Here is a 57,671-nt window from a genome sequence, read left to right on the forward strand (position 1 = left end):
AGCGCACTATGCGATATTCCATAAGAAATCAATTTAGGATGGGTTTTGGCGGCTATGGAGGTTTTAATCTAGGAACTCGCCAAAAATTAAAATATAATAGGGATGGCGATAATGTAAAGGATAAACTAAAGAGGGACTATAATACCAGTAGCCTTATTTATGGCGTAAGCACATATATTGGGTTTGATGGAATATTACTTTACTTAAAATATGATCTCAACCCAATTTTTAAAGATGCGGAGATAAAGCAGAACAATATATCTCTGGGTCTTCGGTTCGATATCTGATCATTTCAATTTTTGCAACAAAAAACGGTCAGGGTAAACCCGACCGTTTTTTATTTGGATAAAGTCTGCTCCATTTCTGGAGTAAATTCCTCTTTGTAATACACTTTTTTACAATGCGAGCATTCAGCGTACTGTACATTGTTTATGTTAAAAATAGGAATCCAGAACAAGTGGGCATAGTTGGGCTGTTCCACCGCCGTCAAGGTGCCTGTTTGATTGCAGTAAGGACAAGTGACATGAGTAAGTGCTTTGGTTTCCTTTTTGCCTGGTTTTGTTCCAAAAAAAAGTATCATTATTTATAGGGTATCTGCTGGATTAAATCTTCATTCTGCGCGGTTGATGCACCATAGGACATAACCAAAGTGCCTTTGGTTCCGTCGTTGGCTTCAACTGTAAATACAATGGATTCATCACTTGGATTGGTCATTCCCTCAAAACGATAGGAATTGTTGATGACCAAATCCTTGGGTTGGTATTCCTTTTTTGAATACAAAGCCTTTATGCAAGATTCATCAGCCTCAAAATCTTCTTTATACCCTTCTTTGGTAAGGGTGTTTACTGCTTCTGATAATGTGGTGAAACTATGTTTGTCCATATAATTATATTTTTAAATAATTAAAATTGTCACGTTTTAAGGTGATGTTTAAACTGGATTGAATACACATAATATTTTTAATATTATCAATGATTTTGGTCAGTTGCCTGAGGTAAAATTATAATTCACCGCTTACCACTGGCAATGTAAGTTCGGTGCCATCCAAATCCACGGTCAAAATGGTTCCGGGTTCTGGCCAAAGCGTAAATTCTTTGTCACTGGAAAAAATCATCAAACCGATTTGCTGTCCTTTGGGAATAATTTGGTCGTCTGGCATCAACTCAAATTCCATTTCATAAAAATTGTTGGGGACCAAAGGTTCACTTTCTCTTAACGAGCTATGGTTTTGTGGGTCTGCCCATCCACGGGTAATAATGTTATCGGTAATCTTGGTGTTCAAAGCGTCGGTCCACGGTAGTGATACCAGCCAAACTGATAAATTGGCAACCGGTTTACTACTGGCCAATTTGATTTTAATTCTGGGTACTCCCGAAATGTGAACGTCTTTTGTTAATGGTGCTGTCACATATAGTAATCGGTGTTCTGTGGTTTCTGCTTTTGCCAAACTGGCACCTGAAAAGGAATAATTGTCCACCAACGTCTCCGTACCTTGTTTCTTAGGTTTAAAATTTGTTAATTTTCCTTTGGAAGGTGCACCGGTACTTGGATAAAGCTTTATGTCCTTTGCCTCGGGGTTTGGGAAATCTGCATATGGAGTAGGATTATCCTTTTTATGGTTTTCCCTTACAATCCAAGCTTTTGGCTCATTTTCCACGCCATTTTCTACCCCATAGAGGAAGCGCGTAAACCAGCGATTCATCATGGATAATGGAGGTGGTCCCCCATGCCCACTTTGGTGATAATAAATTTGCACTGGCAATCCCATTTCTTTGGCTTTTTTATAGATACGGTAGCTGTGCTCGGGCATTACGTTCCAATCATTAAAACCATGGGACATCAAAAGGGCTGCTTTCATTGGAGTCATATGGTTCAAATAATCCCTTCCCGCCCAGAAGTCATTGTAATCACCTGTAATACGATCTTGTCCATTTTTCATCTCCGTATCCCGGACTACTCTGTTGTTTCTTTCTCTTTTTGATTCAGCACCACTATGGATGAAATCGTAAAGTACATCGATATCCTCACCTAAATACCCTCCTGGAGAACGCACAAGCCCATTGGAACGGTAATAATGGTAATAGGACGTATTCGGGGCGATGGGTATTATTGCTTCCAGACCTTCTACGCCGGTTGTTGCGGCAGCAAGTGGTATGGTACCATTGTATGAGGTGCCCGTCATACCCACTTTTCCAGTGGACCAGTAAGCTTTGACTTCTATTTGGCCATTACGTTCGGTGTAGCCTTTTGCTCTCCCACATAGCCAATCGATAACGGCTTTGGGAGCCAAGGATTCGTTGTTGCCACCAACGGTTGGGGCACCATCGGAAAGGCCTGTACCGGGAGAGGAGGAGTGAACCACAATAAATCCTCTTGGCACCCACGTTCTTGTTTGGGAATTGGAAATAATGGGTCGTTCCCCGATACGCGTTACGTTTGGGTGTTTTCTAGGTGTTCCGGGTTCACCGATTTCATGCTGCACATTCCAAAAAATATCTTTGTCCAAAGCAGCGGTTCCGGCATAATACGGACTCGATTCATAGATTACCGGCAATTTTAACCCTTCCGTTTCTGTTTGTTCTGGGCGTGTAATTCCAACATGCATTCGGTCCAGTTGGCCATCACCATCAGAGTCAAAACTCGACTCCACCCAAAGATCATGGCGAATCCATTTACTTGGGTCCGAAAAGGCCTCAATCACTTGGGATTCACCATTTATAAAATAGGGTGAGGCCTTGGTTGCCATTTGTGCATTCGTCGCATGAATCGTGATAAAAAGGAAACATGCTGCAATAAATATGTCTTTTAATCTTTTTTGAACCATAAACATCTGTATTTTCAATTCAAACCCAAATGGCATTGAAATTTTTCGTTTGTAAGAATTTGCTTCTAAGATATTAAATCTTCTAGAGTGATTTGTTATTCGGTTCGCCAAAACATTGTTTTTATTTACCTTTAACAGCTAGTTAGACGTAACAATTTTGATTTCGAAAACCACCATAGATCAAGTATATGAAACCGCCCGTTTGGAGGAGGTTATCGGTGATTTTGTACAATTGAAGAAATCGGGTTCCAATTTTAAGGGACTTAGTCCTTTTAGCGATGAGCGTACACCAAGTTTTATGGTTTCTCCGGTGAAACAGATATGGAAGGATTTCAGTAGTGGCAAAGGGGGCAATGTGGTCGCTTTTTTGATGGAGCATGAGCATTTTACCTACCCTGAAGCTATCAAGTATTTGGCTAAAAAATATAATATTGAGGTAGAGGAAACCGAACAGAGCAATGAACAAAAAGAGCAGGCCAATGAGCGGGAAAGCATGTATCTGGTCTCCGAGTATGCCCAAAAGTATTTTGCTGAAACCCTACACAACAGTGAACCTGGAAAAGCTATAGGACTGACTTATTTTAAGGAACGAGGATTCTCCAATGAGACCATAAAAAGTTTTGGTCTTGGATATTGTCTGGACGAATGGGAGGCTTTTACCAAAACGGCGCTGGGAAAAGGGTATAAATTGGAGTTCTTGGAAAAAACAGGGCTCAGCATTGTGAAGGAAAAGCCCGGGGGAGAAAAAAGAACCTTTGATAGGTTCAAGGGGCGTGTAATGTTCCCTATCCATTCCATGAGTGGTCGGGTACTCGGTTTTGGAGGTCGTATTTTGACCAATGATAAAAAGGCTGCCAAATATCTGAATTCACCAGAAAGCGAGATTTACCATAAAAGCAAGGTGCTTTATGGTATCTACTATGCCAAGCAAGCCATTGCTAAAGAAGATAATTGTTATTTGGTCGAAGGATATACGGATGTGATACAGATGTATCAGCGTGGGGTGGAAAACGTAGTGTCCTCTAGCGGAACCGCATTAACTCCTGAGCAGATTAGACTTATTAATAGGCTAACAAAGAACATTACGGTTCTATTTGATGGTGATGCCGCAGGACTTCGAGCATCTTTGCGCGGTATCGACCTTATTTTGGAACAGGGCATGAATGTGAAGATCTGTACTTTTCCAGAAGGAGAGGACCCTGATAGTTTTGCCAAGAACAACACTTTTGAAGAGGTCCAACTATATCTTAAGGAGCAATCTAAGGACTTTATCCAGTTCAAGACATCTTTATTGGCGGAGGAAGCAGCCAATGACCCTATAAAGCGAGCCGATACAGTAAGGGATATTGTGAACAGTATTAGCAAGATTCCTGATCGTATCCGTCAGGAAATCTATGTGCAGGAATGTGCAAAGATCATGCAAATTTCTGAAGATGTGTTGTACAATACTTTGGCACAGATAGATAAAAAACTTCGGACCGATACAGCTAAGAAAGCCAAACAGGAAAGAAAAACTTTCGAAGTTGTAAAAAATGACGCTGTTGTAGAAAAAGTAGATGTCCAATATGAATTGGAACGAAAGATTATTGAAGTGCTTTTGCTTTATGGCGACCAAAAACAGGAGTTTGAGGATTTGGTACTCAAGGAAAATGAAGGAGGTGAATTGGTGCTTGAGCCAGAAACCGTTGAAACCAAAGTGTATGAAAAAGTATATCTAGATCTTCAGGATGACGAAATTGAGCTTACCAATGAGCAGTTCAAGGTTATATATTATAAATTGATAGAGAAACTGAATGAGGACGCAAATTTTTCAGTAAGTACATTTTTATCAGAGTTAGATCAAGAGACTGTTTCAGAAGTTTCTTCCATTTTAATGGAAGAAGAGCAGTATGTACTTCACGATTGGGAACGTCGGGATATCTATCCAAAGCAAAAAAAAGTGGGGGTGGCCCAGTTGGTTGGAGAAACCATTCTTACCTTACGTTGCAACCTAATCAAGAATAGAATTGAAAAACTACAGGAGCGGACAAAGGAGAACCAAGAGGATAATACCGAAGTTTTGGAAGAGATTGTGAATTACCTTCAGCTGAATAAACTATTGAACGCCAAATTGAATAGAGTGCTTTCTTAAAATATAAAATCCCTTCCAATGGTCGATTGGAAGGGATTTACTCAATGGTTGGTTTGGTTGGGTATTCTTAATATAATTCCAGCGCTTTGGCCTGTTGCAGTAAGTCGACCAAATTGTCCACATTCAGTTTCTTCATCAATCTTGCTTTGTATGTGCTTACTGTTTTTTCGTTAAGGTTCAACCCTTCGGCAACCTCCTTGTTTCTTTTCCCACTGGCCAATAGCTTAAGTACTTCTACCTCTCTGGAAGATAATTTTCTAAAGAATCTTCTAGGTTTTTGTGTACTTTCATCAAAAGCTAAACGTTGGGCAAGCTCGTTTGTTATGAACATGTTGCCTTCGCTAACTTTTTTTACGGCAGAAATAATGTATTCTACATCGGCAGTTTTGGAAAGGTATCCAAAGGCACCTGCACGTATTGTGCTGAGCGCATAGACATCTTCGGATTGTCCACTGTACATTAAAGTTTTAATGTCCGGGAACTCCAATTTCATTTTTCTAAGTGTGGCAATTCCATTTATTTCTGGAATATCCATTTCTAAAATAATTACATCGGGGGTTATGTTTTTCAATGTATTAAAAAGCTCTTCGGTAGTTGAAACATCCGCTATAACTTCAATGTCAGAGCTGGATTCAAGTACCTTTTTGATACCAAGCCTTACCACAGGATGGTTATCAGCTATCAATACTTTTATCATCGTATTAGATTTAATTTAATAAATGGTTAGTGGCTAAATACTTACAATATATAGCGAGCAAGATAATAATTAATTAACGTAAACTTCTAACTTTTTTCTTAAAACCATAGTTTTTCTATGGTTTTTTTTGTCTTAGTCAAGGGTTTTTAGGGTAAGATGTTATTTTAGTCCTGTTGGGATTTCACAAATAGGTATTGGGATCATCTTATGTTTATTGGCCTTATTGTATTTTTTATAGATTGCGAAAACTTCTTTTTCCCTTCCGGTGAAGTCATTTGTTGTTTTTTCGGTATCATCCATTTGCATGGCCCATTCCAATTCGGGGTAGGAGGCACCTATTTGATCCTCATCGGTTCGGCTGTCTCCCCATAACCCGTCGGTAGGGGCTGCCTCCATAATATCTTGGTTTACGCCTAGTACTTGTCCAATTTCATAAACTTCGGTTTTTAACAGGTCGGCGATGGGACTAAGGTCAACACCTCCGTCACCATATTTTGTGTAAAACCCAATACCGAAATCTTCAACCTTGTTTCCTGTTCCGGCAACCAAATATCCTTTTAGGGCTGCAAAGTAGTACAAAGAGGTCATGCGCAATCGTGCTCTAGTATTTGCCAAGGACATAAACCGCTCTTCTTCTTTATCTACTTTAGGAAATGCATCCACTAGGCTATCGAACACTGGAGTAAGGTTGACAGATTGTCTGTAAACGTTGGGAAAGTTCTCAATCAACCAATCAATATGCTTATCGGCACGTGTTACTTGATTTTCACCTTGGTGAATGGGCATTTCCAGACACAAAAGTTCCAGCCCGGTTTTGGCACAAAGTGTTGAGGTTACCGCCGAATCGATTCCACCGGATACGCCAATTACAAAACCTTTGCATTTTGCGTTCTCAGCATAGTCCTTTAACCAATCAACAATGTGGGTGATTACCTTTTCTGTTTGCATTTCTTACTATTTAGATTCAATAAATTACCTTTGTGCCCTGTAAATTTAAACCCTGTATCCTTAAAAATGAAGTGGTTGTTGAAATACTTTAAGAATCCGATATGTAAATGTTTTGGTTTGATGATGATCTTGCTTCTATCATCTTGTGGAAAAACAGATAAAAAGGAGGATGAAATCGCCAAGATTAATGTCGACCTTCGAATATCTAGGTTCGATCAAGAATTTGCAAATGCATCACCAAGTGATATACCAAAGTTAAAGAGCGAGTATCCTTATTTGTTCCCTAAGCAATATTCTGATAGTGTTTGGATTACAAAGTTAACGGACACCCTTCAACAAGAACTTTCCGAAGAGGTTGCCAAAACGTTTGGAGATTTTGAACAAGAAGCAGCTGATTTGGAATCACTTTTTAAACACATCAAATATTATTTTCCAGAAACAGAAACCCCACACGCGGTAACACTAACCTCAGATGTTAGATATGACAATCGCATTATTTTGGTTGACTCTCTTTTGTTGATTGGTCTTGATAACTATTTAGGTGAGGACCATCATTTTTATGAAGGACTCCAAAGGTATATAGCAGCTAACTTGGACAAAACATTTTTAGTGTCGGATGTGGTGAGTGCGTTTTCCAAAAAAGTACTGGCCTATCCAAGAAACCGTACATTACTTTCCCGTATGGTGTACTATGGAAAAGAACTTTATTTAAAAGATAAATTAATTCCTTTAGCGACCGATGCTCAGAAAATCGGGTATTCAGATGAGCAAATAGCGTGGGCCAAGACCAATGAAGAACAAATGTGGAAGTATTTTGTGGAGAGAGAACTGCTATACAATACAGATTCCGACTTGGATGGAAAATTCTTGGACCCGGCACCCTTTTCGAAATTTGGATTGGAACTGGATAACGAATCGCCCCCTCGTTTGGGAAGGTATATGGGTTGGCAAATTGTACGGGCCTTTATGGAAAAAACCGATATAGGTTTAAAACAGTTGCTGGAGATGCCAGCTGATGAAATTTTAAAACAATCAAATTACAAACCAAGAAAATAGATGGCAGTAAAACATACTTCGGAGATAACATTAAAAGTTGGATTGGATGAGAATCGGGTGCCCGAGGAATTAGAGTGGTCTGCACAAGATGGAGGTATTGACAGAGAAGAGGCGAAAGCTATGATGCTTTCGGTTTGGGACAGTAAAAACCAGGAGTCATTAAAAATTGACTTATGGACCAAGGATATGCCGGTAGACGAGATGAAATTGTTTTTTCATCAAACATTGGTGACGATGGCCGATACCTTTTTTAAGGCCACACAGGATGAAAAAATGACGGCGACCATGAAGGATTTTTGCGATTATTTTGCGGAAAAACTTGAGTTGAAGAAGTAGTATAAGCTATTTCTTTATTTCTATATAGCCTTTTTTTATCAAGGACAGGTTTTTAATGTTTCGATGGATATTATCGGTTATCTCTCCAGTACTTTTATGCACTTTAAATAGGGTGCTTTGATGTTCTGATAAAGCGGTAATTTCAAAAAAAGTATCCTGTTCAATTATCGTTAAGGTCTTATTTGCACCATTGAGTATTTTCCATTGTTTCCTATACGAAGATTTTTGCCCATTGTTCGCATGTAAAATAAACTCAATAAGTTGCTCGTCCTCCTTACTTGGAATATAAAATGGAAAATGTTGAGAAGCATCTAAGATATCTTCTGTATTAATAATGGGCTGATAAATTGTGGATTTAGAGATAATATCAACCGAAGCACTGTAATAAAAAGCAGAATTTTTTTAGCCGCAAATTTTATGGGAATATCAAAAAATACAATCATTGAGCTGTCTTTGGAAAATACCTTGGACTCATAAATTTCTGGTATATCTTTCCCACTATCTAATTTGATAAGTCTTTTAGCTATTTGAACAATATTTTCTTTCTTTTTGTCAATCATATTTTCTACTGCTATCCGGTCTTTTGTAATAGCATTTTTTGAAGGGACGCAGCTGGAACTGGCTAAAATTAAATGAAGTAGTAGATTAATATAAAGGAAATTGTGGATTAGATTTTTCATCGATTTGATTAGGCAAATTGATTGAATATTATTTTTTCCTTCCCTCTCAAGCGTAGTTGTTCTGCTATTTTTTCTTTTTTAGGCACTAGTATTATCATGTAGAGTACCAATATGCCTCCAATTAGTAGATAGGCCAGGTTGTGGGTCGTATGATAAATGAAAGTGCTGACCACTGCTGGGCCATAAATAAGCGAAAGCTTGATTACAAATGCTATTCGAAATTTGTTGATCTTTTCAGTCAATGGCGTAGCTGCGGTAATCTCGGAAATCTTTTTTTTGAAAATAAAATCTCCAAACAAAATGCAGCTTGTTACGGCCATTGCAGTAAATGCTAATTCTGTTTCTTCCGATAGGTAAATGCCATGCTCAAGATTTCTGCTTAACAGATAGAATGTGGAACCAAATATAATTGGTATCATAACAAATATTTTGTGAATCGATCTTATTTTGATTGTAAACCCAGAAATGTTGTCATGTTGTTTTTGCATCGATAGGGATTTTCTCAAAGAAAAGGAATCAATAGCTTAAAAGAATAGCTGAATTGACGAATACCCAATACTGATTGACGGTTAAGGCGTATTGTAAATAATGGAGCTGATTATAAACGCTTTTTTAAGAAACTACGATAAAATATATAATCCAATTTGGATATCAGTGCGTTAAAATATTGTGATGGAGCTGCTAATTTTTTTTGAAAAACTGTTGATTGATGCCGTCAATGAAATCCAAAAGTTCTTTGCGCCCCATTCGGTTGGTGGAAGAGGTAGTGAAATGAGAAGGAGCCTCTTCCCAAGCGCCTTCCAATAATATTTGAAGGTAAGCGTTGGCCTGCTTCTCGATAACGGCAGGTTTTAGTTTGTCTGCTTTGGTAAAAATAATGGCAAAAGGTATCTGATTGGTTCCCAACCATTCCATGAATTCCAAATCAACAGGTTGTGGTTCGTGGCGAATATCGACCAATACAAAACCACAGACCAATTGTTTTCTTTTTTGAAAATACTCCGTAATATATTTCTGAAATGTTTTTTTATCCTTTTTGGAAACCCGGGCATAGCCGTAACCGGGCAAATCCACCAAAAACCAATTGTTGTTGATTTTAAAATGGTTGATGAGCTGTGTTTTTCCAGGTCTCCCCGAAGTTTTTGCCAATGCTTTGCGTTCCACAAGCATATTGATCAAGGAAGATTTACCAACGTTGGATCTACCTATAAAAGCGTACTCCGGTATCGGTTCATTAGGGCATTTTGCAACATTGGAGTTGCTCATTACAAATTCTGCAGACGTGATTTTCATTTTAAATAGGCGTTTGACTGTAGCTTTAAGAAGATAGATTTAAAACTAAGACTTTGTTCTGAAAAATTCGTTGTTTTAAATAGATAATAACTGACAAGTAGCTAGGTGAAAATGGATTATAGTTAAAACCCTATCGGCCGATTGCTAAAACCCTCTTTTTTCAAGCCAAGCTCCCAAAATACGGTTAAAGTCATTTGGGTGTTCCATCATCGGTGCATGACCACATTTTTCTATCCAATACAAATCGGAATCAGGTAATAGTTCATGGAATTCCTTGGCCACATTGGGTGGAGTTACCGTATCATTTTCTCCCCAAATAATACAAGTTGGGGTATTCATATGAGGTAAATCCTTGGACATATTGTGGCGGATGGCACTCTTGGCTATTGCCAATGTCTTCACCAGTTTCATTCTATCGTTTACCGTGGCAAAAACCTCGTCCACAATTTCTTTGGTGGCTACCTTTGGATCGTAGAAAACATCTTCGGCCTTCTTTTTTATGAATTCATAATCGCCACGTTTGGGATAACCATCTCCCATGGCGCTTTCATAAAGTCCAGAACTGCCCGTTATTACCAATGCTTTAACCATTTCCGGGAACATTTTGGTGTGTAAAAGACCAATATGTCCACCAAGAGAATTTCCAAGCAGGATAACATCTTTTAGTCCTTTGTACTCAATAAACCCTTCCAAAAATGTGGCAAAGTTCTTCACCGTGGTTTTTACAAGAGGCATGTCATAAATAGGTAGTTCAGGGATAAATACTTTATACCCTTTTTGTGGAAAATATTCGGACACACCTTGAAAGTTGCTCAGACCTCCCATCAAACCGTGCAATATAATCATGGGAGTTCCCTCCCCCTTTTCTATATATCGGTATTTGCCATCCTCGATTAAATGCTCTTCCATCTATAGTCAGTTGGTAGTAAGAGGCGCAAATATAGGGATTTCATATCACAAAGATTTTAGGTATTAATCATATCTGGGTTAAGTTTTTTGATTCTGGCAAATCGAATCTCGCAATACTTGGAAGGATCGTAAACAGATTTTGAGGGGCCAATCCGTGATTTTTTATTCAAAAGTGGAGAATTTATTAACAAAAGTGGTGTTAAGTGGAGAAATGTGGAAATAAAATCTATATATTTGAGTTGTATTAACTAACCAATTGATTTCTAGTGACCCATATCATAGGACAACATGATTGTAAAGCAGACACCAAAGGAAGGGTAATGTTGCCCATTTCTTTGAAGAATCAGCTTTTACCTGTTTTAAATGATGGGTTCATAATCAAGCGGTCAGTTTTTCAGCAATGTCTGGAATTATACCCTAAAGAAGAGTTCGACGTCCTTATGCAGAAGGTCATGAAAAAAAGCAAAATTAACCGAAAGTACGATGCTTTTGTGAGGAATTTTGTTGCGGGAATGAAAGAGGTGAGTATTGATGGGGATTCTGGAAGATTGCAAATTCCAAAAAACCTAGTGGAGTTTGCTGGAATTGAGAAAGAAGTGGTTCTAAATGCAGTTTTTGATAAAATTGAGATTTGGAACAAGGATATGTATGAAAAGGTGTTGGCCGAAAGTGAAAAGGATTATGCCGATTTGGCCGAGGAGATTTTTGATGACGATGAGTAGTGCATACCACAATCCGGTGTTGCTGAAGGAATCAGTAGACGGATTGAACATAAAAGAGAATGGAGTGTATGTGGATGTCACCTTTGGTGGGGGCGGGCACTCCAAGGAAATTTTGAAAAGATTGGGGGATGGCGGCAAGTTGTTCGCATTTGATCAAGATGAAGATGCCCTTCAGAATACATTGAAAGATGAGAGGTTCCAATTGATCAATCAAAACTTTCGTTACCTCAAACAATATTTAAAGTTCTATGGCATTCGGAAAGTTGATGGAATCTTAGCGGATTTTGGGGTTTCTTCCCATCAGTTTGATGAGGCTGATCGCGGTTTCTCCATTCGATTCAATGCAGATTTGGACATGAGAATGGATAAAAACAACCAATTGTCTGCCTTTCAGGTTGTGAACAAGTATTCCCAAGAAGATTTAGCGTCAGTTCTTTTTCAGTATGGCGAGTTGCGCAACGCTAGAGCCATGGCAAAAGAGATTGTTGCGGCACGTACAGAAGAACCGATTAAGACAACTGATGATCTTAAAAAGGTTTTGAGTACGTTTTTGCCAAAAATGAAAGAGAACAAGATTTTGGCCCAAATCTATCAGGCCATCAGGATAGAGGTGAACCAAGAAATTGAGGTGCTGAAGGAATTTTTAACACAAGTTCCGGATTTATTGGACCAAGGTGGCCGTTTGAGCTTGATCAGTTACCATTCCTTGGAAGACCGATTGGCGAAACGTTTTATTCGAGCGGGTAAGTTTGATGGCGAACCGGAAAAAGATTTTTATGGAAACATTGATGTTCCATTGAAAAAGGTTGGAAAGCTGATCGTACCATCAACAGATGAAATAGCAAATAATAATAGAGCAAGAAGTGCAAAGCTCCGTATTGCGGAACGCATATAGGAAGATTTCCGGTTACTCGGAAATTACAAAAGGAACATAAAGAATGAGAAAAGGATTACTGGACATATTAAAAGGAAAGTTTTTGGTGAGTGGTGATGCTCCCAAGAACTGGATGTTTTTGTTGTTCGCTTCTTTCTTGGCCGCTTTAATGATTTCCAGTAGCCACAACGCCGATAAAAAAGTATTGGAGATAGCGGAACTGAACGAGGAAGTACGGAAACTTAAAAGTGAATTTTTTGAAGCCCGGTCCAGTGTTCAGCAGCTTAAGTTGGAATCGACTTTGCGAGAGGTGGTGGCAGTTAAAGGATTGGTGCCGTCAGAAAATCCTCCGAAGAAAATAAAAGTAAAATCAGCGGAATAATGGCTATTACCGAAAAAAATATCATGAACAGATTGTACCTCGTAGCGGGAGGACTTTTTGTTTTGGCCATTGCTGTAGTTGTGAAACTGGTGGATATACAAATGGTTCAAGGCGATAAATATAAAGAGCTGGCTTTGAGCAAAACCGAGAAAATGTTCACCATTGAGCCCAATCGCGGTAACCTTTATTCCGAAGACGGTAGTTTGTTGGCTGCGTCCGTACCTAAATATGAAATCAGGTTTGATGCGCAGACTGTTTCACAAGAAAATTTTCAAAACAATGTAGTGGCCCTATCCGATTCTTTGGGTAAACTGTTTAACAGGCCATCATCCTACTACAGACAATTGTTCCGCAAAGCGAGAGCGAATGGCAATAGATATAAGTTGGTAGCACGCAATATAGGCTACCTGGATTATGTCCGCATAAAACAATTTCCACTTTTTAATCTTGGGCCGTATAAAGGAGGCTTTATCGAGACCCATCGCGTGGTTCGCGAATACCCCTTGGGTAAAATGGCCGCAAGAAGCATAGGATACGAACGAGTGGATGAAAATGGATACTACACGCGTGTTGGGTTGGACGGTGCCTTTGGGGAAACTTATTTGCGCGGCAAGGAAGGAAAACGGTTAAAACAAAAAATTGCGCAAGGGCAATGGAAACCTGTAGGTCTGGACAATATTGTGGAGCCAAGAGATGGATTGGATGTTGTTTCAACCATTGACATAAACATTCAAGATATAGCCCATCACGAATTGTTGAAGCAGTTGGAAAAATACAAGGCCGACCACGGTTGCGTGGTGGTAATGGAAACCGAAACAGGTGAGATTAAGGCAATTTCCAACCTCGGAAGGACTTCTGAAGGAAAATATTACGAAAAATTAAATTACGCAGTTGGTGAATCCCATGAGCCAGGTTCTACTTTTAAGTTAATGTCCATGGTGGCAGCTTTGGAGGATAAAGTGGTGGATACGAACACAGTTATTGATACGGAAAAAGGAAGGTATCGCATTTACGATGGGGTCGTAAAGGATTCGAAATGGGGAGGGTATGGAGAAATAACCCTAGCCAAGGCTTTTGCGGTTTCATCCAATACAGCGTTCGCTAAAATTATAAATGAAAACTATAAAGAACAGCCAGAAAAGTTTGTAAACCGGCTTATGAATATGGGGCTACATAAGAAATTGGACCTGCCAATAATAGGTGAGGGCGACCCAGTAATACGATATCCTGGAGACAAGGGTTGGTCCGGAATTTCCTTGGGATGGATGTCGCATGGCTACGAAGTGTCCTTGACTCCGATTCAAACCTTAGCGTTTTTTAATGCTATTGCTAATGATGGCGAATATGTGAAACCTCGGTTGATTCAAGAAGTTCGTGAAGGCAACAAAGTGGTGAAGCGATTTGATAAAAAGGTATTTAACTCCTCCATTTGTTCTAAAGAAACAGTAAAGAAAGCCCAACAATTATTAAAGGACGTGGTGGAGAAGGATTACGGTACGGGCCATAAATTGTATTCCAAGAATTTTTCCATGGCTGGTAAAACCGGCACTACGCAAAAGAACTATGTGGATAAAAATCCGGATAAGTTGGCGTATATCTCCTCATTTGCAGGATACTTCCCGGCTGATAATCCTAAATATTCCTGTATAGTGGTAATTCATGAGCCGGATAAGGAAGAGGGGTACTACGGAGCTGATGTCTCAGGACCGGTATTTAAATCCATGGCACAAAAAATACATGCCATTTCACCTATGGTGGATGAAGTGGAAAACAAAACTATCCAAAATGCTGACTTGGACAACGAGTATCAGCAATATTATGCTCAAGTGCAGAAAAAATATAGCACAGTGCCAAATGTTGAAGGGATGAGCGGTATGGATGCTGTTTCCCTATTGGAGAATTTGGGAATTGAAGTTGAAGTGCATGGTAATGGAAAAGTAAAAAATCAATCAATTAACCAAGGAGTAAATATTAAACAGGTAAAGAAAATAGTACTGGAACTTTCATGAAGTTGTTAAAGGACATATTATATGGTGTGAGCCTATCCGCGGTAAGCGGGGATACTAACGTGATGGTGAACAATGTGCATTTCGATTCCCGAAAAATGGAAATGGACGATGTGTTCGTTGCTGTTCGGGGTACCATTACCGATGGGCATAACTATATCCAAAAAGCTGTTGATTCTGGAGCAAAGGCCATTGTGTGCGAAGCGCTTCCAGAAATCATGGTCAATGGAGTCACCTATTTGCAGGTGGTCGATTGCAATAGCGCTCTTGCGATAATCGCTTCTAATTTTTACGGCAACCCATCCAAGAACCTAAAACTGGTTGCGGTAACCGGTACCAATGGGAAGACTACCGTATCTACCTTGTTGTTCAACCTCTTTAAAAAAGCAGGTTATAAAGTAGGGCTTATCTCTACGATTAAAATATTGGTAGATGATAAGGAATATAAAACAAGCCATACCACACCAGATGTGCTTACCATAAACAGCTACCTCACTAAAATGAATGCCGCAGGTGTAGAGTTTTGTTTTATGGAAGTGAGTTCCCATGGAATTCACCAAAAAAGGACAGAGGGGCTTCATTTTGCCGGAGGCATTTTTACCAACCTGTCCCACGATCATTTGGACTACCATAAAACCTTTGCAGAATATCGGGATACCAAGAAAAAGCTGTTTGATGGTTTGCCAAAAACAGCATTTGTATTAACGAACATTGATGATAAAAATGGCCCGGTAATGCTGCAGAATACAAAAGCGAAGAAATATACCTACGCTTTAAAATCCTTTGCTGATTATAGGGGGCAGATATTGGAGAAACAGTTCAATGGACAATTATTAAAAATTGATGGCAATGAATTGTGGTCTAAACTAATAGGTGATTTTAATGCATACAACTTGCTAGCTATCTATGCCACGGCAGATATCTTGGGACTTGAAAAAATAGAGATCCTTAGGTTAATGAGTGAACTGGATAACGTTGATGGAAGGTTTCAATATTACATATCAAAAGAAAAAATAACGGCTATTGTTGATTATGCCCATACTCCGGACGCACTAAAAAATGTATTGATAACTATTAATGCATTGAGGACTGGAAATGAAAACGTCATCACCGTAGTGGGGTGTGGTGGTGACCGTGATAAGTCTAAGCGTCCGGTTATGGGTTATATCGCTTCAGAAATGAGCGATCAGGCCATTTTTACATCCGATAATCCTAGAACGGAATCACCTGCTGATATTATTGAAGAAATGGAAGCTGGGGTGGAGCCTCAAAACACCAGAAAAGTGATATCCATAGAAAATAGGAGGCAAGCTATAAATACGGCATGCAAACTGGCAATGGCCAACGATATTATCCTTGTGGCGGGTAAAGGCCATGAGACCTATCAGGAAACCGATGGTGTCCGGGTCGATTTTGATGATTACAAAGAAGTTAAAGAAGCTCTTGAGAGCCTAAAAAAATAATGTAGTCCATGTTATACTACTTGTTCGAATTTTTAGAGAATCAATACCAACTGCCAGGTGCAGGACTTTTTCAGTTCCTGACTTTTAGGGCGGCATTGTCCGTATTGCTATCTCTATTGATTGCCATGGTCTACGGTAAAAAGATCATTTTGTTTCTGCAGAAAAAGCAGATAGGTGAAAGTATCCGAGATTTAGGTTTAGACGGTCAAAAACAAAAAGCGGGAACTCCAACAATGGGAGGGCTTATCATAATAATATCCACCTTATTGCCAGTGATTCTTTTTGCAGATGTTAAAAACATTTATGTTCTTCTTTTGATAATGACCACCATTTGGATGGGCATTATCGGTTTTATAGATGATTACATTAAAACCTTCAAAAAAGACAAGCAAGGGTTAAAGGGGCGGTTCAAAATTATGGGACAAGTCGTTTTGGGATTGATTGTCGGACTAACACTATATTTTCATCCGGCGGTTACCATAAAAGAAAAAGACTCCACTACCATTACACAAGACTTTAATGTGGAAAAAGTGTTTGGTGAGGAAACCAAAGCACTTCGTACAAATGTTCCCTTTTTCAAAAATAATGAATTGGATTATGCCGATTTTATCTCTTGGATAGGAGAAGGGGCAGAGGATTATGCGTGGTTGATATTTATTCCCGTTGTGATCTTAATTGTAACAGCCGTTTCCAATGGGGCCAATCTTACCGATGGTATTGATGGTTTGGCAGCAGGGTCATCTGCCATAATTGTTTTGACTTTAGGGATTTTTGCCTGGGTATCGGGCAATATCGAATTTTCCGACTACTTGGATATATTTTACTTGCCCAGAGTAGGGGAGTTGGTGGTGTTCATTGCCGCTTTTGCAGGTGCTCTGGTCGGATTTTTATGGTACAATGCCTATCCGGCACAGGTTTTTATGGGAGATACAGGCAGTTTGACCATTGGAGGTGTAATTGCCGTAATAGCCATTATAGTAAGAAAAGAACTGTTGATTCCGATTTTGTGTGGAATCTTCTTTGCCGAATCACTGTCCGTAATGCTTCAAGTAGGATATTTTAAACACACCAAGAAAAAATACGGAGAGGGTAAGCGCATATTCTTGATGGCGCCTTTGCACCATCATTATCAGAAAAAAATGTATCACGAAAGTAAAATAGTGACCCGCTTTTTGATTATAGGAATTTTACTGGCAATTATCAGTATTGTCACATTAAAGATTCGATAAATGGGCCGATTGGTAATACTGGGAGGTGGAGAAAGTGGGGTTGGAACCGCAATTTTAGGGCAGCAGAAAGGATATAATGTCTTTGTTTCGGACAAAGGCGAGATAAAAGATAAATACAAAAAAGTTCTTGAACATTTTGAGATTGAATGGGAGTCTGGAACGCATACGGAATCTAAAATTCTAAATGCCGATGTGGTGATGAAAAGTCCTGGAATACCCGACAAGGTGGCCATTGTTAAAGCACTTGTTGATAAAGGTATCCCAGTGATTTCTGAAATAGAATTTGCATCAAAATACACGGATGCTACAATAATTGGTATCACCGGAAGTAACGGTAAAACCACGACCACTATGTTAATCCACCATCTGTTAAAAGATGGGGAACTGCATGTGGGTATGGCAGGAAACATTGGAGATAGCTATGCTAAAATGGTGGCCGAGAATGATTTTGATCATTATGTGTTGGAAATAAGCAGTTTTCAATTGGATGGAATAGTGGGGTTTAAACCCAATATCGCCATAATCACCAACATTACTCCAGATCATTTGGATAGGTACGATTACAAGTTTGAAAATTATATCGCATCCAAATTTAAAATAGCCATGAATCAAGATAAAAATGATTACCTGATTTATGATGCCGATGATGAAGTGATTCAGGATTGGTTAAAAAAACATCCAGTTCAATCAAAATTGGTTCCCTTTTCTTTAAAAAGAAAATTAGAGGAGGGAGCTTGGTTAGAAGATAAAACAATAAAAATAAAATTAGAACATAAAACCTTGGAAATGAGAGATGATATTTTGGCCATGGAAGGCCAGCACAATGTAAAGAACACCATGGCGGCGAGTATGGCAGCCATGTTGGTGAAGGTTAGAAAAGAGACCATTCGCCAGAGTATCCAATCTTTTCAGGGTGTGCCCCATAGATTGGAAAAAGTATTGAAAATCAATCATGTGGAATACATCAACGATTCCAAGGCAACAAACGTAAATGCTACATTTTATGCATTGGACGGTATTAAAAAACCGATTGTATGGATTGCCGGTGGAGTGGATAAGGGTAACAATTATTCGGAGTTGATGCCGTTGGTGCGCGAAAAAGTGAAAGCTATTATTTGTCTGGGAACGGACAATACCAAATTAAAGGATGTTTTTGGAAATGTCATCGATTTAATGGTCGAAACTTATTCCATGGAAGAAGCTGTGAAGGTTGCCTATAAACTTGCGGAGCGCGGAGATGCTGTTTTGTTATCTCCAGCTTGTGCCAGTTTCGACCTTTTCAAGAATTATGAGGATCGAGGAGATCAATTTAAAAACGCAATAAAAAACTTGTAAAACGTGTTGGGAGTATTCAAAAATCTGAAAGGTGATAAGGCTATATGGGGTGTAGTGGCTCTCTTGGCACTTTTCTCATTTTTACCAGTGTACAGTGCCAGTACTAATTTGGTGTACGTCAATGGTGATGGAACCACTTTGGGACATTTGGTAAAACATGCTGTGCTCCTTTTCTTGGGATTTGGTATTATTTATGCCGTACACAGGATACCAACGCATTATTTTAAAGGGCTGTCCATAATAGCCATGCCCATTGTAATCCTACTTTTAATATATACACTTACAGTTGAAACACGAATAGGAGGGGTTACCGCCAACCGATGGATAAAGATACCATTGGTAGGGGTCAACTTCCAGACATCAACTTTGGCTGGCGTAGTGTTAATGATTTGGATTGCTAGGTATTTAACCAAAATCAAGGAAACTAAAATAGCTTTTAAGGAAAGTATTTTACCATTGTGGCTGCCAGTTGTTTTAGTGGTGCTCTTAATATTGCCCGAAAACTTCTCAACAGCTGCGATTCTTTGTTTTATGGTTTTGGTACTTTGTTTTTTAGGAGGATATCCTTTAAAATATTTGTTCGCACTTGTAACAACGGGAATTGTATTTACAGGTATGTTTTTGTTTGTACTGTTCAAAGCGCCCGAAGCACTTCCTCAAAGAGCGGGAACATGGAAGTCCAGAATAGAAACATTTGTTCATCCAGAACAAGCAGATAGGGATGACCTGCACCAATTGACTTTGGCACAAATTGCTGTAGCTGAAGGCGGGGTAGTTGGCAAGGGAGCGGGGAAGAGTGTGATGAAAAATATGCTTTCCCAAAGTACGTCTGATTTTATTTTTGCCATAATTATTGAAGAATATGGATTATTAGGGGGAGGGGCATTATTATTTTTCTACCTCCTATTGTTGTTTCGTATTGTGGTTGTTGCCCATTCATCCAAATCGGTTTTTTCAAAACTATTGGTGATAGGGGTTGGACTGCCCATTGTGTTCCAAGCCTTTATCAATATGGCAGTGGTGGTGCAATTGTTTCCTGTTACGGGGCAACCATTACCATTGATCAGTATGGGTGGAACTTCTATTTGGATGACTTGTATGGCCATTGGAATTGTGTTGAGTGCGAGCAATAGAAAAGAAAATTTAGAGGAGCAATCCTCAGGTATCGATGAAACAAACCCTTTAGAAGTATTAAGTGGACAGATATAGGTTTATACTTTCTGGAGGAGGAACTGGAGGACATATTTATCCAGCAGTGGCTATAGCCAATGAATTAAAAAGAAGATATCCGAATGCTGAATTTCTGTTCGTTGGCGCAAAGGATAAAATGGAGATGGAAAAAGTACCGCAAGCCGGATATAAAATAAAGGGATTGTGGATAAGTGGAATACAACGGAAACTGACTTTGAAAAATATCACGTTTCCATTTAAATTGATAAGTAGTTTGTTGGAAGCACGTAAAATAATAAGGCATTTTAAACCTCATGTGGCGATTGGTACGGGAGGTTTTGCGAGCGGCCCATTGTTGAAAATGGCTGAAAACTCCGGTGTGCCTTGTTTGCTGCAAGAACAGAATTCATTCGCAGGAATTACCAACAAACTGCTCGCAGGTAAAGCAAAGACAATTTGTGTGGCCTATGACGGCATGGAGCGTTTTTTTCCAAAGGAAAAAATTGTAAAAACTGGAAATCCCATTCGTACCGATTTAGTCGATATAAAGAAAGGAAAAAAAGAAGCTACTGAGTTTTTTGGTTTGGAGTTCAATACGAAAACTGTTTTAGTATTGGGTGGAAGCCTTGGAGCTCGAAGAGTAAATCAATTGATTGAAAAAGAGCTTGAATTTTTTAAAGAACAAGGGCTACAGGTGATTTGGCAATGTGGAAAATTGTATCACCAAGAATACAAAAAATACGATTCCAATTCTGTTAAGGTATTGGCATTTGTAAACCGTATGGATTTGGCTTACGCGGCTGCGGATGTAATTATTTCCAGGGCAGGGGCAGGATCGGTATCCGAACTCTGTTTGGTAGGTAAACCGGTGATTTTTATCCCATCGCCCAATGTGGCCGAAGACCATCAAACCCAAAATGCAAAAGCTTTGGAAGCTAAAGATGCGGCTATCATGCTTAGGGAAACGGAGCTGGATTCTGAATTTGAAAAAAGTTTTTCAGCCTTAATGAAGTCACAAGAACTACGTATTAAACTCAGTGAGAATATTAAAAAAATGGCCATGCCAAAGGCTACGGAACATATTGTGGATGAAATTGAAAAATTGATAAAGTGAATTTGAAAGACATACATAGCGTTTATTTTATAGGTATAGGAGGCATAGGTATGTCTGCTTTAGCACGCTATTTCAAATTTATCGGCAAAAAGGTGGCCGGTTATGATAGAACATCTTCTTCAATAACAGACAACTTGATCAAACAGGGAATCTCCGTGCATTTTGAGGATAATGTCAATGTAATTTCAGATGCTTTTAAACATCCGAACACCCTGGTGGTGTATACCCCGGCCGTTCCTTCTACACACTCAGAATTACAATTTTATCGCAATCAGGGGTTCGAAATCAAAAAACGTTCCGAGGTATTGGGGATTATTACCAAAGATTCGTTTTGTTTGGCTGTTGCCGGTACACACGGTAAAACAACTACAACTAGTATTTTGGCACATCTGCTCAAGGTGTGTGATTTGCCCTTAACAGCTTTTTTAGGTGGTATTTCGGAAGATTTCAACAGTAACTTTGTGCTCGAAGGTACGGAGTATTCAGTTATAGAAGCCGACGAGTTTGACCGATCGTTCTTGCATTTGACTCCAACCGTAGCTTGTGTTACATCAATGGATGCAGATCACTTGGATATCTATGGAACTAAGGAAGAATTGGAGCGTTCTTTTAATGAATTTGTGCGAAAAATAAAGCCTGATGGAAAATTGATCGTACGCAAAGGATTGCCGTTGGATGGTATCACTTTTGGTATTGAAGATGGGTCCGATTACTGCATCAAGAATATTAGTATTGAAAATGGTGCCTACATATTCGATATTGTAACACCTACGGATGTTATTAATAATGTGAAGTTCAATAAGCCAGGAAGACATAATCTATTAAATGGATTGGCTGCTTTTACCATGGCGGTACAAACAGGTTGTTCACCGCATCGAATTGCACAAGCTTTAGAAAGCTTTAAAGGCGTTCAGCGTAGATTTTCTTACCAAATAAAAGAAAAAGATTTTGTTTTTATAGATGATTATGCTCATCATCCAACAGAAATCAATGCTGTTCATCAAGCTATTCGAGAAATGCATGAAGGAGAAAAGATTACGGTAGTTTTTCAGCCCCATCTATTTTCAAGGACAAAGGATTTTATAGAAGATTTTGCAACAAGTCTTTCAGATTTTGATGAAATAATACTATTGGATATTTATCCAGCAAGGGAAGAACCAATTGAGGGAGTCACTTCGCAATGGTTGTTGGATAAAATAGAGAACCCCAATAAAAAACTGATTTCAAAATCAGCATTATTGGAAGAAGTAATGAACTGCAAATCGGGCGTATTGGTTGCTCTAGGTGCAGGTGATATTGGACTGGAAGTTCCAAAAATCAAAAAAAAATTGAGTTATGCGCATTAATTGGGATTACATAAAACTTGCATTTTTGTCTGTGGCCGTAGTTGCACTTTATGGTTTTGCCGACCATAAAAACCAAAAGAAAATGCTCAAAAATGTGTCTGTGAAATTTGTTGGGGACAACAATTTGTATTTAACTGAGGATGCGGTTAATAAATTGTTAATACAAAATTACGGACCCCTAAAAAACAGGCCTAAAGAACAGTTAGTTTTGAATACCATAGAGGAGCTTATACTATCCAATGATATGGTTAAAAATGCCCAGGTCTATCTTACTGTAAATGGGGAACTTGTATCCAAGATTGTTCAGCGGAAACCAATCGGAAGAGTAGAAGGGGTCTCCAAATTTTATTTGGACGATACAGGTGAGCGTATGCCTATATCAAAACACCACTCTGCAAGGGTTCCTATAATTACAGGAAAAATTACAGGTAAAAGCCTTGAAGATGCTTATGTGATTTTAGATTATATCAATAATGATGATTTTTTAAGAAAGAATGTCATTGGGATACATATTGAAGAAGAAGGGAAATATCAACTCAAATTCCGCATGGAAAATTTTGTGGTGAATTTGGGCGGAGTAGATAACTTGAACAAGAAGTTCAGCAATTTTATGGCCTTTTATGCAAAGGCGGCCAGGGACAATTCCTTGGAGGATTATGCAACAGTTAGTTTGGAATTCAACAATCAAGTGGTTTGCACCAAAATATAAATTATGGAACAAGGTAATTATTCAGTTGGGTTGGATATTGGAACTACCAAGATCGTAGCTATCATAGGTAGGGAAAATGAATACGGAAAAATAGAAGTTTTGGGCACCGGCCGGTCTAAAAGTTTGGGTGTTCACCGTGGAGTGGTCAATAATATTACACAGACCATATCGTCTATTCAACAGGCGGTGGAACAGGCCGAGTTGAACTCGGGCTTAAAAATTGGTTCTGTGGTGGTTGGTATTGCAGGCCAACATATCCGAAGCTTGCACCACAGTGATTATATTACCCGACCCAATTCCGAAGAGGTAATAGACAACGATGATTTGGATAAACTGTGCAATCAGGTATACAAATTGGTAATGCTTCCAGGAGAAGAAATTATCCATGTATTGCCACAGGAGTACAAAGTGGATGGACAGGCCGAAGTTAAAGAACCCGTAGGAATGTATGGCGGTCGATTGGAAGCCAACTTCCATGTAGTGGTAGGACAAGTATCGTCCATAAAAAATGTTGGAAGGTGTATTAAAAGCGCCGGACTTAATCTTGGAAATATCACCTTGGAACCATTGGCATCCGCTGATGCAGTTTTAAGTCAGGAAGAAAAAGAAGCAGGTGTTGCATTGATCGATATAGGGGGCGGGACTACCGACCTTGCTATTTTTAAGGATGGTATTATTCGTCATACTTCCGTTATCCCGTTCGGGGGTAATGTGATTACAGAGGACATTAAAGAAGGTTGTTCCATTATTGAGAAACAAGCTGAACTCCTAAAGATAAAATTTGGTTCCGCTTGGCCAGGGGAAAACAAGGATAATGAAATTGTATCCATACCCGGATTAAGAGGTAGGGAACCAAAAGAAATTACTCTAAAAAATCTTTCTAAGATCATACACGCACGGGTAGTGGAGATTGTAGAACAGGTTTATGTGGAGATTAAGAACTACGGTCACGAAGAACAAAAGAAAAAATTAATTGCAGGGATTGTACTTACCGGAGGAGGAAGCCAATTGAAACATTTAAAGCAATTGGTGGAATATATTACCGGTATGGATACAAGAATTGGTTATCCCAACGAGCACCTAGCGGGCGATTCCGATGAAGAGGTTGCCAGCCCATTGTATGCAACGGCAGTTGGGTTGCTGATGAATGCCTTAGAGGCCCAAAAGAAAAACCAAGTCGTAGAACAGGAAGAGATGTTGGAAGAAGAGGTTTTGGTAGGGCAAGAACATGATATGGGAGCCAAAACAAATACGGTATCACAAACTGAAAGGAAATCCATTTTTGATAAATGGTCAGAAAAGTTGAAGGACTTTTTAGACAACGCAGAATAATAACCTCATAAGAGAAACACAACTGTCATGAGTAAGAACACTGAATTTGACAACATAGCTTTTGATTTGCCCAAGAACAAGAGCAACGTAATTAAAGTAATTGGAGTAGGCGGCGGCGGAAGCAACGCTATCAATCACATGTTTCAGGCCGGTATAAATGGTGTGGATTTTGTAATCTGTAACACCGATGCCCAAGCTTTAGAAAACAGCTCTGTGCCCAATAAAATCCAATTAGGGGTGTCCCTAACCGAAGGATTGGGTGCGGGTGCTAATCCTGATGTGGGAGAACAGGCCGCTTTGGAAAGCATGGAAGATTTAAAGACCATGTTGGGACATAATACAAAAATGACGTTTATTACTGCTGGTATGGGCGGTGGCACCGGTACTGGTGCAGCTCCGGTTATTGCTAAAATTGCCAAGGAAATGGATGTTCTTACGGTAGGTATTGTAACCATGCCGTTCCAGTTCGAAGGGGCCATGCGTAATAAACAAGCGCAGCTTGGAATTGAAAAACTACGTGCCAACGTGGACTCCTTGATTGTAATCAATAACAATAAACTTAGAGAAGTTTACGGTAATCTTGGGTTTAAAGCCGGTTTCTCTAAAGCAGATGAGGTATTGGCAACTGCGGCAAGGGGTATCGCAGAGGTAATTACTCATCATTACACACAAAATATAGATTTAAGGGATGCCAAGACAGTACTTTCAAATAGTGGAACGGCCATTATGGGATCCTCGGCGGCATCTGGATCAGCTAGGGCTACTGAAGCCATTATGAAAGCATTGGATTCACCATTATTGAACGATAACAAAATCAATGGTGCGAAGAACGTGTTGTTGCTTATTGTTTCCGGTTCTCAAGAAATTACCATTGATGAAATTGGTGAAATCAACGATCATATCCAAATTGAAGCAGGTCACGGAGCTAATATTATAATGGGTGTTGGTGAAGACGAAAGCCTCGGTGAAGCAATTGCCGTTACGGTTATTGCCACAGGTTTTAATGTAGACCAACAGGATAATATAGTGAATACCGAATCTAAAAAGGTCTTTTACACCTTGGAAGACGAGCAAACCGCTGAACAGGATTTAACTCCTGAAGCTACATCAATACAAGAAGTTGAGGTTGAAAAGACACCAACTCCTGAGATAGAGACAATTCCTGAGCCAGAACCCACCGTGGTTAAACACACCTTGGATATGGAGGAAGAAACAAAAATGGAGGATCCAAAAGTTGAGACAAAAAAACCTGACTTGATTCCGACCACTAATTACATCCGAAATTTTAATGTATTCTATGAAGAAGTTGTTCCAGAAAACGTTGAAGATGATTTTGTGATTATAGAAGCCAAGAATGTAATCAATAATATTGATGTTGTTGATGCTGAAGAAATGTCTTCGAAGAGCAAAGAAGATCAATTTACGCTAAGCTTCGATATGCCATTGAACAGTGAAGCGGAGGAAGATGAAAAGGAGCATACGGTGACCTTTAACCTAGATGATGGATTGGGTGAGGTTGAAGTGAATGATTATGTGGAGGTAAAACCTGTTCTTGAGTACAAGAAAGAAGGAGAAACTCGATATGATCTGCAAGAGTATATGGAATTGGAAAATAAGTTGACGGGTGCAAAGTCAAAAGCTGAAACCCATGAGCCAAAAATGGTGGAGAACGAACTTGTTTTTGAAAAGAAGACTTTAAAAACCCAAGAAGAGGACTCGAGCCATAATGAGGAGACCACAAACAGTATGGATCCTATGAATAGCTCGATCAGTGATATTTTAAGAGATAGAGCGGATGAACGCAGAAGAAAGTTGAAAAACTTTAATTACAAGTTCCAAAACAACCGTAATAGTATCGATGATATTGAAAAGGAGCCTGCATATAAGAGGCAAGGAGTTGACCTGAACGATGTTCCAAAAGAGCAAAAAGTATCTAGAACTTCATTGGGGGAGGATAGCAATGATGATCTTCAGTTGCGCTCCAATAACTCGTTTTTACACGATAATGTTGATTAGTAGTGTTAAAGTTGATTTCCATTTTTAATTGGAAGCATAAACCCGGAAGTTGCATAACTTTCGGGTTTATTTTTTATCTTCGCGGACTAAATCAGAAACATGGGTTTGCAAGAAAAGGTAATGACAGAAATGAAGGCCGCAATGAAGGCAAAGGATACCGTTGCCTTGGAATCTTTGCGAGCTGTTAAATCTGCTATTTTATTAGCAAAGACAGATAAAGGAGGCGGTGCTGAATTGTCTGAGGAAGACGAGATTAAATTGGTTCAAAAATTGGTAAAGCAGCGTAAAGATAGCGCTGTAATATATCAAGAGCAGGGTCGTGATGATTTGGCCGAACCGGAATTGGCACAAGTAGCCGTTATTGAAAAATTTTTACCGGAGCAGCTTACCGAAGAGGATATAGAAAAAGTGGTTGTAATGACCATCGATGCTGTTGGGGCTACAGGTATGCAGGACATGGGAAAGGTGATGGGAATTGTTTCCAAGGAATTGGCTGGACAGGCAGATGGAAAAACCATTTCCTCCATCGTAAAAGCTAAATTGAGTTCCTAAAATTATAAATTGGCCCAGTAGTTCAACTGGATAGAATATCAGATTTCGGCTCTGAGGGTTGGGGGTTCGAATCCTCCCTGGGTCACAAAATAATTGCCGTTTTTAAAGTCTGGGAATTTCCCAGACTTTTTTAATATATGCTTAGAGTGTCCACATCGACAAAAGTAGCTGGAATATTTGCAATCAATCCAGCTTGATCGTCAACATCTGCAGGAACTAGTACATAACGAATGCGTATATTTTCTGAATCCACTTGATATAGATTAATATTTATGGGTATTGCATCCATACTAAACCTGATCCCGTTAAAAGATTCTGTTTGTTTATTTTCATTGGCAGGGTACATGCCATAAGAAAAATATAAATAGTTTAAATCACCTAAACTAATTGGAAAAACACGTACTGAATTATAATGTTTTAGGTACATCATTACCACACCTCCGTTATCTATATAGGTGGATATGTTTTCTATAGGAATATCCATAAAAGCTTTTCCTATATCTAAATCTTTCCAGGTCCAAACAATAGGCATCCAGTCAGAAACAAAAATATTGGCATTACCATCTTGACCCGCAGGTCCCGTTTCACCATCTTCACCAGAACAAGAAAAAAATATAAGTAAAAGGCAGAATAAAAGATAATGGAATAGTTTTATTGTTGTAAGGTCTAAAAGCTTCATGGTGTTCTTTTTAAATCGTTGCACGGTTCCTGTCAAACTCTGATATGGTTAAAAATAAACATCTGTTATGCAATAGTTTAAATGTAATTGATGTTTGAGGTATATGAATTGATATTTGGCATATATGAATTGGTGTGACCAATTTAGGTAAGCTGTTTTTTTGTTGATTTGACGTAATCATTCCAAATAATATCTAATGTTGATTGAAAGGAATAAATGGCTTTTAGGACTAATAAGGTAATTGGTCAATACAATTATCATGAACAAAATCATTTTCTTTTCTCTTTTGATGATAGGAGCAATAGGTTGTTCCCAGCACAAAGATTATAACACTAAAAAAGGATATGCAGCAGCTGGTTATGATGTGGTTGCCTATTTTGATGGTCAGGCATTGGAGGGAAAGAAGGAATTCACCACAAACTATGATGATGTAAACTACATGTTTAACAGTAGGGCCAATATGGATAGGTTCAATGCCCGGCCCGAAGTATATTTGCCTCAATATGGAGGATATTGTGCATATGCCATGGCCGTAAACGGTAAAAAAGTAAATGTCGACCCTGAAACCTATGAGGTTAGGGACGGCAAACTTTATCTATTTTATAATAAAGGAAAAAACAACACATTGCAATTGTGGTTGAACGAATCTCCACAGAATCTTCAGTCCATGGCGGATATAAATTGGGAGAAATTAATAAACTGATTATTCTTTTTATCTTATGCTCAAATTCATCAAAAAACAATAACTAAACAGCCATGTTCAAATCTTGCTTGGATACTTTGAAACAGTTTAACGAGGTTTTATCCAAACTGCCCAAAGATTGTTATACACAGTCTTGCGAAATTCTTTCCAATGCCACTATAGGTCAGCATACGCGACATATCATTGAACTGTATCTTTGCTTGATCAAGGGGTATGACATTTCCGATGTTTGCTACGATCGAAGGAAGCGCGATCCAAATATTGAAAAAGACCTTATTTTTGCCCAGGAGCAACTGGCATATATTCAAAAGTATTTAGAAAAACCAAATAAACACATTACCGTTAGATACGAGCTAGGAGGAGAGGAAACCCGCTTAGATTCCAATTACTTTAGGGAAGTAATGTATAATTTGGAACATACCATTCATCATCAAGCATTGATCAAAGTAGGAATTAAACACTTTTCGGACCAAGAAGTTCCAGAGTCCTTCGGAGTTGCTCCATCCACCATACAATACAGAAAGGCATGTGCACAGTAAGCTTTATTTCATCGGACAGTCAATACTTTATAACCTCCAACAGGGATGAGCACACTTCCCGTCCACGAGCCTTGGAGCCACAAGAAGAAATCATTGGTGGGGTTAAAGTACTTTTTCCAAAAGACCCCAAAGCCGGGGGAACGTGGTTTGCTTTGAACGAAAAAGGTTCGGTTGCCGTGTTGCTCAATGGTGGTTTTGTAAACCATAGATTTGCTGGTAAATACGCCAAAAGCCGTGGATTGGTATTATTGGATATTATAAGTTCGGAAAGTCCACTAATCCTACTTCAAGAAATGGAACTGTTCAATATAGAACCCTTTACCCTGATATTGTTCACTTCGGGTTTGTTAGAGTTTCGTTGGGATGGACATCAAAAGTATTTTAGACCATTGGACAAGGGTAAAAACCATATTTGGTCCTCTGCGACCCTTTATGAAGATGAAGTAATTGAGCACAGAAATCGCTTGTTCCACGAGTTTACTAAAGCCAGCACCCGCATTAGGGCCTCAGAGATAATGGATTTTCACTCAAACAACCATAATGATTTTGAAAATGGATTTATTATTGATAGGAAATCGGGTCTAAGGACTTTTAGTGTTACTCAGGTTATTCTAAATCAGGATGAACATATTATGAGCCATCTGGACTTGTTGCACGATAAATTATTTGAAGCTTCTTTGCCGCCCTGTCAATTAACTCCTTAGCAATAATGACTTCTATAAAACTACTATGGCATAAAATCACACATTGGGAGTATTGGCCGTTTTGGTTAATTTATTATCCCATGTTTCCAGTTTGGCTGTATTATTCTATCAAGGCAAAATCACTTTTCTTTTTTAATGCCGCCAATCCGGGGATGAAAAATGGGGGCATGGCCATGATTTCCAAAATGGATATTTATAATAGGATACCTACCCAGTTTATTCCCAAAACACTTTTTATTGAGAAAGATGAGTCTCCGGAATTGGCCTTGGAACGTATATTGGATTTGAATATCAACTTCCCATTTATTGCAAAGCCCGATATTGGTATGAAGGCCTTTGGCGTGGAAAAAATACATTCAAAAGAAGAGTTCTGGAAATACATAAATTGGACACCCTCTCATTTTTTGGTGCAGGAATTAATTCCGTATCAAAAAGAGGTAGGTATATTTTACGTGCGAAAACCTGGAGAAGATCATGGAAAAATTACGGGTATTGTAGCAAAAGAGTTTTTGTTCATAACAGGGGATGGAAATAGTACCATGTTGGAACTTATCAAAAAGAACCCGCGCAGTCACCTGCAATTAAAGATATTACAGAAAAAATTTGGAGCAAAACTAAAAGAGGTTTTGAATTACGGTGAGAAATTTATTTTGGTGCCCTACGGAAGCCATACCCGAGGAGCCAAGTTTGTTGATTTTAGCCATAAAATCAATAATGATTTGGTGGAAACCATAGATTGTGTCTGCTCTCAAATTAAAGGTTTTCATTATGGTAGGTTAGATGTGCTCTATAATACTTTTGAAGAGCTATGCCAAGGAAAAAACTATAGTATAATTGAAGTGAACGGGGCAGGAGGGGAGGCAACCCACATTTATGACCCAAAACACTCCTTACTATGGGCATGGCGAGAAGTTGCGCGTCATTGGGGCATATTGTGTGACATTAGTATAGCTAATAAAAAAGCTGGACATTCTTATTTAAGTTTCAAGGACGGTAGGGCCATGTTGAAACAAACTGGTGCTCTGCAAGCGCAGTTAAGACCTCAATAAAATTTATCTTATAGGATTTTTTCGATGTATTTTGCCATTGAACTAGGTTTTGAGGTGGGTGCAAAACGTTTAACAGGCCTTCCTGTTTTGTCGATTACAAACTTGGTGAAGTTCCATTTTATTTTTCCGCCCAACAAGCCGCGCAATTCGGATTTGAGGTGCTTAAAAATGGGGTGTGCGTCGTTTCCATTAACATCGATTTTTACAAACATGGGAAAACTCACCCCGTAATTTACCTCACAAAACTCTTTGATGTTTTCAGTACTTCCGGGTTCTTGGTTTCCAAATTGGTTGCAGGGAAATCCTAGCACAACCAGCCCTTTGTCCTTGTATTTTTGATAAAGTTCTTCCAATCCCTTGTATTGTGGTGTTAAACCGCATTTACTGGCCGTGTTTACCACAATAATGGTTTTTCCTTGGTATTTGTTCATGGACTCTTGAATGCCATCCAAACGTTCTGCTCCAAATTCGTAAAATTTCATGGTTACGCTTTTCTTTTATTTAATAAATGTTTTAATGCTCCGGTGGACCAAAGCGCCCATAAAATCAACACAGGCTGAAAAAATAAACGAATCAATCGTTTAAGATCGGTGTCTAAACCAAAAGCATCAATGCCATTGGTGTATTGTGAAATGTTCCCTGGGAAGATCAACACATAGAAAATGGCCAACAGTATACCCACTTTAACTTTGTATTTGATCAAAAGGACCATGGCGAGCCCCAACAGAATCTCAACAACACCAGAAGCTATCACTACAAAGTCCATGAATGCCTCACTTGTGGGCAACCATCGTGGGACTTGGGCTTGGAATTCGTTGCGTTGAAAAGTAAGATGGCCAATGCCAGCCATTGTCATCAATAAACCAAGGATAATTCTAAATGCATTTTGTGTGGAACTTGTGGCCGTATTCAATTGAGAACTTTTTTAGGTTCTCTTAAAGATAGTCAGATCTAAATTTATACTGTTTCCAAAAGCAGCAAAATGTTAACTCATATCAAATTGCTTATTTTCTCAATTCAAACTTGTGTTTGATGGTTTTCATAATGATAGGTGCGTGGATGCGCGAATTTTCTATGAACCATTTGTGGGTTTCCATACCGCCACAGATTACCCCGGCTAAAAACAGACCATCTACATTGGTTTCCATGGTCTCAGGGTCGTAGGTAGGGAGTCTTTTTTGGTCGTTTGATAATGTGATGCCCAGTTTTTCCAAAAAAGAAAAATTTGGTCGATATCCGGTTAAGGCGAGTACAAAATCGTTTTCAAAAGTCACATCACCTTCTGGAGTGTTGATTATAATTTCATTTGGCTTTATTTCCTTAACCGTAGAATTATAAAACGCTTTAATACTTCCCTCTTCAATTCGGTTTATAATATCGGGGCGTACCCAATATTTAACACGGGGACCTACTTCTCCTCCTCGGATTACCAAGGTTACCTCGGCGCCTTTTCGCCAGCATTCCAAAGCGGCATCGATAGCGGAATTACTGGCTCCGACCACTACTAGTTTTTGACTGGCATAAAAGTGCGGGTCTTTATAATAATGAGATACCTTGGATAGATCCTCGCCGGGAACATTCAAGTGGTTGGGCAAATCGTAGAACCCAGTGGCCACTACAACATTTTTTGCTTGGTATTCATCTTTGTCGGTTTTTACCAAAAAGTTGTTTTCTTGTTTTTGGGTATCGACAACCTTTTCAAAAAGATGAATGTTGAGCTGGTTTGAGGTAACTATCCGTCTGTAATACTCCAACGCCTCGTTGCGTTTGGGTTTTGCTTCGTTGCTGATGAATGGGATTTCGTCAATCTCCAGTTTTTCTGACGAGGAAAAAAACTGCATGTTCACAGGATAATTGAATAATGAGTTTACAATGGGACCTTTTTCAATGATGATATAGGTCAATTCTTGTTTTTTAGCCTCTAAACCACAGGCAATCCCAATGGGGCCCCCGCCAATGATGACAACATCAAATTCCTGCATTATGCTATTTCTTCTTTTAGTTTTTTAATGGTTTCCGTAGGGTTCTCACTTTTAAACACAAAACTTCCAGCTACCAAAATATCTGCGCCGCAATCCACTAGTTTCTTTGCATTGCCCGCATTTACACCACCGTCAATTTCTATTAAAGTATTTGCATTTTTTCTTTGGATCAATTCTTTCAGATCAGCAACCTTTTGATAGGTATTTTCAATAAAGGACTGACCTCCAAAACCTGGGTTCACACTCATGATAATTACAATATCAATATCTTGAATGGTGTCTTCCAATAATTTGATGGAAGTATGTGGGTTGATGGCAACACCAGCCTTCATACCTTCCGCTTTAATAGCCTGTAGGGTTCTGTGCAAATGTGGACAAGCCTCATAATGAACAGATAAATGGTCTACTCCCAAGTCTGCAAAGGTTTTGATGTATCGGTCGGGATCTACAATCATCAAATGTGTGTCCAATGGTTTAGTTGCATGCTTGGCAATAGCTTCTATGATTGGCATTCCAAATGAGATATTAGGAACAAAAACTCCATCCATAACATCTAAGTGAAACCAATCGGCGTCACTTTGGTTTACCATTTTTATTTCTTGTTCAAGGTTGGCAAAGTCGGATGCCAATAGCGAAGGGGCAATCATTGATTTGTTCATGTTGCAAAGTTAGCCAATTACGGCCATCCATAAACGAAAAAAACTCCGGTAATCAGCCGGAGTTTATTCATCAATCAAAAAACGAACAGTCATGATAAACTGTTATAATTACTAAATTACAACTTTCCTGCCAAAAATCAAATTTAAGGATAGTTTAACTGTAATTAATGGGGTGTTTTTCACACTTTATCCCAAATATGTCTTTAAAATCTTACTTCTTGAGGTGTGTTTTAGCCTTCTAATGGCTTTCTCTTTAATTTGACGAACTCGTTCCCTGGTAAGGTCAAAAGTCTCACCAATTTCCTCCAAGGTCATAGAATGTTGTCCGGCCAAACCAAAGTAAAGTCTTATTACATCAGCTTCACGAGGGGTAAGGGTCTCCAATGCGCGTTCGATTTCAGTACGCAAAGAATCGTGTAAAAGTTCCTTGTCCGGGTTCGGTGATTCACCACTACGAAGTACATCGTATAGGTTGGAATCCTCACCATCGATCAAAGGTGCATCCATGGATACGTGGCGACCTGAGTTTTTCAAAGATTGTTTCACATCTTCCACGGTCATGTCCAATTCTTTGGCAATCTCTTCCGCAGATGGAGGACGCTCGTGTGCTTGCTCCAAGAAAGCAAATGTTTTATTTATCTTGTTGATGGAGCCAATCTTGTTCAATGGTAAACGAACAATACGGGATTGCTCTGCCAAGGCCTGAAGAATGGATTGACGAATCCACCAAACAGCATAGGAAATAAATTTAAATCCTCGTGTTTCATCAAAACGTTGTGCAGCTTTGATAAGCCCCAAGTTTCCTTCATTAATTAAATCAGGAAGGGTCAACCCTTGGTTTTGGTACTGTTTTGCAACAGAAACAACGAACCTAAGGTTGGCTTTGGTCAATTTTTCCAAGGCCACCTGGTCTCCCGCTTTTATGCGTTGTGCCAGTTCCACTTCCTCATCGGCGGTAATTAAATCCACCTTTCCAATTTCTTGCAAATACTTGTCCAACGACGCGGTTTCCCTATTGGTAACCTGTTTTGTAATCTTTAACTGTCTCATCTAAAAATCCCTTCAAATTAAATTTGTGAACCGGAGCTCATTAGGTTATACGTTGAAAAAACCAAAAAGTTACATTTTGGTTGTATTTTTTTAAAAAAAGAAACCCTGGGAATGGTTCCCAGGGTCGTTTTTATGTAAAAGGATTGTTTTTAATTAATCCCTTCTTGGCTTTCTGTCTCGGTCACCACCTCTTCGGTCGCCACCCCTACGGTCACCACCTCTACGGTCACCACCTCTGTCATTCCTAGGCGGTCTTTCTACATAGCCTTCAGGTTTTGGCAATAAGGCTTTTCTTGACACTTTTTCTTTTCTGGTTCTTGGATCAAGACCAAAATATTTCACATCAAAAACATCTCCCATGTTTACCACGTCGGATACATTTTCCGTGCGTTCCCATGCCAACTCGGATACGTGAAGCAACACTTCGTTCCCTGGCGCGTCCATATATTCCACAACAGCACCAAAGTCTAGCATCTTTATCACTTTCACCTCATAAACGCTGCCAACCTCAGGTTTGAACATTAACGCATCGATTTTTGCCAATACGGCATCGATTCCTTCCTGTCCTGTACCCAAGATTTCCACAATACCTTCTTCGGTATCGGGATCTTCGTTGATTACAATAGTGGTATTGGTAGTTTTTTGAAGCTCTTGGATTACTTCTCCACCTTTTCCAATAAGTGCACCTATATATTCACCAGGAATAATTTTGGTCACAATTTTTGGAGCGTAAGATTTGACTTCTTCTCTTGGCTCTGCAATTGTATCGGTAAGTTTGCCCAAAATGTGCATTCTACCATCTTTGGCCTGCATTAAGGCTTTTACTAGGATTTCATAAGAAAGTCCTTTTACTTTAATGTCCATTTGGCAAGCTGTGATCCCATCTGCGGTACCGGTAACTTTAAAGTCCATATCTCCCAAGTGGTCTTCATCACCTAAAATATCTGAAAGAACGGCATATTTACCAGTTTCAGTATCAGTGATCAATCCCATGGCAATACCAGATACGGGTTTCTTCAATTGAACACCGGCATCCATCAAAGCCATGGTTCCGGAACATACCGTTGCCATAGATGAGGAACCGTTGGATTCCAATACTTCGGAAACAACGCGAACGGTATATGGGCAATCTTCTGGAATCATACCTTTTAACGCGCGTTGAGCTAAGTTACCATGCCCTACTTCTCTACGGGAAGTACCACGAATAGGTCGTGCCTCACCAGTTGAGAAAGGAGGGAAGTTGTAGTGCAAATAGAATGTTTCTTCACCTTCAAAAGATGGCATATCTATTTGGTTGGCCTCTCTAGAAGTACCTAAAGTAACGGTTGCCAATGCTTGTGTTTCGCCACGTGTGAAAATGGCAGAACCATGTACGGATGGTAAATAATCGGTTTCGCACCAGATTGGGCGAATCTCGTCAGTTTTTCTTCCATCTAAACGAAGACCTTCTTCCAAAGTTAAGTCACGAACAGCGGTTTTTTCGGCTTTATAGAAATATTTGGAAACCAAATCTCCAAATTCTTCCAATTCTTCTTCAGAGAAGGAAGCTTTAACCTCTTCTTTAATGGCGTCGAAAGCTGCACTACGTTCATGTTTTGCAGATCCTGCTTTGGCAATTGCATAAACCTTGTCATAAGTAAGGTCGTGCACTTTTTTAGCCAATTCTTCATCTTCTCTTTCTCCTTCGTACTCACGAACTTCTTTTTTACCGAAAGCTTCTGCTAATTTTACCTGTGCAGCACATTGTACTTTAATGGCCTCGTGGGCAAATTTGATGGCTTCCGTCATTTCCTCTTCGGAAATTTCGTCCATTTCACCTTCCACCATCATCACAGAATCGGCAGAGGCACCAATCATCATGTCAATATCTGACTCAAGTAATTGTGCTCTTGTCGGGTTGATGATGAATTCACCGTTAATTCTACCTACTCGAGCTTCAGAAATAGCACATTCGAATGGAAAATCCGATAGTTGAATGGCGGCAGAAGCAGCCAATCCAGCCATAGCGTCTGGCATAACCTCTTCGTCATGCGACATCAACTGAATCATTACCTGTGTTTCGGAGTGATAATCCTTAGGGAACAATGGTCTAAGAACCCTGTCCACCAAACGCATGGTCAATACTTCGCCATCACTTGGTCTTGCTTCTCGTTTAAAGAAACCACCTGGATAGCGTCCTGCGGCGGCAAATTTTTCACGATAATCTACAGTAAGTGGTAAAAAATCCACATCTGAAGCTTTGTAATTAGAGACAACTGTACATAATAGCATACACTTGCCTGATTGGACAACAACAGAACCATGGGCCTGTTTTGCCAGTTTTCCGGTTTCGATAGAAATTTCCCTACCGTCACCGAGGTCTATGACCTCTTTGAATGTTTTTGGAATCATAAAAATAATCTTACCCAACCAAATATGGCCAGGTCGTTAAACTTTGGTCTACCGCCATCCGGGCGGTCGGGTTGTGTTGTTGTTGTGTGTGCCTATGGCACTTGACCAATGAAAAACTATTTGTAGCTTTTTGTGTTTGCCCAGTTTTATGCTGGGACTTTGTATGTTGAAACTTGTTCAACTAAAAACAAAGGGGAAGCTAATGCCTCCCCTATTTGTTTTTATTTTCTTATACCCAATTCCTTGATTAAGGTACGGTATTTTGCAATATCTTTTTTCTTTAGGTAATCCAAAAGACTACGTCTTTTACCTACCAACGCCACCAAAGAACGCTCGGTGTTATAATCCTTGTGGTTCTTTTTAAGGTGTCCTGTTAAGTGGTTGATACGGTGTGTGAACAAAGCAATTTGTCCTTCCGTTGAACCAGTGTTGCTCTCAGAGCCGCCGTGCTTTTTAAAAATCTCGGCTTTTACTTCTTTTGTTAAATACATTCCAATATTATTTAAATGATTTTTATGTATTGATTGACGTTCAATCAGCGTGCAAAGATAGGCTCTTTTTTCTAATCTACGAATTTTAACAAAAAATTAAACCTTTTGCAATCATTTAGGTCAAAGAAGCAAACCTATTAAATTCTAATATTATGAAAAAGACATTTAAAAGTAAGTTTAACCGAATTATCTCTATGCTTATTGGAGGATTATTTTTGACCTATGTATCGTGCAGCACGGAATCTTCTGATGAAGAATTAACAAGTACGGAGGTGATTAGCTCCACTGAGCTTAAGTACAGCGATGAGGTGGAAATGATTTCTGAAGAACTTATGACTATTGCCGAGGATGTTTATACTTCTGATGAAATCGGAAGTACATCAAAAGGGAGTTATAATTCAGATTATTTGCCTGATTGTGTTACCGTGTCTGTTGTTGTGACGGGAAACACCAAAGTAATAACCTTGGATTTTGGCGAAGGTTGCGAACTTCCCACTGGAAATACGCTTAGTGGAATGGTATACTTGAACTATGAATTGGACATGGAGAGCACATCAAGTGCTATTGAACTGGCCTTGGAAGATTTTACTTTTAATAATGTTGCCATTGAGGGAGGCGCGGATATTGTAAGAGTAAGAAGCAATGAGAATGGGAATCCTCAAGGAACCTCCAACGCAACTTTTGAGGCAACTTGGCCAAGCGGGGATACCGCTACTTTTAGTGGAACTAGAACACGAGAGTGGATTGAGGGATATGGCACTGGGTTTTGGGGCGACAATGTGTTTTTGATTACTGGTTCAAGAACATATATCAGTAGGACAGGCAACGAATTTGTCAAGGAAGTGGTTACCCCATTAAAAAGATCATTATCCTGCCGATTTATTGTAAGCGGTGTATTGGAAATTTCCCGATTGGGGAATACGGTAAGTTTAGATTTTGGAGATGGTAGTTGTAATTCAAAGGGAATCTTAACATATCCTGATGGTACTGAGAAAGAAATTTATTTGCGCCGGTTTTCAAATTAGAACTCAGTGACTTGGTTTTAAAAAAAAAGCCCCTGGAACAGGGGCTTTTTCTATTTTCTAACCGGTTGATTCATAATCAAATCAATATATAAATTGATTTTTTTCTTCAAATCCCTTCGATGGGTAATAAAGTCCAAGAACCCGTGATCCATTAAAAACTCTGAGGTTTGAAAACCTTCAGGAAGATCTTTACCTGTGGTGTCTTTTACGACTCTTGGTCCTGCAAAACCAATCAAGGCTCCCGGCTCTGCGATATTTATGTCACCCAGCATGGCATAGGAAGCGGTTGTTCCTCCTGTTGTGGGATCTGTACACAAGGATATGTACGGTATTTTTGCTTCTGCCAATTGCGCTAATTTCGCAGATGTTTTTGCTAATTGCATCAAGGATAGGGCTGCTTCCATCATTCTCGCCCCACCTGATTTGGAGATCATAACAAAAGGCACTTTTTTTCTTTTGGCCACATCAATGGCACGTGATATTTTTTCGCCTACAACGCTTCCCATCGATCCTCCGATAAAACCAAAATCCATACAGGCGACGACGATGTCTTTCCCTTGAGATTTTCCAACCGCTGTTCTTACGGCATCCTTTAAGCCCGTTTTTTTGTGGGCGGCTTTTAGGCGATCGGAATATTTTTTGGTGTCCTCGAACTTTAACGGGTCTTTGGAGGTCATTTTTGTGTCGAGCTCCTTAAACTTGTTGTCATCAAAAAGAATTTCAAAATATTCTTTACTGCCTATTCGAACGTGGTAATCATCCTCGGGGCTAACATAAAAGTTTTTGGCCAAATCTTCGGCCTCTACAATTTTACCGGTGGGGGACTTGTACCATAACCCCTTTGGGGTGTCCTTTTTTTCTTCGGTAGCGGTCTGTATTCCTTTTTCCTTTCTTTTGAACCAAGACGACATGCAATCAATATTTAGTTAGACAAAGGTTTACAAGGTATTCACGTTGTTCAAATCCTCAAAGGCCTTTTTTAAACGTGCAATGAAGGTTTTTTCTCCTTCTCTTAGCCAAACTCTGGGATCGTAATATTTTTTATTTGGTTGGTCATCACCATCGGGATTGCCAATTTGTGTTTGTAGGTAATCCGATTTTCCTTGAACATAATCCCTGATACCTTCTAAAAATGCATATTGCAAATCGGTATCGATATTCATTTTGATCACACCATATCCGATGGCTTCCCTAATTTCTTCCAAAGTGGAACCAGACCCACCATGGAATACAAAATCAATGTGATTATGCTCGACCCCATATTTCTCCGTGATAAACTCTTGTGAGTTTTTCAAGATTTTTGGTGTCAATTTTACATTACCGGGCTTGTATACTCCATGTACGTTTCCGAATGCTGCTGCGATAGTAAATCTAGGGCTTACTTTTGAAAGCTCTTCGTAAGCAAATGCAACTTCTTCTGGTTGGGTATACAATTTGGAATCATCCACATCTGTGTTGTCTACACCGTCTTCTTCTCCTCCCGTGATTCCCAATTCAATTTCCAAAGTCATGTTCATTTTGCTCATGCGCTCCAAATACCCTTTACAGATTTCTATATTCTCTTCTAGCGGTTCTTCGGATAGATCAATCATGTGTGAACTGTACAATGATTTTCCTGTTTCTTTAAAGTGTTCTTCGCTGGCATCCAATAGTCCATCGATCCATGGCAATAATTTTTTGGCGCAATGATCGGTATGAAGGATTACGGTTGCTCCATAGGCCTCGGCGAGTTGGTGTATGTGCTTGGCGCCGGCGATGGCTCCTAGAATGGCCGATTTTTGACCTTCATTGGAAAGTCCTTTACCTGCATTGAACTGAGCTCCTCCATTGGAGAATTGTATGATAACTGGGGCGTTCAATGTTGCAGCTGTTTCCATAACGGCATTAATGCTATCTGAACCGATTACGTTTACGGCCGGAAGTGCATATCCGTTTTTCTTTGCATGGTTGAATATTGCTTGTACCTCGTCGCCGGTTGCAACACCGGGCTTTATGTTGTGGGACATAGTTCTTGGTTTCGAATTAAATAAGAAACAAAAGTAATAAAATATTTGCTCTAGAAAGGATAATTGATACCTATGTTGAAGACAGCTTTCTTAAGGTTGTAGCCATCGAACCAACGATTTGATCCAATTTTGGCCGGATTATAGGTCTTAAAGCCCACATCCAACCTAAAAACAAAGAAAGTAAAATCGTAACGTAATCCGAGTCCTGTCCCCAATGCAATATCTCCAAGAGAAGAGAAACCATTAAATATGGCATCGGGATTGGTTTCATTGTCGAATACGTTCCATATATTTCCTGCGTCTGCAAATAGTGCGCCTTTTACGTCACCCGCTATAGGAAATCTATATTCAATGTTTAAAGCAAGTTTTAGATTTGCCTCGTTAAAATCGTTGATATTGTCGGTGCTTCCCGGCCCAAGTTCATACGCGTTCCATGCTCGATTATCGTTTGATCCACCTGCAAAGTAACTTCTAACAAATGGAATGTTGTCTGAATTACCATATGGAATAGCCAAACCAGAGAAGCTTCTTAAAGCAATTACTTGAGAGCCCCCAATATCCCAATGTCTAATATAATCAAATTCGGTTTTTACATATTGGGAAAATGGCACACTAAATACAAGGTTTTGTTCAATATCGTTTTTGTTGTAAGGTATAATGTTTGCAAGAAGAGCAAGCATTCCACCTGCACTTTCCAGTTTTATTCGATATTGGTAAAAATCCAAATCATTGATATCTGATTTGCTGTTTTTGGTATGGGTAAAGTTACTGGCAAAAATCAGGTTGTTCTCTGTTAAACGCCTACGTCTTTCTTCAATACTGTTCACCTCGTCAAATTGCTCATCGCTAACTTGTAGTAAGTTGTTTAGGATATCACTTGCAAAGCTATTGGCTCCTTCAGGAATATCCAATGTGGGCTCATCAGCGCTAAAATCCTCAAAATAAGATGCGTTCTCGGAATCGTTTTGGAAGTCATCAGCTATTTCATCTAAACTCGAAAAGGTATTGCTGTATACATTATAGAAATTATCGGGGTTCACATTTCTAACGAACTCTACATTGAGCAATTCTATATTGTTTTTTAAACGGTCTGTTGGCGACCAGTTATAAGATAAAACTGCGTTTAGGGATTGTTTGTCCAACCCGATGTTCCGTTGAAAGTTGGTACCTGCAGACAATCTACTTTGAGGCAGCATGTAGTGCGGAATAATATTTTCTGTATTGAAGGGTAGCCAAATCCTAGGAAATGTTATGGTAACATCCCCTCCAAGTTCTGAAGTAAAATTATCATCGGAAAGAGATCCGTCGCTCAACAAGCCAATAGAACCTCGAGCCGAAACATTTAAGGTCTCAGCACCTCCAAAAACATTTCTTGTAATTACCGAGGCACTAAAGGCGGTACCTACTTGTTGAATGTTGGAGTGGGTAACATCAAAATTTAGGTTTAGTGAATATTTTGGTTTTGCTGCCAAATAAATATTCGATTCCAGTTGCGTTTGTGTGGAATCGGGTATAAATTCTATATTGGGATATTTAAAGGTATTTAGATTGGTAATTTGTCTGTAGGTTCTTATTCTATCCAAATCTCGGTATACACTGTCTTTTTCAAAAAAGATAGCATCAGCTAGTGCCTGAGGCTTATACCTAAGTTTACCACTATAGTAAATGTTGTAGTTTTCGTGTACGATACTCTTTAAAGTATCGGTATCCCCATTGATATCATAATCCGCATAAATATTTATCTTTCTAAGTCTTGCGACTTTATATGGTGTACTAGTATCCGTGCTGTCAGTGGAACTTCTAAACTTATTAATGTTGAGCTTTACGTCCATTAATTGGTCATCCGAGATTAATGTAGTATCTCTTAGGATGTCATAATTTATTGAGCTTTCTTGAAAATTATAAACACCCGAATTTCGGAATAGTGTTGTTAAACGTTCGCGCTCCAAGGTAAATATGTCTAAATCAAACTGTTCACCTTTTTTGATTAAACTTTGTTTAGCATTCTTTCCATAAATAGAGTCCAGTTCTGGAGAGGTGATATTTTTTTGAACCGTGTCTACGATAAAGGGTTTGTTCAAGGTTATATTGTATGTTATCTTGGCTTTTTTATTTTGATTGCCCTCCACTATCTCATAATCGCCAGTATTGTTAAAATACCCCTTGCTGTTATAATAGGCTTTTAGTTTGTTGATGGATTTGTTTGTTTCTGCGGTGTCTATGATCACTGGAGGTTCGCCAATTCTTTTCAAAAACTCGCTGGCTCCTTTCACTATAAAAGATTCGCTCAACCTATTTACTTGTTTCTTGGAAAGTAGATTGTTCAGTCGTTTTTCTCTTTTCTCTTTTCGGTTTAACCAGTCTTGAAAGGTGGAATCCGGGTTTTCCTTCGCCAGATTGTACAGGTTCAGTTTTAGGGGGTAACCAAGGACATTGCTGTTGGGCTGTTGGGTTACAAGGCTCTTAATTTCGCTATTGCCCACTTTTTCATCATCAACAACAATGGAGTTCTTGGTAAGCAATAATTCGTCTTCCCCAACCTTTTTTAATGTATTGCAACCCGAAATAATAAGCAAAAGGAACAATAACCCTATTTTTGCCCCGTTGCACATTAAACCTAAAGAACCCTTCATAGACGCCAAAAATACACGATTTAGATGGTTACAAAAAACCAAATTAAACTAGTTGTTAGCTTAAAGCAAAAAAAGTACCGATCTCAACACAAACTGTTTGTCGTTGAAGGCGAAAAGGTTGTGGATGAATTGCTGCGGTCTAGGGTGAAGCCATTTAAAATTTATGTTGATGCATCCGAAAGTCTAGAAAAATTTAATAAAGCTGAATTGGTTTCTAGTAAAGATTTGAAGCAAATGAGCAGTTTAGCCCATCCTAACGGGGTGCTCGGTATTTTTCATATGGTTGAAGAGAAAGATACGGTGGATTCTGATTGGGTCGTGGCTTTGGATGCAATTAGAGACCCGGGCAATTTGGGTACCATTATCCGTCTTTGTGACTGGTTTGGGATAACTAAATTGGTATGCTCAAAGGATACTGTGGATTGCTACAACCCCAAGGTGCTTCAGGCCACTATGGGCTCCATTGCAAGGGTGCAAATTGCTTATAAGGATTTGGAAGCCTATTTAACCAACACTGATTTCCCTGTTTATGGAGCTTATATGGATGGTGAATCTATGTATGGATCTTATAGTCTAAAAGACAAAGGTGTTTTGGTGATGGGAAATGAGGCCAACGGCATATCCAATGCGATTAGCAGGCTTATCACTAAAAGAATTTCCATCCCACAATATGGTTCTCCCACTGCTGAAAGTTTGAATGTGGCCACGGCAACAGCTATTCTGTTAAGTGAAATACGGCGAGGATAGCTTATTCAAAGGTGAAATTGATAAAAATACCACGGGTACGCATTGCATTGATATTCCCGGTCCATGGACTATTGGGGTCTTCATCCCTCACCAGTTCATCGGTTAGAGCAAAAACTCCACGTATCGAAGGTGTAAATTTGAAGTATTCGGTGTAAAGGTCAATTCCAAAGCCTAATTCGTAACCATATACTTTTTGTTTCATCCGGAATTGTCCAGTACTGTTATCGTCCAAACTATCCTCATTACTACCTAGGTTTATGGAAGTGTATACTCCTCCCATAATAAATGGTTTCCAGTTTCCGATTCTACGTGTACTTGCTTTAAGTAGTAATGGAAACCTAATGTACGTTGATCGTACCTCGCGTATGGCCTCTGCTTCGGTAGAGAAACCAGGGAAGCCAAGGGTTCGAGAAGTGTAGAGTAAACCAGGTTCTACCCGGGCATCTAAGAATTCATTGATTCTTAGTTCACCGATCAATCCAACGTTAAAACCATAACTTTTGTCCACCAAAATATCCCGTCCAATATCATCTTTATACTCAAATTGGAAGTCGTATTGGTTAAAACCAAGGTAATAACCCCAGTTCAAAAATTTCTTATCCTCGTTCTGAAGGTTTAAAATGGGGTCGCTCCCAAATTGGGCAATGGCGCTGGAATTTGATATGATTAGCAGTCCAAAAAGGATAAGGAGATTTTTCATTACTCTATTTTGATGCGACATAAATGGATGCAACACCCATGGTCTGTGGTTTGTTCTCTACTCCTATAAACCCGATTTTCTTTAAAATATTGTTGAATGCTTCACCATGTGGGAAAACTGAGGCCGATTCACTTAAGTAAGCGTAGGCCGACCTATCCTTTGAGAATAAATTGCCAATAGTAGGCAAAACATATTTGGAATATATTCGGTATCCTTGTTTGTATGGGGTTTTGGTGGGTACCGAGGTCTCTAGAACTAAAAAATGACCTTCGGGCTTTAATACGCGATAAATTTCTTGTAGACCTTTTTCTAGGTTTTCAAAGTTTCTTACACCAAAAGCTACGGTAATGGCATCAAAGGAGCTGTCTTCAAATGGAAGGTTTTCGCTGTCACCCACAACCATTTCAACTGTGGATTGTAGATTTTTATTGTTCACCTTTTTCTTTCCCACTTCCAGCATGCCAGGGGAAAGGTCGAGTCCAACTATTTTTTTTGCACCTGTATGTGTCAAGGCAATAGCAAGATCACCTGTGCCAGTTGCAATATCCAAGATGGACTGTGGTGATTTGTCCTTTAAAAAAGCTACGATACGTTTCCGCCATTTAATATCTGTTCCAAAGGAAATTACTCGGTTAAGGCCATCGTAATTCTCAGATATATTATCGAACATCTGTTTTACCTGTTCTTTTTTACCAAGTTCAGATTCTTTATATGGGGTCACCTTTTTCGACATCACTTTAATTTACGGGCAAATATACAATTTAGCTAAAGGGCAGTGTACTAAAATATTTATGTAATTTTGCTCTTCAAAGGGAATTTTTGCCCCTATATGGTTATAAATATGTAGTTTAAGTGCGGCATACCTTTCTTGGCATTCGATGTAATGCGCAAATAGAATTTATTTAAGAACCCATCCTATTCTAATCAATGAGAATAATTATTGCAGGTGCTGGTGAAGTGGGATTTCATTTGGCAAAATTATTGTCCTACGAAGCCCAGGAGATTAGTTTGATTGATACCAATAAGGAAAGATTGTCCTATGCGGATAATCATTTGGACATTCGCGTGCTCCGTGGCGATGCCACCTCTATCCAGGTGTTACAAGATGCCCAAGTAGATGGGTCTGATCTGGTAATCGGGGTAACGGCGTCCGAAACTACAAATTTGACCTTATGTGTTCTTGCGAAGCAATTGGGATGTAAGCGTACCATGGCCCGTATATCCAACACAGAGTTCATGGACAATCGAGAACTAATCAAGTTTGAGGATTTAGGGATAGATGAGTTGATATCTCCAGAACGGTTAGCCGCTATGGAAATCCAATTAATGCTTAATCAATCCGCCTTTAATGATACCTACCAGTTTGAAGAAGGCTTATTGACCATGTTCGGTGTTATCCTCCCTAAGACGGCCCCTTTCGTAGGGAAAATGGTAAAAGAGGCAGCACGGATTTTTCCCGAACTCAATTTTATGCCCATCGCCCTGCAACGAAAGGGTACACAATTCACTTTAATTCCAAGAGGTGACACTATTTTTAAGGAAGGTGATCAAGTTTACTTTATTACTTCTGACAAAGGAGTGGAAGAGCTGTACAAACTCTCTGGAATGCAAAAACAAGAAATTAAAAATGTAATGATCCTCGGTGGGAGCAAGGTGGGGTATAAAACAGCCAGAGATCTTTGTGACAAAAGGTTCAACGTAAAACTTATTGAAAAAAATAAGGAAAAGGCTTTTGATATTGCAGATGATTTGCCCCACGCCCTTGTAATCAATGGAGACGGGCGAAATGTAGAGCTTTTGGAAGAGGAGAATTTGGAGTCAATGGATGCATTTATTGCGGTTACGGGCAATTCAGAAACCAACATAATGTCCTGTTTGGTCGCCAAGAGTAAAAAAATAAAAAAAACGATCGCCTTGGTAGAAAATATGGACTATTTTCAACTGTCCCAATCCATTGGGGTAGATACCCTGATTAATAAAAAACTTTTGGCCGCAAATAGCATATTTAGGCATATGCGAAAAGGAGAAGTTCTTGCCCTTACCCGGTTAAACAACTTAAATGCGGAAATTTTGGAGTTTGAGGTGAAGGCATCTTCATTGGTGAACGGAGAAATTATAAGGGAATTAAACTTTCCGAGAGAAGCAAGTATTGGAGGGGTTATTAGAAATGGAAAAGGAATTATTGCTTTGGGTGATTTTAGAATTGCCGAAGGGGATAAAGTGGTGGTCTGTTGCTTGCCCAAGGCCATTCCAAGAATAGAAAAGCTATTCCTCTAATGAAGCTGAACACAAGAATCATTATCCACATTATGGGGCTATTGCTGCTGTGCAATGGGTCCTTTATGCTTTTGGCGGCACTTGCCAGTGGTATTTATAAAGATGGTGCCACCATGGATATTATGTTGGCCGCCATTGTTACCATGCTTTTTGGTATTATGGCAATGTTTTACACAAGAGGCCATAAAAAATTGGTAAAACGTAAAGAAGGGTATATCGTAGTGACTTTTGGGTGGATAGTGATGTCCATTTCTGGAATGTTGCCCTATTTATTTTCAGGGTCGATTCCATCCATTACCGATGCCTTTTTTGAAACGATGTCCGGTTACACTACGACAGGAGCCTCTATCGTGGATGATATAGAGGCGTTGCCCGAAGGAATATTGATTTGGCGTAGTCTTACACACTGGATTGGAGGAATGGGGATTATTGTACTTGCCATTGCTATTTTACCGCTTTTGGGAATTGGTGGAATGCAGCTGTTCGCAGCTGAAGCACCTGGCCCTGGAGGGGATAAGCTTCATCCCCGGATTACTGATACTGCAAAGCGGTTATGGCTCATTTATTTTGGTTATACAATATTGGAAACTTTATTGCTTAAACTTGCGGGTATGTCTTTTTTTGATGCCATAAATCATGCATTGGCAACCATGTCGACTGGTGGGTTTTCCACCAAAAATGCCAGTTTGGCTTTTTGGAACGATCAACCTTTGATCCAATATATCATCATTCTATTTATGTTTTTGGCTGGGAGTAATTTTGTACTCAGTTATTTTGCTTTAACAGGAAAAGTGCAGCGCATACTTAAAGATGAGGAGTTTAAGTATTACCTTGGGTTTATCGTGGTATTTACAATTATGGCAGCTTTAGGTGTGTATTTTAAAGCTGATGTGCCCGAATCGGATTTTCATCCCATGGTTTTGGGTGAGGCGGAAAGTGCAATCCGACATACTTTGTTTCAAGTTGTGGCCGTAATAACAACAACAGGGTTTGTATCGGCGGATTTTACATCTTGGACACCATTTTTAACGATTTTCTTTTTTGGTCTCATGTTCCTTGGCGGCTCTGCGGGATCAACTGCAGGAGGAATCAAGGTGATGCGACATTTATTGATTATTAAGAATGGTATTTTGGAATTTAAGAGAACCTTACACCCTAATGCGGTGATACCTGTTCGCTATAATCAAAAAACCGTGACAGAGCACATTGTTTATAATGTAGTTGGGTTCTTTGTTCTATATATGTTGCTTTTCATCATAGGCTCGTTGGTTCTTGGTTTGATGGGTTTGGATTTTGTAACAGCAATTGGCGGGTCGGCTTCTTCACTTGGCAATGTTGGACCTGCGTTTGGTAGTTTGGATCCGTTGAGTAATTTTAACAGTCTTCCCGCAGCGGGTAAATGGTGGTGTGGTTTCCTAATGCTTTCAGGACGTTTGGAATTGTTTACTGTGCTGATAGTGCTTACGCCATATTTCTGGAGAAAGACCTAATTAAAAAACCTCCTGAAGTATAACTCCAAGAGGTTTTTTTAAAATTGATGACGTAATACTGAATCAAGTTCAGCATGGCGTACAAATTAGTTAAAGCACAGCCTTGATTCTGGTAATAGCTTCTTTTAGTTCTTTTTCTGATGCTGCATACGATATACGGATGCAATTAGGGTTTCCGAAAGCTTCACCGGTTACGGTGGCAACATTCGCGTGTTCCAATAAATAAAGAGAGAAATCGGAAGCGTTGTTTATCAAATTACCATTCAATGTTTTTCCAAAAAATGAGGAAATATCGGGGAACACATAAAATGCTCCTTCTGGTACATTAAGGTTGAATCCGTCTATCTCACCGAGAAGTTGGAGAACAAGATCTCTTCTTTCGTTGAACTTGTCGATCATATATTGGATTTTGCTCACAGGAGCATCTAATGCGGCAATAACTGCACGTTGGGCAATTGCGTTGGCACCACTGGTTACCTGACCTTGTAGTTTGATGCATCCTTTGGCAATCCATTCTGGAGCACCAATGTATCCAATACGCCATCCTGTCATGGCAAATGCTTTGGATACTCCATTTATGGTAACTGTTCTCTCGTACATACCATCAATTCCAGCGATGCTCACATGACCACCGGAAAAATTGATATGCTCATAAATTTCATCGGATACGACGTATATGTTCGGATATTTTTTTAATACTTCTGCCAAACCTTCCAGTTCTTCCTTGCTGTACACCGAACCACTTGGGTTGCATGGAGAACTAAACCAAATCATGCGGGTTTTTGGAGTAATCGCTGCTTCCAGTTGTTCAGGTGTCATTTTAAAATCGGTATCGATTTCTGTAGTGACTTCTACCGGCACACCTTCGGCCAATTTTACAATGTCGCTGTAACTAACCCAGTAGGGCGCAGGTAAAATCACCTCGTCTCCTGGATTAAGAACGACCATGGCAACGTTGAACAAAGATTGTTTCGCACCCGTGGATACCACAATCTGTTTCAACCCATATTCAAGGTTATTGTCTCTCTTAAACTTATTGGAAATAGCGGTTTTAAGTTCTGCATAACCGTCAACAGGTGTATAGCTGCTATAATTTTCGTCGATGGCCTGCTTTGCAGCATCTTTGATAAAATCAGGAATGTTGAAATCGGGTTCCCCCAAACTCAAACCGATAATATCCTTTCCTTCGTTTCGTAATTCCCGTGCTTTGGCTGCCATGGCCAAAGTTGCTGACGTGGACATATTCTTAATCCTGTCAGATAAATGGTTGTTCATTGATACTTCGTTTTTACTGATATTGAAGGGTAGGTTTTTTACCTAGCTCCTTTAAGTGTTTGAAGTGCGAAATTATAGCTTTTCTGGTAGTTTTATATTCGTGGTACGGTAAATTGAACTCCTGAGCAGTCTGTTTCACAATTTTGGAAATATTTGTGTAATGTATATGACTGATGTTGGGGAATATATGGTGTTCCACCTGATGGTTCAATCCGCCAGTAAACCAATTTACAATTCTGTTTTTAGTGCCAAAATTTACAGTAGTGAATAATTGGTGTATGGCCCAAGTGTTTTTCATGTTGCCCTCTTTGTCCGGCAAGGGAGTGTCCGCATGGTCCACGATATGCGCCAACTGGAAAACAACGCTTAGAATCACCCCTGCAACGTAGTGCATAATAAAGAATCCTAATAAGACTTGCCACCATGCAATATCAACAAGGAGCATTGGGAGAACAATCCAAATGGTTATATAGATCACTTTTGTGATGACCAATGTACTCCAGTTTATTACCGGGTTGGGTAGTTTTCCGTAGCTTAATTTCCTCTTCATGTAACGGTACATTTGTTGGAAATCTGTAGTTATGGCCCAGTTAAAGGTCAATAGACCATATAGCAAAATGGAATAATAATGTTGGAATTTATGGTGCTTTCTCCATTCGGCGTGTTTGGAGAACCTTAAAACTCTTCCAGCTTCCATATCCTCATCATGCTCATGGATGTTGGTGTAGGTGTGGTGAAGCACATTATGCTGAACTTGCCAGTTATATACATTTCCTGCCAAGATATATATACTGCTTCCCATTAGTTTGTTTACCCATTTCTTGTTGGAATATGCACCATGGTTTCCATCATGCATCACGTTCATACCAACTCCGGCCATTCCAATTCCCATGGTAACGGAAAGTAGAAGATAGCCCCAAAAAGGCAAATCAAGGGTTAAAATTAAAAAGTAGGGGGTCAAAAAAATGGCGAACATCACAATGGTTTTCATGTGAAGTTTCCAATTCCCGGTTTTCTTTATATTGTTTTCTTTAAAGTATTCGTTTACTCGCTTGTTCAGTGTTCTAAAAAATTGTGCTGAATCCTTTCTTGAAAACCGGATGGTACTCTTATCCATATAATAAATTTTTACAAAGGTAATTAAAATGCTTCTTTCGTACCCATACTGTTGTGTTAGAACGGTGTTAAGGTGTTTAAAAGTATTAGCTTTGTTAAAATTAATGTTTGATATATGAAAACTGAACTAATATTCAAATATTTTACGACACTCAGCAATGAGCAGAAAGAACAGTTTTATAAATTAGAGAGTTTATATCACGATTGGAACCAAAAAATAAATGTGGTTTCCAGAAAGGACATCGATGAGCTGTACCTAAGGCATGTCTTGCATTCACTGGGAATTGCCAAGATTCAAATATTTAATGAGGGAGCGGAGGTTTTAGATGTTGGTACAGGGGGAGGATTTCCTGGAATCCCGTTGGCCATTTTATTCCCAAATGTAAAATTTACCCTTGTTGATGCTATTGGAAAAAAGATAAAAGTGGTGGACGAAGTGGTGGAAGGATTACAATTGGAGAATGTAAAAACCTATCATTCACGTGTTGAGGACATTCCTGGTCAATTTGACTTTATTGTAAGTAGAGCTGTTGCAGCAATGCCCACTTTTGTGCATTGGACCAAAGGAAAGATTAAAAAAGATTCCGCACATCAGCGAAAAAATGGCATACTTTATTTAAAAGGTGGAGACCTTGATGAGGAGCTGAAGGACTACAGCACTATTCAGGTATTTGAATTAAATGAATATTTTGAAGAGGATTTTTTCGAGACCAAGAAAGTGGTGTACCTACCTCAAAAATTTAAGGGTTAACCTAGATGCTGTACATTCTCTTGTAGACCAATCTACATTTTCTGGCGTAGTTCTTTGCATATTGCCATAACTGCTGATATTTTTTAATCATCAAATTTCCCGATTCATCTATTCTATCTGTCATAACCAATTGATTTTGTGATGTAAATTTAAATTAATTGCGATAAGTTTACAATTAGTTAACGTTAAATTTACATATAAATTGCATTTGACATGCTTGTTCTTCTTGTATATTGGAGTTAGAGATGAAAAATTATCGTAAACTGAAATCAGGTCAGTGTTGTATTTGAGGTGTACAAAAACTGTTGGGAAAAAGATTTTTGCCCATACTGTATAATAAAGGTCTGCAATTTTACCGGGAGTTTAAGACTGCTATTGAGTATAAAATGATGTGGGTTAATTTATGGCAAAGGGAGCTACAAACTTAAATGTTGGAATTTCAACCTCAAACCCTTCAGCATCGGTGAAGTTTACCATATGGTAATGGCCGCGCATAGCTCCTACTGGTGATGCCAATAGGCATCCAGAGCTATATGTATGGGATTTTCCTGGTTTTATTACAGGTTTTCTTCCTATCACACCTTCCCCGTCAACCGTTTCTGTTTCTTTGAGTGCATCGAATACATCCCAATGTCGTGCTATTAGTTGTACCGTGTCTTTACCGAGGTTTTCAATAGTTACTGTATATCCGAATGCATAGTGCACCTTATAGTTTTTGAAGAAAGTGCCTTCGAAGGTGGTGCTCACCGAAATTTTAATTCCTTTGGTTACCTGTGTAAACATAACAATCAATAGGTTAAACCGCTTCCTGCAAACGTGAGTATAATCGTGAAAATAGCCAAGATCATAAATATAGTGTTCAGAAAGATGTATTTCACAATAGTTTTAAACCTTCCTTGTCCATAAAATTTTCTCATGGCCTTATATAAATAGAGCCCGAAAATCAACAAGAAAATACCTGAGCTATCAATATTGAAAATGGTATCCAATATGAGGCTTAGGGTCAGCAATATAAACAAGAGTGACTGATTGTGAAAACTAAAAATAAGATGATCGGTGTAGGTATAGTTATTTCTGATGTAAACCAGCGAAATGAATACAGTGAACACCGGTAGAAAGAAAAATATGATAAAAGGGAGCTTGGAAATGGTCTCGTTGATCCATGTGCCAGGTTGGCTCATTACCTTCAAAATACTATTGGAAAAATTGAAGGCCATTGTATTGGTACTGGTTTTATCGATGTTGTATTTCTCTTGGGCTTGCTGAAAATTTAATAGGGTGTCTTTTTTGATAAAATGTCTAAAAAACTCAACCTTTTTAGAGAGTCTATTCTTTCTTGATTCTTTTTCAAGACTCTTAAAATAGCCCGGTGGGTCGGCATTCATAAATGAGTCTTTTTGTTTTTTCACATCATTTATAGTGCTCATAAAAACACCTAAGGAGTCCAGGAACTCTAATTGAGGCGATAATTCAGGGTCTTCATTAGTGATGGAGTCAAGTTTATGTATGGCGTTTTTAGATTGTTTTTCCAGTGCTACACTATCTACTTCAAAGTCGCCCGAATCTACATCAAATTTTATAGGGGAGCCATTATAAATGGTTCCATCATAGTTTTTGAAAGTAGTATCAAAACTGGAAAAGCGGTTGTTGTAGGTGATCAACAAAAAATATAGAAAAGCCAAGCTCAACAAAAAACGAAAAGGATTGGTGTAGGTTATCCTTTTGCCATTAACGTAGTCTTTGGTTATTCTACCAGGCCTTAATAAAAGGGCTGATAATGTTCTTAAAAGTTTGGAGTCGTAATTAATGAGGCTAGAAAAAAACTCATCAAAAAAAACTTTTAAAGTTAGCTTTTTGGTGCTGTTTGCTTGAGAGCAATTAGGACAATACTTATCGCTTACATCCAGCGGGTGCCCACAGTTTAGGCATTTTACGCCCCGAAACTTGAGTTCGTAGCGTCCTTTGCTGATCAATCCATCTTTTTTTCCCATACCTTTTTTCAGGATTTGGAACTAAAGATAATTAATTACTTATATTTCTGGAGTTTAGGGAGCCTATGCCTATTATACTATCGTACAATTTGCCAAAATCACGATAATATACCAAGATGAGGTAGTTGTTCTCTGTAAAGTGAAAATTGCCGCTCACAAGGTTTGGGTCAATGGAACCGTCCTGTTTTTGAACAACGTACTTATAGTTATAGAACCCTTGTTTTATTGTTAAGGCTGTTTCAAATTTACCGTTTTCTTCGTTGAAGATCATTTTATTCTGCTCGTCCAATGCGTAATTATTGAATTTACCAATCACGTAAACATCATCAAGGCCGATTAAATCTGTGTATGGCAGGCTAAAATGAACCTTGGAGTACTCTGCCTCCCTGGAAACATCGTCGCCTTGGAGTGTACGTACCACAAAATCCCCGTTGATATCTGGAAAATAGGTATATTCCTTGTCATATCTATATTCATTGGTGAATAGATAATGGTGGTACACGTCTCTCATTTCAATATTGGATATTGCAAACGTTGGGGATCGAAGATCTTTTGTGTCGAAGTTTAAATATTCGTTTCCTCCAAAAAAGCTGGTTTCCGTGTCATATTTATATACTAGCTCTGTGCCAATGGTGAATTGAGGTGTAATATTATAAAGGGCACTGGGCCAATGATGATTTTGTAGGATCGCAACCTTAATTTCCCGTTTAGGGTTTACAACATTGAAGCCAGCTGTATTTATATTGAACTGTACAACTTGTTTTGTGTTGATGTATTCAAAGTCTCTCGACCTTCTTATATTTCCCTCTACTGTTACGGCATTCCTATAGACCACAAACCTTCTGGAGAATTGAAGGTCCCCGTAGCTATTGTAAATTTCCAATACATAGTTACCACTGACTTTTAATCCCGTATTTTCATTTGGAATGGTAAGTCTATAATTGGAGTAGGGCTGTAAAGTAGTATAACTGTTTTCGTAATCCACGATCCGTTGATTGTCCATTCCGGAAAGGTATTGTGATTTTAAAAGTTGAGATGGTGTCCAATCGTAATCACAATGAAAAATTTTGTAGTAGTAATCCTGTTCGTTCGCGGTTAGGTCATCAAACTCCAAAGTCATGGATTCCCCTAGTTCAATTACTGGAAATTGGTCATCTGTAGGGCCTTTAAAAACAACTGATTTGATGTTGTCGGGCGGGTTGATTTCTTCCATTACTTGGCTAAAAGTAAAATTGGATATAAAACCAAATAGGAGCAAAATGTATGTGGAACGCATCAAAGGCAACAATTTTGGGTAAAGTTAAGCAAAAAGTATGCCCAGCGAATTAAGCTCGACATAATCCCATTTTTATGGTTATTTATTATGAAAACTATCCTTTTAGTACTATTTTTGCGTTCGATTTTGATAACAAAAGATCTACAACAATATGTCTAAAGACATCCGGATTAGAAAGGGGTTGAATATCAACCTCGTAGGGGCAGCAGAGCAGACTATTGCCAAAGCAGTTACCAGTAACGTGTACGCCCTGAACTTAGATGATTTCCATGGAATCACTCCAAAAATGTTAATAAAACAAGGGGAAGATATAAAAGCGGGCGAGCCTCTCTTTTATAATAAGAACAACGAAGAGATGCACTTTGTTTCTCCAGTGAGTGGTGAGCTTGTGGAAATTGTTAGGGGGGCAAGAAGAAAAATCTTGACACTTAAGATTCTTGCAGATAAAGAACAGGCTTACGTGATTAATAAGGTGCCGGATTTGGATACCGCAGATGGGGAGGCCATAAAGTCCTACCTGTTACAATGTGGAGGATGGCCGTTTATTAAGCAAAGGCCTTACGATATGATTGCTGACCCTAACGTAACTCCTAAAGCAATTTTTATTTCGGCATACACTACCGCTCCATTGGCTGCGGATGCTGATTTTGTTTTGAAAGATAAAGAGCAGGAGATTCAGGCGGCAATAATGGGTCTTGGTAAACTTACACCAGGTAAAATTCATGTTTCCATTGGAAAATCCAGTAGGTCACCTTTCAATGATATTAAAGGAATAGAGCTTCATAAGGTTTCTGGTCCACATCCCGCAGGTTTAGTGGGAACCCAAATAAACAAAATTGATCCAGTGAATAAAGGGGAAACGGTATGGACCATTTCACCACAGGATCTTGTTATGTTGGGAGAACTTTTGTTGACAGGAAAATTTAATGCGGAACGAATTGTTGCATTGGCTGGATCGGTGATCAAAGCACCTAAATATTACACTACAAAAATCGGTGCCGAAATTTCAACATTCCTGTACGCAAGTGGCGTAAACGAAGATAGGTTCAGGTTGATTAACGGAGATGTGCTCACAGGTTCCAAAACCAATACAGAAGGATATCTCGGATTTTATAACAACACAGTGACCGCAATTCCAGAAGGAGATGATTACGAATTTTTCGGATGGAACAAGCCGGTATTCGATAAAATATCGTCCACTAGGGCATTGACCTTTTCTTGGTTGCAGCCTAAAAAGAAATATGATTTGGATACCAATACAAATGGAGAGCATAGAGCCTTCGTTTTAACGGGTAGATATGAAGAGGTTTTTCCACTGGATATATATCCACTTCAATTATTGAAGGCCTGTATGGTAAAGGATTTGGACGAAATGGAGCAATTGGGACTTTATGAAGTGGCTCCTGAAGATTTCTCTTTGACGGAATTCATATGCATATCAAAACAACCACACCAACAAATAATCAGGGAAGGATTGGATTTGTTGCAAAAAGAACTTGGATAATATGGGCATGAAAGATAAATTACATCAGCTAAAACTTAAGTATCAGGGCAAAAAAATGGCCCCTGCTTTTAATGCACTGCACACATTTCTTTATACACCTAACGAAACCACTCATTCTGGGTCTCATGTTCGTGCTGCGGATGATTTAAAACGTACCATGAACACGGTGATATTGGCCTTGGTTCCATGTCTGTTGTTCGGTATGTTCAATACGGGCTACCAACACTTTTCTGCGATTAATGGGTTTCCGGAGAATTTCTCCCTAATGGAGCATTTTTTGACATGGGATAACCTATGGGTTGGACTTGTAACAGTGTTACCATTGGTAATAGTTTCCTACGGAGTTGGTCTGGCTATCGAATTTTTATTCGCAGTAAATAAAGGACACGAGGTAGAAGAAGGGTATTTGGTGACCGGGATGCTGGTTCCACTAATTGTTCCTGTAGATACACCACTTTGGATGTTGGCCATAGCGGTTGCTTTTGGGGTTGTTATTGGTAAAGAAGTATTTGGTGGTACCGGAATGAATATTTTAAATCCAGCCTTGACGATTCGTGCCTTCTTGTTTTTTGCATATCCAACGTGGATGAGTGGAGACAAAGTTTGGGTACACGAAGCAGTGGAAAGAGCTGGAACGGCAGATGCCATCTCTGGGGAGACAGTGCTTGGATCCTTGGCTCAAGGCTCCGATTATAGTTATTCGCTGGCCGATATGTTCTATGGGTTTATTCCAGGCTCGATTGGTGAAACATCTACCTTATTAATACTATTGGGAGGACTTTTCTTGGTTTTCACTAAAATAGCCTCTTGGAGAATTATGGTAAGTGCCGTTGTAGGTGCTTTGGTCATGGGGCTTATATTTAATGGTGTTGTTAATGCAGGTTGGTTACCAGAATATAGTAAGTTCTACACCTTAATGAGTTTTCCTTACTGGCAGCATTTATTGGTAGGAGGTTTGGCCTTTGGTATTGTTTTTATGGCTACAGACCCCGTTACAGGATCGCAGACCAATAAAGGGAAATGGTATTATGGATTTTTTATTGGATTCTTATCCGTTATGATCAGGGTCTTTAATCCAGGGTATCCAGAAGGTGTGTTCTTGGCCATCTTATTGATGAACGTTTTTGCACCTACCATTGATCACTACGTGTTAAAAGGTAACATTAAAAAGAGATTGAAACGATTTAAGACCGCAACCATATATCCAAAAGCTTCGGATGAGGTTGATACACTAAAAACGGAAACAGCTTAATTATGGCAATCAATACAGAGAAAAATAGCTATACGATCATTTTCGCAGTCTTAATGGTTGTTGTTGTGGGATCGCTACTTGCTTTCGTTGCATCTGGCCTTAAGCCCATGATTGATGAGAACGAACGCTTTGAAAAGCAACAGAACATTCTTTATGCCATGGGAGTCAATGAAAACGAAGGAGATGGAGACGTTTCATTTATACCGACTACCGATGTGGAGAGTGAATTTTCTAAATACATTACACAACAGTTGGTT

Annotated in this window: 58 protein-coding genes and 1 tRNA gene (2 of these 59 running past the window's edge); 31 read left to right on the top strand and 28 right to left on the bottom strand. The window is 39.2% G+C overall.

All coding sequences use genetic code 11. From position 1 onward, the window contains the following. Positions 1-287: the end of a hypothetical protein gene (locus MWU56_RS14170; RefSeq protein ID WP_247045442.1), read on the top strand. It extends 784 nt beyond the left edge of the window; only the last 287 of its 1,071 coding nucleotides appear in the window; its start codon lies beyond the left edge, outside the window; it ends in the stop codon at positions 285-287. Between the two features lie 50 nt (positions 288-337). Here the strand turns inward: MWU56_RS14170 and MWU56_RS14175 are convergent, their stop codons facing one another. The 3 genes from MWU56_RS14175 to MWU56_RS14185 all read right to left on the bottom strand — a co-directional run bounded on the left by MWU56_RS14175 (position 338) and on the right by MWU56_RS14185 (position 2,824). After that, positions 338-580 (bottom strand): zinc-ribbon domain-containing protein, encoded by a 243-nt coding sequence (locus MWU56_RS14175; RefSeq protein WP_247045444.1) that lies wholly within the window; start codon positions 578-580, stop codon positions 338-340. Next, positions 580-882, bottom strand: a complete 303-nt coding sequence (locus MWU56_RS14180) for a phosphoribosylpyrophosphate synthetase (RefSeq protein ID WP_247045447.1) — start codon at positions 880-882, stop codon at positions 580-582. Before MWU56_RS14180 ends, MWU56_RS14175 begins: the two co-directional genes overlap by 1 nt. A gap of 118 nt (positions 883-1,000) precedes the next feature. Continuing rightward, complete coding sequence (locus tag MWU56_RS14185; protein WP_262917834.1) at positions 1,001-2,824, bottom strand: Xaa-Pro dipeptidyl-peptidase; 1,824 nt, start codon at positions 2,822-2,824, stop codon at positions 1,001-1,003. Positions 2,825-2,981: 157 nt separating this feature from the next. On the opposite strand from MWU56_RS14185, the gene dnaG reads away from it, so the two are divergent. Beyond that, entirely contained in the window at positions 2,982-4,955 is a 1,974-nt protein-coding gene (dnaG, locus tag MWU56_RS14190; RefSeq protein WP_247045449.1) for a DNA primase, read from the top strand. A 67-nt stretch (positions 4,956-5,022) separates the two neighbouring features. On the opposite strand, the gene MWU56_RS14195 is transcribed toward dnaG, so the two are convergent. Both MWU56_RS14195 and nadE read right to left on the bottom strand, forming a co-directional pair. Then, on the bottom strand, positions 5,023-5,652 hold the full coding sequence (locus MWU56_RS14195; protein ID WP_247045450.1) for a response regulator transcription factor: 630 nt from the start codon (positions 5,650-5,652) through the stop codon (positions 5,023-5,025). A 159-nt stretch (positions 5,653-5,811) separates the two neighbouring features. Next, positions 5,812-6,600 carry an NAD(+) synthase gene (gene nadE, locus MWU56_RS14200; protein ID WP_247045452.1) on the bottom strand — a complete coding sequence of 263 codons (789 nt, stop codon included), beginning with the start codon at positions 6,598-6,600 and terminating at the stop codon, positions 5,812-5,814. A 120-nt stretch (positions 6,601-6,720) separates the two neighbouring features. Here nadE and gldB point away from each other — a divergent pair, with 120 nt between their 5' ends. After that, complete coding sequence (gldB, locus tag MWU56_RS14205) at positions 6,721-7,656, top strand: gliding motility lipoprotein GldB (protein ID WP_247045454.1); 936 nt, start codon at positions 6,721-6,723, stop codon at positions 7,654-7,656. Beyond that, positions 7,657-7,992, top strand: a complete 336-nt coding sequence (gene gldC, locus MWU56_RS14210) for a gliding motility protein GldC (RefSeq protein ID WP_247045456.1) — start codon at positions 7,657-7,659, stop codon at positions 7,990-7,992. Between the two features lie 311 nt (positions 7,993-8,303). On the opposite strand, the gene MWU56_RS14215 is transcribed toward gldC, so the two are convergent. The 4 genes from MWU56_RS14215 to MWU56_RS14230 form a co-directional block, all read right to left on the bottom strand. Next, a complete protein-coding gene (locus MWU56_RS14215) occupies positions 8,304-8,552 on the bottom strand; it encodes a hypothetical protein (RefSeq protein ID WP_247045458.1) in 249 nt (82 codons plus the stop codon). A 128-nt stretch (positions 8,553-8,680) separates the two neighbouring features. Further along, positions 8,681-9,091, bottom strand: a complete 411-nt coding sequence (locus tag MWU56_RS14220; protein WP_247045461.1) for a hypothetical protein — start codon at positions 9,089-9,091, stop codon at positions 8,681-8,683. 262 nt (positions 9,092-9,353) lie between these two features. Further along, complete coding sequence (yihA, locus tag MWU56_RS14225; protein WP_247045463.1) at positions 9,354-9,965, bottom strand: ribosome biogenesis GTP-binding protein YihA/YsxC; 612 nt, start codon at positions 9,963-9,965, stop codon at positions 9,354-9,356. Positions 9,966-10,109: 144 nt separating this feature from the next. Beyond that, positions 10,110-10,874 carry an alpha/beta fold hydrolase gene (locus MWU56_RS14230; protein ID WP_247045464.1) on the bottom strand — a complete coding sequence of 255 codons (765 nt, stop codon included), beginning with the start codon at positions 10,872-10,874 and terminating at the stop codon, positions 10,110-10,112. Positions 10,875-11,140: 266 nt separating this feature from the next. Here MWU56_RS14230 and mraZ point away from each other — a divergent pair, with 266 nt between their 5' ends. The 15 genes from mraZ to MWU56_RS14305 all read left to right on the top strand — a co-directional run bounded on the left by mraZ (position 11,141) and on the right by MWU56_RS14305 (position 27,209). Continuing rightward, on the top strand, positions 11,141-11,596 hold the full coding sequence (gene mraZ, locus MWU56_RS14235; RefSeq protein WP_247045466.1) for a division/cell wall cluster transcriptional repressor MraZ: 456 nt from the start codon (positions 11,141-11,143) through the stop codon (positions 11,594-11,596). Continuing rightward, on the top strand, positions 11,589-12,491 hold the full coding sequence (gene rsmH, locus MWU56_RS14240; RefSeq protein WP_247045468.1) for a 16S rRNA (cytosine(1402)-N(4))-methyltransferase RsmH: 903 nt from the start codon (positions 11,589-11,591) through the stop codon (positions 12,489-12,491). The genes mraZ and rsmH overlap by 8 nt, the downstream gene beginning before the upstream one ends. Before the next feature lie 43 nt (positions 12,492-12,534). Continuing rightward, the gene (locus MWU56_RS14245; protein WP_247045470.1) at positions 12,535-12,852 is read left to right on the top strand and encodes an FtsL-like putative cell division protein; all 318 of its coding nucleotides are present in this window, start codon (positions 12,535-12,537) and stop codon (positions 12,850-12,852) included. Next, on the top strand, positions 12,852-14,861 hold the full coding sequence (locus MWU56_RS14250) for a penicillin-binding protein (protein WP_247045472.1): 2,010 nt from the start codon (positions 12,852-12,854) through the stop codon (positions 14,859-14,861). Before MWU56_RS14245 ends, MWU56_RS14250 begins: the two co-directional genes overlap by 1 nt. Beyond that, positions 14,858-16,321, top strand: coding sequence for a UDP-N-acetylmuramoyl-L-alanyl-D-glutamate--2,6-diaminopimelate ligase (locus MWU56_RS14255; RefSeq protein ID WP_247045474.1), 1,464 nt, complete (start codon positions 14,858-14,860; stop codon positions 16,319-16,321). The genes MWU56_RS14250 and MWU56_RS14255 overlap by 4 nt, the downstream gene beginning before the upstream one ends. A gap of 8 nt (positions 16,322-16,329) precedes the next feature. Further along, positions 16,330-17,550 (top strand): phospho-N-acetylmuramoyl-pentapeptide-transferase, encoded by a 1,221-nt coding sequence (gene mraY / locus MWU56_RS14260; RefSeq protein ID WP_247045476.1) that lies wholly within the window; start codon positions 16,330-16,332, stop codon positions 17,548-17,550. Next, a complete protein-coding gene (murD, locus tag MWU56_RS14265) occupies positions 17,551-18,885 on the top strand; it encodes a UDP-N-acetylmuramoyl-L-alanine--D-glutamate ligase (protein ID WP_247045478.1) in 1,335 nt (444 codons plus the stop codon). Positions 18,886-18,888: 3 nt separating this feature from the next. Next, on the top strand, positions 18,889-20,094 hold the full coding sequence (locus MWU56_RS14270) for an FtsW/RodA/SpoVE family cell cycle protein (protein WP_247045480.1): 1,206 nt from the start codon (positions 18,889-18,891) through the stop codon (positions 20,092-20,094). Next, the gene (murG, locus tag MWU56_RS14275) at positions 20,081-21,169 is read left to right on the top strand and encodes an undecaprenyldiphospho-muramoylpentapeptide beta-N-acetylglucosaminyltransferase (RefSeq protein ID WP_247045482.1); all 1,089 of its coding nucleotides are present in this window, start codon (positions 20,081-20,083) and stop codon (positions 21,167-21,169) included. Before MWU56_RS14270 ends, murG begins: the two co-directional genes overlap by 14 nt. Further along, positions 21,166-22,515, top strand: coding sequence for a UDP-N-acetylmuramate--L-alanine ligase (gene murC, locus MWU56_RS14280; RefSeq protein WP_247045484.1), 1,350 nt, complete (start codon positions 21,166-21,168; stop codon positions 22,513-22,515). Before murG ends, murC begins: the two co-directional genes overlap by 4 nt. Then, complete coding sequence (locus tag MWU56_RS14285; RefSeq protein WP_247045486.1) at positions 22,505-23,224, top strand: cell division protein FtsQ/DivIB; 720 nt, start codon at positions 22,505-22,507, stop codon at positions 23,222-23,224. The genes murC and MWU56_RS14285 overlap by 11 nt, the downstream gene beginning before the upstream one ends. A gap of 3 nt (positions 23,225-23,227) precedes the next feature. Next, positions 23,228-24,556: a cell division protein FtsA gene (ftsA, locus tag MWU56_RS14290; RefSeq protein ID WP_247045488.1), complete on the top strand. Its 1,329-nt coding sequence runs from the start codon at positions 23,228-23,230 to the stop codon at positions 24,554-24,556. 27 nt (positions 24,557-24,583) lie between these two features. Beyond that, positions 24,584-26,572, top strand: coding sequence for a cell division protein FtsZ (gene ftsZ, locus MWU56_RS14295; RefSeq protein WP_247045490.1), 1,989 nt, complete (start codon positions 24,584-24,586; stop codon positions 26,570-26,572). A gap of 99 nt (positions 26,573-26,671) precedes the next feature. Next, a complete protein-coding gene (locus MWU56_RS14300) occupies positions 26,672-27,124 on the top strand; it encodes a GatB/YqeY domain-containing protein (RefSeq protein ID WP_247045492.1) in 453 nt (150 codons plus the stop codon). Positions 27,125-27,135: 11 nt separating this feature from the next. Continuing rightward, positions 27,136-27,209 (top strand) — tRNA-Arg (locus MWU56_RS14305). A 45-nt stretch (positions 27,210-27,254) separates the two neighbouring features. Here MWU56_RS14305 and MWU56_RS14310 read toward each other — a convergent pair. Beyond that, positions 27,255-27,803, bottom strand: a complete 549-nt coding sequence (locus tag MWU56_RS14310) for a hypothetical protein (RefSeq protein WP_247045494.1) — start codon at positions 27,801-27,803, stop codon at positions 27,255-27,257. 259 nt (positions 27,804-28,062) lie between these two features. On the opposite strand from MWU56_RS14310, the gene MWU56_RS14315 reads away from it, so the two are divergent. From MWU56_RS14315 to MWU56_RS14330, 4 genes are all read left to right on the top strand, one after another. Next, positions 28,063-28,506 (top strand): YHS domain-containing (seleno)protein, encoded by a 444-nt coding sequence (locus MWU56_RS14315; protein ID WP_247045496.1) that lies wholly within the window; start codon positions 28,063-28,065, stop codon positions 28,504-28,506. Between the two features lie 53 nt (positions 28,507-28,559). After that, positions 28,560-29,045, top strand: coding sequence for a DinB family protein (locus MWU56_RS14320; RefSeq protein WP_247045497.1), 486 nt, complete (start codon positions 28,560-28,562; stop codon positions 29,043-29,045). Beyond that, positions 29,033-29,749, top strand: a complete 717-nt coding sequence (locus tag MWU56_RS14325) for an NRDE family protein (RefSeq protein WP_247045499.1) — start codon at positions 29,033-29,035, stop codon at positions 29,747-29,749. The genes MWU56_RS14320 and MWU56_RS14325 overlap by 13 nt, the downstream gene beginning before the upstream one ends. 80 nt (positions 29,750-29,829) lie before the next feature. Beyond that, the gene (locus MWU56_RS14330; protein WP_247045501.1) at positions 29,830-30,798 is read left to right on the top strand and encodes a D-alanine--D-alanine ligase; all 969 of its coding nucleotides are present in this window, start codon (positions 29,830-29,832) and stop codon (positions 30,796-30,798) included. Between the two features lie 8 nt (positions 30,799-30,806). On the opposite strand, the gene MWU56_RS14335 is transcribed toward MWU56_RS14330, so the two are convergent. The 7 genes from MWU56_RS14335 to rpsO form a co-directional block, all read right to left on the bottom strand. After that, positions 30,807-31,280, bottom strand: a complete 474-nt coding sequence (locus MWU56_RS14335; RefSeq protein ID WP_247045503.1) for a glutathione peroxidase — start codon at positions 31,278-31,280, stop codon at positions 30,807-30,809. 2 nt (positions 31,281-31,282) lie between these two features. Beyond that, positions 31,283-31,654 (bottom strand): hypothetical protein, encoded by a 372-nt coding sequence (locus tag MWU56_RS14340; RefSeq protein WP_247045753.1) that lies wholly within the window; start codon positions 31,652-31,654, stop codon positions 31,283-31,285. A gap of 148 nt (positions 31,655-31,802) precedes the next feature. Next, a complete protein-coding gene (locus tag MWU56_RS14345; RefSeq protein ID WP_247045505.1) occupies positions 31,803-32,780 on the bottom strand; it encodes a YpdA family putative bacillithiol disulfide reductase in 978 nt (325 codons plus the stop codon). Continuing rightward, positions 32,780-33,439: a ribulose-phosphate 3-epimerase gene (rpe, locus tag MWU56_RS14350; protein WP_247045507.1), complete on the bottom strand. Its 660-nt coding sequence runs from the start codon at positions 33,437-33,439 to the stop codon at positions 32,780-32,782. Before rpe ends, MWU56_RS14345 begins: the two co-directional genes overlap by 1 nt. 186 nt (positions 33,440-33,625) lie before the next feature. Next, positions 33,626-34,489: an RNA polymerase sigma factor RpoD/SigA gene (locus MWU56_RS14355; RefSeq protein ID WP_100817395.1), complete on the bottom strand. Its 864-nt coding sequence runs from the start codon at positions 34,487-34,489 to the stop codon at positions 33,626-33,628. A 153-nt stretch (positions 34,490-34,642) separates the two neighbouring features. Further along, entirely contained in the window at positions 34,643-36,880 is a 2,238-nt protein-coding gene (locus MWU56_RS14360; protein ID WP_247045509.1) for a polyribonucleotide nucleotidyltransferase, read from the bottom strand. Positions 36,881-37,101: 221 nt separating this feature from the next. Then, positions 37,102-37,371, bottom strand: a complete 270-nt coding sequence (gene rpsO / locus MWU56_RS14365; protein ID WP_100817397.1) for a 30S ribosomal protein S15 — start codon at positions 37,369-37,371, stop codon at positions 37,102-37,104. A gap of 152 nt (positions 37,372-37,523) precedes the next feature. Here rpsO and MWU56_RS14370 point away from each other — a divergent pair, with 152 nt between their 5' ends. After that, complete coding sequence (locus tag MWU56_RS14370; RefSeq protein ID WP_247045512.1) at positions 37,524-38,396, top strand: hypothetical protein; 873 nt, start codon at positions 37,524-37,526, stop codon at positions 38,394-38,396. 50 nt (positions 38,397-38,446) lie between these two features. On the opposite strand, the gene accD is transcribed toward MWU56_RS14370, so the two are convergent. From accD to MWU56_RS14385, 3 genes are read right to left on the bottom strand one after another with little or no spacing between them, the layout of a single operon-like run. After that, complete coding sequence (gene accD, locus MWU56_RS14375; protein ID WP_247045514.1) at positions 38,447-39,307, bottom strand: acetyl-CoA carboxylase, carboxyltransferase subunit beta; 861 nt, start codon at positions 39,305-39,307, stop codon at positions 38,447-38,449. Positions 39,308-39,334: 27 nt separating this feature from the next. Then, positions 39,335-40,402 (bottom strand): class II fructose-bisphosphate aldolase, encoded by a 1,068-nt coding sequence (gene fbaA / locus MWU56_RS14380; RefSeq protein ID WP_247045516.1) that lies wholly within the window; start codon positions 40,400-40,402, stop codon positions 39,335-39,337. A gap of 50 nt (positions 40,403-40,452) precedes the next feature. Next, the gene (locus tag MWU56_RS14385) at positions 40,453-43,035 is read right to left on the bottom strand and encodes a BamA/TamA family outer membrane protein (RefSeq protein WP_247045755.1); all 2,583 of its coding nucleotides are present in this window, start codon (positions 43,033-43,035) and stop codon (positions 40,453-40,455) included. 24 nt (positions 43,036-43,059) lie between these two features. Here MWU56_RS14385 and MWU56_RS14390 point away from each other — a divergent pair, with 24 nt between their 5' ends. Then, positions 43,060-43,782, top strand: coding sequence for a TrmH family RNA methyltransferase (locus tag MWU56_RS14390; RefSeq protein ID WP_247045518.1), 723 nt, complete (start codon positions 43,060-43,062; stop codon positions 43,780-43,782). 1 nt (position 43,783) lies between these two features. Here MWU56_RS14390 and MWU56_RS14395 read toward each other — a convergent pair whose 3' ends face one another. Continuing rightward, positions 43,784-44,482 (bottom strand): porin family protein, encoded by a 699-nt coding sequence (locus MWU56_RS14395; protein WP_247045520.1) that lies wholly within the window; start codon positions 44,480-44,482, stop codon positions 43,784-43,786. A 4-nt stretch (positions 44,483-44,486) separates the two neighbouring features. Further along, positions 44,487-45,215 carry a bifunctional demethylmenaquinone methyltransferase/2-methoxy-6-polyprenyl-1,4-benzoquinol methylase UbiE gene (gene ubiE / locus MWU56_RS14400; RefSeq protein ID WP_247045523.1) on the bottom strand — a complete coding sequence of 243 codons (729 nt, stop codon included), beginning with the start codon at positions 45,213-45,215 and terminating at the stop codon, positions 44,487-44,489. Between the two features lie 194 nt (positions 45,216-45,409). Here ubiE and trkA point away from each other — a divergent pair, with 194 nt between their 5' ends. After that, complete coding sequence (trkA, locus tag MWU56_RS14405; RefSeq protein ID WP_247045525.1) at positions 45,410-46,759, top strand: Trk system potassium transporter TrkA; 1,350 nt, start codon at positions 45,410-45,412, stop codon at positions 46,757-46,759. Continuing rightward, complete coding sequence (locus MWU56_RS14410) at positions 46,759-48,249, top strand: TrkH family potassium uptake protein (RefSeq protein WP_247045527.1); 1,491 nt, start codon at positions 46,759-46,761, stop codon at positions 48,247-48,249. Before trkA ends, MWU56_RS14410 begins: the two co-directional genes overlap by 1 nt. 90 nt (positions 48,250-48,339) lie before the next feature. Here MWU56_RS14410 and MWU56_RS14415 read toward each other — a convergent pair whose 3' ends face one another. Further along, a complete protein-coding gene (locus tag MWU56_RS14415; protein ID WP_247045528.1) occupies positions 48,340-49,524 on the bottom strand; it encodes a pyridoxal phosphate-dependent aminotransferase in 1,185 nt (394 codons plus the stop codon). A 13-nt stretch (positions 49,525-49,537) separates the two neighbouring features. Beyond that, positions 49,538-50,641, bottom strand: a complete 1,104-nt coding sequence (locus tag MWU56_RS14420; protein WP_247045530.1) for a fatty acid desaturase family protein — start codon at positions 50,639-50,641, stop codon at positions 49,538-49,540. Positions 50,642-50,755: 114 nt separating this feature from the next. On the opposite strand from MWU56_RS14420, the gene rsmG reads away from it, so the two are divergent. Further along, positions 50,756-51,391, top strand: a complete 636-nt coding sequence (rsmG, locus tag MWU56_RS14425) for a 16S rRNA (guanine(527)-N(7))-methyltransferase RsmG (protein WP_247045532.1) — start codon at positions 50,756-50,758, stop codon at positions 51,389-51,391. Position 51,392: 1 nt separating this feature from the next. Here the strand turns inward: rsmG and MWU56_RS16580 are convergent, their stop codons facing one another. From MWU56_RS16580 to MWU56_RS14440, 4 genes are all read right to left on the bottom strand, one after another. After that, positions 51,393-51,515, bottom strand: a complete 123-nt coding sequence (locus MWU56_RS16580; RefSeq protein WP_262917835.1) for a hypothetical protein — start codon at positions 51,513-51,515, stop codon at positions 51,393-51,395. Between the two features lie 272 nt (positions 51,516-51,787). After that, positions 51,788-52,174, bottom strand: coding sequence for a Co2+/Mg2+ efflux protein ApaG (gene apaG, locus MWU56_RS14430; RefSeq protein WP_247045534.1), 387 nt, complete (start codon positions 52,172-52,174; stop codon positions 51,788-51,790). 5 nt (positions 52,175-52,179) lie between these two features. Then, a complete protein-coding gene (locus MWU56_RS14435) occupies positions 52,180-53,382 on the bottom strand; it encodes a DUF3667 domain-containing protein (protein ID WP_247045536.1) in 1,203 nt (400 codons plus the stop codon). 31 nt (positions 53,383-53,413) lie between these two features. Beyond that, positions 53,414-54,658, bottom strand: a complete 1,245-nt coding sequence (locus tag MWU56_RS14440; protein WP_247045539.1) for a type IX secretion system plug protein domain-containing protein — start codon at positions 54,656-54,658, stop codon at positions 53,414-53,416. 151 nt (positions 54,659-54,809) lie between these two features. Between MWU56_RS14440 and MWU56_RS14445 the strand changes: the two genes are divergently transcribed. The 3 genes in view from MWU56_RS14445 to MWU56_RS14455 are tightly spaced (at most 2 nt apart) and all read left to right on the top strand, a layout consistent with a single transcriptional unit that may run on beyond the window. Beyond that, the gene (locus tag MWU56_RS14445; RefSeq protein WP_247045541.1) at positions 54,810-56,162 is read left to right on the top strand and encodes a Na(+)-translocating NADH-quinone reductase subunit A; all 1,353 of its coding nucleotides are present in this window, start codon (positions 54,810-54,812) and stop codon (positions 56,160-56,162) included. A gap of 1 nt (position 56,163) precedes the next feature. Beyond that, entirely contained in the window at positions 56,164-57,414 is a 1,251-nt protein-coding gene (locus MWU56_RS14450) for an NADH:ubiquinone reductase (Na(+)-transporting) subunit B (RefSeq protein ID WP_247045543.1), read from the top strand. A 2-nt stretch (positions 57,415-57,416) separates the two neighbouring features. Continuing rightward, positions 57,417-57,671: the 5' end (the start) of a Na(+)-translocating NADH-quinone reductase subunit C gene (locus tag MWU56_RS14455; protein ID WP_247045545.1), read on the top strand. The gene runs 495 nt beyond the window's last position; only the first 255 of its 750 coding nucleotides appear in the window; the start codon lies at positions 57,417-57,419; its stop codon lies beyond the right edge, outside the window.

It is taken from the genome of Allomuricauda sp. F6463D, from assembly GCF_023015965.1.
Lineage (GTDB): Bacteria > Bacteroidota > Bacteroidia > Flavobacteriales > Flavobacteriaceae > Flagellimonas.

What these genes read in the sequence shown, in the direction of transcription:
- MWU56_RS14175 (WP_247045444.1), bottom strand. Translation starts at nt 580, where the DNA reads ATGATACTTTTTTTTGGAACAAAACCAGGCAAAAAGGAAACCAAAGCA.
- MWU56_RS14180 (WP_247045447.1), bottom strand. Translation starts at nt 882, where the DNA reads ATGGACAAACATAGTTTCACCACATTATCAGAAGCAGTAAACACCCTT.
- MWU56_RS14185 (WP_262917834.1), bottom strand. Translation starts at nt 2,824, where the DNA reads ATGGTTCAAAAAAGATTAAAAGACATATTTATTGCAGCATGTTTCCTT.
- MWU56_RS14195 (WP_247045450.1), bottom strand. Translation starts at nt 5,652, where the DNA reads ATGATAAAAGTATTGATAGCTGATAACCATCCTGTGGTAAGGCTTGGT.
- nadE (WP_247045452.1), bottom strand. Translation starts at nt 6,600, where the DNA reads ATGCAAACAGAAAAGGTAATCACCCACATTGTTGATTGGTTAAAGGAC.
- gldB (WP_247045454.1), top strand. Translation starts at nt 6,721, where the DNA reads ATGATGATCTTGCTTCTATCATCTTGTGGAAAAACAGATAAAAAGGAG.
- gldC (WP_247045456.1), top strand. Translation starts at nt 7,657, where the DNA reads ATGGCAGTAAAACATACTTCGGAGATAACATTAAAAGTTGGATTGGAT.
- MWU56_RS14215 (WP_247045458.1), bottom strand. Translation starts at nt 8,552, where the DNA reads ATGATTGACAAAAAGAAAGAAAATATTGTTCAAATAGCTAAAAGACTT.
- MWU56_RS14220 (WP_247045461.1), bottom strand. Translation starts at nt 9,091, where the DNA reads ATGATACCAATTATATTTGGTTCCACATTCTATCTGTTAAGCAGAAAT.
- yihA (WP_247045463.1), bottom strand. Translation starts at nt 9,965, where the DNA reads ATGAAAATCACGTCTGCAGAATTTGTAATGAGCAACTCCAATGTTGCA.
- MWU56_RS14230 (WP_247045464.1), bottom strand. Translation starts at nt 10,874, where the DNA reads ATGGAAGAGCATTTAATCGAGGATGGCAAATACCGATATATAGAAAAG.
- rsmH (WP_247045468.1), top strand. Translation starts at nt 11,589, where the DNA reads ATGAGTAGTGCATACCACAATCCGGTGTTGCTGAAGGAATCAGTAGAC.
- MWU56_RS14245 (WP_247045470.1), top strand. Translation starts at nt 12,535, where the DNA reads ATGAGAAAAGGATTACTGGACATATTAAAAGGAAAGTTTTTGGTGAGT.
- MWU56_RS14250 (WP_247045472.1), top strand. Translation starts at nt 12,852, where the DNA reads ATGGCTATTACCGAAAAAAATATCATGAACAGATTGTACCTCGTAGCG.
- MWU56_RS14255 (WP_247045474.1), top strand. Translation starts at nt 14,858, where the DNA reads ATGAAGTTGTTAAAGGACATATTATATGGTGTGAGCCTATCCGCGGTA.
- mraY (WP_247045476.1), top strand. Translation starts at nt 16,330, where the DNA reads ATGTTATACTACTTGTTCGAATTTTTAGAGAATCAATACCAACTGCCA.
- murD (WP_247045478.1), top strand. Translation starts at nt 17,551, where the DNA reads ATGGGCCGATTGGTAATACTGGGAGGTGGAGAAAGTGGGGTTGGAACC.
- MWU56_RS14285 (WP_247045486.1), top strand. Translation starts at nt 22,505, where the DNA reads ATGCGCATTAATTGGGATTACATAAAACTTGCATTTTTGTCTGTGGCC.
- ftsA (WP_247045488.1), top strand. Translation starts at nt 23,228, where the DNA reads ATGGAACAAGGTAATTATTCAGTTGGGTTGGATATTGGAACTACCAAG.
- ftsZ (WP_247045490.1), top strand. Translation starts at nt 24,584, where the DNA reads ATGAGTAAGAACACTGAATTTGACAACATAGCTTTTGATTTGCCCAAG.
- MWU56_RS14300 (WP_247045492.1), top strand. Translation starts at nt 26,672, where the DNA reads ATGGGTTTGCAAGAAAAGGTAATGACAGAAATGAAGGCCGCAATGAAG.
- MWU56_RS14310 (WP_247045494.1), bottom strand. Translation starts at nt 27,803, where the DNA reads ATGAAGCTTTTAGACCTTACAACAATAAAACTATTCCATTATCTTTTA.
- MWU56_RS14315 (WP_247045496.1), top strand. Translation starts at nt 28,063, where the DNA reads ATGAACAAAATCATTTTCTTTTCTCTTTTGATGATAGGAGCAATAGGT.
- MWU56_RS14320 (WP_247045497.1), top strand. Translation starts at nt 28,560, where the DNA reads ATGTTCAAATCTTGCTTGGATACTTTGAAACAGTTTAACGAGGTTTTA.
- MWU56_RS14325 (WP_247045499.1), top strand. Translation starts at nt 29,033, where the DNA reads ATGTGCACAGTAAGCTTTATTTCATCGGACAGTCAATACTTTATAACC.
- MWU56_RS14330 (WP_247045501.1), top strand. Translation starts at nt 29,830, where the DNA reads ATGTTTCCAGTTTGGCTGTATTATTCTATCAAGGCAAAATCACTTTTC.
- MWU56_RS14335 (WP_247045503.1), bottom strand. Translation starts at nt 31,280, where the DNA reads ATGAAATTTTACGAATTTGGAGCAGAACGTTTGGATGGCATTCAAGAG.
- MWU56_RS14340 (WP_247045753.1), bottom strand. Translation starts at nt 31,654, where the DNA reads ATGACAATGGCTGGCATTGGCCATCTTACTTTTCAACGCAACGAATTC.
- MWU56_RS14345 (WP_247045505.1), bottom strand. Translation starts at nt 32,780, where the DNA reads ATGCAGGAATTTGATGTTGTCATCATTGGCGGGGGCCCCATTGGGATT.
- rpe (WP_247045507.1), bottom strand. Translation starts at nt 33,439, where the DNA reads ATGAACAAATCAATGATTGCCCCTTCGCTATTGGCATCCGACTTTGCC.
- MWU56_RS14355 (WP_100817395.1), bottom strand. Translation starts at nt 34,489, where the DNA reads ATGAGACAGTTAAAGATTACAAAACAGGTTACCAATAGGGAAACCGCG.
- MWU56_RS14360 (WP_247045509.1), bottom strand. Translation starts at nt 36,880, where the DNA reads ATGATTCCAAAAACATTCAAAGAGGTCATAGACCTCGGTGACGGTAGG.
- rpsO (WP_100817397.1), bottom strand. Translation starts at nt 37,371, where the DNA reads ATGTATTTAACAAAAGAAGTAAAAGCCGAGATTTTTAAAAAGCACGGC.
- MWU56_RS14370 (WP_247045512.1), top strand. Translation starts at nt 37,524, where the DNA reads ATGAAAAAGACATTTAAAAGTAAGTTTAACCGAATTATCTCTATGCTT.
- accD (WP_247045514.1), bottom strand. Translation starts at nt 39,307, where the DNA reads ATGTCGTCTTGGTTCAAAAGAAAGGAAAAAGGAATACAGACCGCTACC.
- fbaA (WP_247045516.1), bottom strand. Translation starts at nt 40,402, where the DNA reads ATGTCCCACAACATAAAGCCCGGTGTTGCAACCGGCGACGAGGTACAA.
- MWU56_RS14385 (WP_247045755.1), bottom strand. Translation starts at nt 43,035, where the DNA reads ATGAAGGGTTCTTTAGGTTTAATGTGCAACGGGGCAAAAATAGGGTTA.
- MWU56_RS14390 (WP_247045518.1), top strand. Translation starts at nt 43,060, where the DNA reads ATGGTTACAAAAAACCAAATTAAACTAGTTGTTAGCTTAAAGCAAAAA.
- MWU56_RS14395 (WP_247045520.1), bottom strand. Translation starts at nt 44,482, where the DNA reads ATGAAAAATCTCCTTATCCTTTTTGGACTGCTAATCATATCAAATTCC.
- ubiE (WP_247045523.1), bottom strand. Translation starts at nt 45,215, where the DNA reads ATGTCGAAAAAGGTGACCCCATATAAAGAATCTGAACTTGGTAAAAAA.
- trkA (WP_247045525.1), top strand. Translation starts at nt 45,410, where the DNA reads ATGAGAATAATTATTGCAGGTGCTGGTGAAGTGGGATTTCATTTGGCA.
- MWU56_RS14410 (WP_247045527.1), top strand. Translation starts at nt 46,759, where the DNA reads ATGAAGCTGAACACAAGAATCATTATCCACATTATGGGGCTATTGCTG.
- MWU56_RS14415 (WP_247045528.1), bottom strand. Translation starts at nt 49,524, where the DNA reads ATGAACAACCATTTATCTGACAGGATTAAGAATATGTCCACGTCAGCA.
- MWU56_RS14420 (WP_247045530.1), bottom strand. Translation starts at nt 50,641, where the DNA reads ATGGATAAGAGTACCATCCGGTTTTCAAGAAAGGATTCAGCACAATTT.
- rsmG (WP_247045532.1), top strand. Translation starts at nt 50,756, where the DNA reads ATGAAAACTGAACTAATATTCAAATATTTTACGACACTCAGCAATGAG.
- MWU56_RS16580 (WP_262917835.1), bottom strand. Translation starts at nt 51,515, where the DNA reads ATGACAGATAGAATAGATGAATCGGGAAATTTGATGATTAAAAAATAT.
- apaG (WP_247045534.1), bottom strand. Translation starts at nt 52,174, where the DNA reads ATGTTTACACAGGTAACCAAAGGAATTAAAATTTCGGTGAGCACCACC.
- MWU56_RS14435 (WP_247045536.1), bottom strand. Translation starts at nt 53,382, where the DNA reads ATGGGAAAAAAAGATGGATTGATCAGCAAAGGACGCTACGAACTCAAG.
- MWU56_RS14440 (WP_247045539.1), bottom strand. Translation starts at nt 54,658, where the DNA reads ATGCGTTCCACATACATTTTGCTCCTATTTGGTTTTATATCCAATTTT.
- MWU56_RS14445 (WP_247045541.1), top strand. Translation starts at nt 54,810, where the DNA reads ATGTCTAAAGACATCCGGATTAGAAAGGGGTTGAATATCAACCTCGTA.
- MWU56_RS14450 (WP_247045543.1), top strand. Translation starts at nt 56,164, where the DNA reads ATGGGCATGAAAGATAAATTACATCAGCTAAAACTTAAGTATCAGGGC.